Consider the following 53081-nt stretch of genomic DNA (forward strand, 5'->3'; position numbering starts at 1 on the left):
GTAGGCATGCGTGTGGCATCCAAAGACCCACACCGAAGCTATATCCCTATTGCGAATATTCAAAAATCGAATATAATGATCTTGTCGCAGTCTCGCGACTAGAAGGGGATACCCATGCAGAACGGACTCAGCTCTGCGGCAACCACGCTCGACAACTACGTGTTGCCCGCCACCGCCCACCAAGCCCTAACCCAAACCCGCGACCACCTACGCCTGCTCGCCCAGTTGACCGAGCCGCAGGACGAAAACGCGCCCGATCAGCTGTCGATCTCGGCCGAGGCGCTGGCGTATTGCTTCGACCGCTTGGCCGACGATCTGGAGCGCATCGCGGACGCAGCCAGCCCATCAACGGACTAGGGCGTCGTCAGCCAGCGTCGTGTAGGTGCGATCCTGCTTAGATCCGGCTGCGCATCAGCGGGTTTCGGCCTGCAATCCTGCCCTGAGCGTCGCCCGGCCGGGGCCCCGCGGCCGCTCCCAGCCCCTCCCCACGTCCACCCCAACAAGCGCCGCACTAAACCCAAGCCACACGCGGCACACTAGGCCAACGCCAGGGAGGGGCAGGCCATGAACGCCAAGCATCAAGCGCTGTGGGCTTTAGTACTCGCAGCCGCCTTAGCCGGCTGCCAAACCACCGCAACCCGCTCCACCGACCCGGCCACGCAACCCCCGCCGGACCCCTCGGCCCAGGAAGCCCGCGACGCCCTGCTCGAACGCCCCCGCCACAGCGACGGCGCCACCGCACTAGAACCCCCAAGCCCCAACGCCCGCCTAAAACGCGACCGCCTGGCCGAGGCCGACTTCGAACGGGCCACCGCCGGCGCCGACGCGCTCGCCCGCGCCGCGCCCTTCGCCCCGCGCGCCCTGCGCCCCAAGGAAATGGCCGTCCACGCCATCGACGTAGGCCAGGGCGATGCCTTCCTGCTGGAGTTCGCCTGCGGCGCGGCCCTGGTGGACACCGGGCTGCAACGCGGCCAAGCCTCGCGCGACCGGCTGGTGGCCTATGTGGACCGCTTCTTCGACCAGCGCCGGCCCGATTTGCACCGCACCCTGCAGCTGGCGGTGATCAGCCACAGCCACGCCGACCACGCCGACGGCGTGCCGTTCCTGTTCGGCGGCGACCGGCCAGACCCGCTGGCGGTGCGCAATTACCTCGACAGCGGCTACGACAGCGGCGGCGGCGCGCCCGATCAAGTGTTCCTGCGCGATCACGCCCAGCGTTACGAGGCCATCCGCATGGAAGACATCCTGTGGCTGGAAGGCGCCACCAGCGCCGTCATCGACCCGCTGCCGGCCTGCGCCGACGGCGTGAACCCGCAGCTGCGCGTGCTGTGGGGCGGGCTGCCCGGCGATGCGCCCAGCCAGTTCAGCAACCCCAACCACCACTCGGTGGTGCTGCGCGTGGATTACGGCGAAGCCTCGTTCCTGTTCACCGGCGACCTGCAAAGCCGCCAGGGCGCGCTGGACGGCGGCGGCCTGGGCTGGATGCTCGACGACTACGAACGCGACCCCGGCGTGTTCGACGTGGACGCGCTGAAGGTGTCGCACCACGGCGCCGAGAACGGCACCAACGACCGCCTGCTGGCCGCCACCACGCCCTGCCTAGCCTTCATGGGCGTGGGCTCGCCCGACGATCGCGGCAGCGGCACCGCGCACGACCACGGCCACCCCAACCGCAACACCCTCGACCGCCTGATCGGCGCGGTGTCCGGCACCCGCCCGCGCCGCGACGTGTGGGCCTTCGACGGCGCCGACACCGAGCCGCGCAAACGCCAACTCACCAAGGCGCTGTTCGGCACCGCCTGGGACGGCCACTACGTGATCTACGCCAGCGCCGCCGGCCACTGGCGCGTGCTGACCGAACGCGGCGAATCCGTACCCGTGCAATGCCGCTGATGCCGCCCATGCGCGGCGCGCCGCACTGCGCGCAGCGCCCGCGCGCGGGGCAGGGCAGCGCCTAACGCTGCGGCGTTTGCGTGCCGCGCGCAGGCGTGCGCCGCACGCGCCGCGCACACGCCACCGCACTCGCGCGCCACCGCTGCGGGCCGCGGCGCGCACGCGTTTTAACCCAAGACAATTCCGACACCGCCACGCGGCATTTCCCGACTGCGCCGCACGCGCGTTCCCGAAACCATGCGCTGCCGCCGCACCCGCGGCGCGCCATCGTCCACACGAGGAACCGCCCCATGTCGCAAGGAATGATTTCGCTCGACCTCAGCAACGAACAACTGGAGCAGGCCCAGACCGCGCTGAACCAATTGGAAGCCACCCTGTCGGCCCTGATCGCCCTGGACGTCGACGACCGCCGCCGCTTGAACAAGATGGGCCCCAAATCCGAGTACTTCTGCCGCCAGGCCCTGACCGCGCTGGAGCAAAACCCGCAGATCGTCCCGCCCAGCCTGAACCTGCCCGGCGCCCAGGCCGACCTGCGCGCCCTGGACCGCCTGCGCCCGCTGCTGGACCGCCTGCAACGCCTGTCCGAACGCGCCGCCGACACCGAAATGGCCCTGGGCTCGGACCTGATGAACTTCGCCCTGGAGGCCTACGGCCTGCTCAAGGTGTCCGGCAAGAACCAGGGCCTGGACGGCCTGCGCAAGGACCTGTCCGCGCGCTGGACCAAACCCCGCCGCGACCCCGTCACCCCGCCGGCCTGACCTTGGCTGCCACCCGCCGTCAGGCGGGCCGCACCGCGCGCCGCCGCAGCCTTGCGGCGGCGCGTTTGGGCGGTGACGGGCGATAGGAGTAGGGCGGGGCCGTTGGAGCTTACGGCCGCACGGCGTACCTACCCGACAGGCCTTTCATAGCTGTCCGATACCGCCTGAAACCCATCGCCAAGCCGCGCCAAGCTTCCGTCAGCCGTCATCGGCCTGCGCGTAAGCCGTTCCCGCGCTCGGTCAGCCTTATTCGTCTTTCGCTCAGCCGTTTTTCGCCTTCCGCCAGCCCGCCAACGGCTACGTTCAAGCGCTCCCAGCCTGGCGCCAGCCGTTTCCCGCTCACGCACAGCCGTCTTTTTGCTTCGCTTGAGCGTTGCGTTGCTTCACTCAGCGGTCGCAAGCCTTCCGTGAGGCATGCGAGGCTGCCGCGCAAGGATCCGAGGCCTTGCTGAATGTCTTTTTTACTCATCCTGCGTGTCTCAACGGCCGGCCGACGCAGGCGCTCCACCGATTACGCCGCGGAGGGTGTGCCTCAACTAGGTTCAGGGGCGCGGGAGATGCGCGGGCGGGGACAGGTCCTCATCCTCGTCCACCCAAATTATGTTGGGTTCTCCGCTTTGCACGGCGATCTCCGCTTTGCGCAGCAGCTGATCTATCTGGCGTCCGTTGTCGGCATCGGACAGCACGGACATCAGTCCGGCCTCCAGCGACCGTTTGTCGCGGCAGGTCAATTCTTTGCCCGAGAACTTGAGGCTCACAGGAAAGCCCTCCTGGGCCTCTTTCCACTCGCAAAGCGCCAACTGGCCGTTCGGCACTCCTGCAACGGTCAACACTAGGGCGTCGTAAGGAATTTCAGCGGCGGCCTTTCTAATGCTGGCGCTCATGAGCAGGCTGGCGGTCGCGCCCAACCCAATCGCTTCCAGAGGGGCCGGCAGTATGCGTTTGGTGGCCGTCGCCTTAGACAGGCGCAGCCGCTGTCCGGTGGCTTCCGACAGCTGCTTGCTGGCCTCATGGATGACCAGATTGATCGCAAGGAAGTTGGCGTCGGCTTTTTTGGCGGCAGCCACGCCTGCGTTGAGCGCTTTCAAATAATCGGCCATGGTCAGATTCGCTCCAGCGTCGAATAGATCGGCAAGTGGTCAAAGAGGGTCTGGGATTTGGTGAGCTTTCCAGGGAATGTCGGTTTAGGGGTGTAGTCATAAACCTGCCGGGAAATGTTCGCCACGCCCGTATCTTCCTCCCGCAGGTGCCACGGGCCCTCGCCGACGAATTCCGACGAGAACATCATTTGATCGAACAGCCACCAGCTTTGCTGTGGCTCATGGCTGGCAGCGTACTGAAACGTACCGTGAAGCGCGTGATTGGTGCTGCTGGCGTCGTACGGTTGGCCCGTCAAATGCCGCCAGAACGGGTTGTAAAAGTAGTCTTTGCGCTTGGACGCAAAGGCGTGATCGCGTGTGGCGCATAGCACATTGAACAGATTGGTGTCGTAGGGCTCGTCGTTGTAGTCGCCCATAAGCACGAAACGGCCCCAGCCTTCTTGGCGCTTCTGTTCCACGAGATCTCGCAGCGCAGTGGACATCTCAATTCGGGAAACATGGTCCTTGGCCCGCTGCATGCGGCTGGGCCAATGCGAGGCGACGATCGAGATCTTCTCTCCGTTTTGCAGCAACACCGCCTGGATCGCAAAGCCGACCTTGATTTTGCTTTTGGAGCGCATATCGAACGCGGCGAGCTTGCTCGTCAGATCGAATGCCAGCGTGTCGATTTTGTAGAGCAGACACATGTCGAACTGAGCCTGGCCGTCCTTGTCTTGGATGGGGACGATCCCGAAACCCTTGGGCCCGAACTCATTGCTCAGCCGCACAATGTCGGCCTCCGATACCTCGCACAGCCCGAAGAGGTCGGCCCGGTGCGTTTGGATTAGTCCGTTCACTACCGCCAACGCCGCTTGTTGCTTGTCGCCGGACGCTTTGGGCCCCTTCCCAGGACTCAGGCCGGCATTCCACCACATCAATCGCAATTCCATTTGGGCGGCAGATCCTTGGGGGCGATACTCCTCGGAAATGATAAACCGTGTGTGGCGTTCTGCGGCTCCCTTCCAGTGAGGCTGGTTACAATCGGCGGCACGGCGCCCGCGTCGTTGGGCTGGGGCGGCGACTGGGTCGCGGTCGGGCGCTCCGGCCGCCGGGCGATTACCACACGAGGGGACCATGCGGACCGTTTTTTTGATGATCTCGGCGACAGCGCTGCTCGCAGTGACGCCCTTGGCCCAAGCAGCATCGGTCCCGGCCTTCAAATCCAGCTCGCAGGCCGCGCCAATAACGGACAAAGAACAGCGCGAGCGCGACGCGGCCACGCAGTACGCCGTGCGCCGCGAGGCGGCGATCGGGCTGGCTCGGACCACGGACGACCGTGGCGGTGCGCGCAAGGCCTTGGCTGCCGTCATAGCGGACCCGCAGTTCGCCGCGCTGCCGCCGGAGGCGCAACGCGACGTGGTGTCGGCCGCGGCCTGGGTGGAAGCCCGTTCGGGCCGGTACGAAGACGCGGCCGCGTTCTACCGCCGCGCCGTGCAGTTGGACCCCAGCGACCCGGACGATTGGCATCGCCTGTCGATAGCCGAGGACATCAACGGTCGACACGACGAAGCTGCGGACGCGTTGCTGCACATATTGAGGCAATGGCCGCACCTGACCGATGCGATCTCGGGTGGCCACATGGTGGAGCTTATACGCAACCTGCCGGCGGATTCCGAGCGCCGCTTGCAGTTGACGCAAACGCTCTACGACGCCAACTGGAAACGCGAGGAGGAAGAAGCCAGCAAGCTATGGCTGGAACTTGCGCTGATGCGCGCGCAGCGCGGCGAACGGGAACAGGCCAGGGAGGCGGTGGCGCGGGTGGCGTGGCCGTATCCGCTAATGAGCGCGCAGGCAGACCGACGCCTGGACGGCTTGCTACCGGCCGAGCCGGCGTTCGTGGTCGAGTCCTTGCGCCAACTGATCGACCGTCTGCAGGTGCTATCGCAGGACAACCCGCGCAACCTCTACACGCACAACGCCTGGCTAGAGGCCTTGCTGCATGCGGGCCGGAACGAAGAAGTGTTGACCGTCAGCGACGGCATCCTGGCCAAGATCGCGGCGCAGACCGAGCGCGAGCCGGCGTACCACGACAGCGACGACGAGAACTTCACCTTGCTCATCCGGTCGCGAGCCTTGAGCAGGCTAGGGCGACTGGACGAATCCGAGGCCGCGCTCAAGCGCGCGAGCCGGATGACCGAGTACGGCGAGCCGAACGTCGGCCAAAAGCTCAGCCTCGCCGCTTGGTACAACGGCCGGCTGCGCCCTGACGACGCCATCGCGTTAGTCAGGGAACTGGCCGTGATGGCGGAACCTCCCAGCCTGATTCGCCGGGATGTGGTGCTGATGCAGGCGGCGCTGCTTCAAGGCGAGCAGCGCGAGGCGAAGCAGGTGCTCAAGCGCATACGCGAGCACGCAGACGACGATTCGGACGCACTGATGCGGGCGTTGTTGCGGGCCGACCATACCAGCGAGGCCGCGGCGGTGTTCATCGGCCGCCTGCAGGACCTGCGTACCCGCTCCGAGGCGCTCTGGGTCGCGCAGCCGACCCTGGAGTCGGAACCTTTGCCGGGCGATACGGTTTTCCGCAAAAATCTGCAGGCCATGCTCGAGCGGCCCGATGTGAAGGCCGCCATTGAGGCCGTGGGACGGGTGCAGACTTACCCGCTGTGGTGACGGGCTCGATAAGGCTTATCCGGCCTATGCTATAAGCCCATCAACCGTCTTTATCCCCCAGATTCAAAAGGCAGGCATGGCTCGTTACAAGGACGATCGGGCGCGGCGCCCCAGGCGCCACCGTGTATTCATGTGGGGCGCGGTCTTCGCGTTCGCGCTGTCGGGTTGCCAGGGCGCGGCGCAGTCGCAGCCTGCGGCCGAGCCCGCGGCTCCGGTTCAGGCCGTACCGGCCGCCGCACCCGCACCCGCCGCTGCACCCGCTCCCCCCCAAACCCCGCCGCCCCAGGGCAGCCGCAAGTACCGCGATTGCATGACCGCAGCCGCCCAGGACGCGCCGGCCCAGGCGCGCTGCCTGGACGAGGAGCTGGCGTATCAACGCCGCACCCTGGATACGCTGTATCAGGAGCGCACGCTCACCCTGGGAGGCGCGCAGCGACACGCGCTGCAGGTGCAGCAGGCGGCATGGCAGAAAGAAACCGAGCGCCTGTGCGCGGCGGGGAAGGGCGAGCCTGCGGCGGCCGGCGCCGCCGATCCGGTGTGCCTGCTGCAGCGCATCGCCGCTCGCTTCGATGTGCTGGCCGACGAGGCGCCGGCCCCGGTGGCGGTCGGCGTGCGCGGGACGCCCGATGTGCAGGGCCGCCTCGACCTGCAATTGGTCGACACCAAGCTGTCCCTGCGATCGGACGGGTGCGGCGGGGTGCGGGCGCTGGTGTGCGACAACGCCCGCTTGCAGGTGAGCGCGTCGACGTTGGAAGCGCAGACCTTGTCGCTGCCGCAGGTGGTGTTCGCGCCGAAGATGCAGTCCGGCGACTCGGCCTATTGGGGCCCGCTGTCGTCGGGCTTCGTCCAGCGCTGGTACAGCTTCATCCGGACGGACATCAACGACGACGGGCGCCTGGACCTGATGGTCTGGACCGGTTTCGACGGGTCTTACGGCGATCCGTCCTACACCTATTACCTGTACGACACGGGCAGCAAGCAACTGGTGGAGAACCGGGCCCTGGCCGAGCTGACGCGCGGGCATACGCTCTCGCGCATCGCCGACGGCCGGCTGTACCTGTGGTACCGCAGCGGGCCCTGCGAGCGCGGCGAGAAGACCATCGACGCCAGTGGCGCCGCGCCCAAGATCGCCGAGAGCAAGGATTACAGTACCTGCACTAAAGCCGGCCAGTAACATCGGCCAGGGGGCGCGCGCCGGCAACGGAGCGCGGTCCGCCAGGAGTTCCAGAACACAAGGAGAGAGACGTCATGAGCGACGGATACGGGCCCAGCGCCGCTTCACCGATCAGCCGCGATCAGGCGGTGCGCCTGATCGTGCGCACCTGCATCGAGGAAGGCATTACCGACCAACGGCAGATCGCCTACGTGCTGGCCACGGCCGAGCACGAGAGCATGAACTTCACCAAGCCCGAGGAAGACTACGGCCGCCAGCAGGCGGCGCGTTTGGGCTACCAGGGCGGCGAGGAGTATTTCGGCCGCGGTTACGCGCACCTCACGCACCGCGACAACTACCAGCGCCTGGGCGAAGCCCTGGGGCGCGGCAGCGATCTGGCGGATAACCCCGCGCTGGCGGCCGATCCGGAAGTGGCCTCGCGCGTGCTGGTGCGCGGCATGCGCGACGGCCTGTTCACCAACCAGCGCCTGGACCAGTTCATCACCGCCGACAACGCCGATTACACCGGTGCGCGCGCCATCGTCAACGGCAGCGACCGCGCGGCGCACATCGCCGGGCTGGCGACCGGTTGGGAAGGCCGCGTGGCCGATCTGGTGACCTCGGTGCAGCGCGACGGTGTGGATTTGACCCCGGCGACCCCGGCCGCCACCGACACCACCCTGCGGCGCGGCGACGCCAACGCGCGCGCGTTCGAAGCGCAGCAGTACCTGGCCGCGTTGAACGTCACCAACAACGCGGGCCGCGCGATCGCACCGGACGGCGATTTCGGCCCCTCGACCGAGCAGGCCGTGCGCAACTACCAGCGCACCGCCGGCATCGACCCGCAGACCGGCACCATCGATCAGGCGTTGATGGACCGCATGCGCGGCGAAGTGCTGCAGGCCGATCCGAATTTCCGCCTGAAGAGCATCACCGACCTCTACGGCCCCTTGAACGACCGCGTTCTGAACACCGGCGACCGCGGCGACCCCGTGGCCGACCTGCAAGGGCAGCTGCGCGGGCTGGGCTACCGCGACAACGACGGCCTGCTGGACGTGACCCGCCGCTACGACGCCAATACGCTGGCGGCGGTGCGCCGGTTCCAGCGCGACGAGAACATCGAGCCGGCCAACGGCATCGCCGACGAACGCACCCGCGACGCGATCAACGCGCGCGCGGTGGAGCGCGGCCTGCCCGAGGCGGCCGAAGCCGTGCGCCGGCGCAATGAAGCCGCCGCCGTGCCCGCGCAGCAGGCTCCGGCGCCGCAGACGCCCGCCGCCGATCCGCCGGTGACCGCGCCGGCCGATCAGCGCCAGGGCGCGCTGCAACCCACCGGCGGCAGCAGCACCTACGCCTCGCTGTTCCCGCAGGTGCTGGGCCAGGTGCACGGCGCCGAGCGCGAGCGCGGCATTCCGGCCGGCACCCACAGCCAGAACCTGGCCGGCGTGCTGACCGTGGCCAGCCTGCGCGTGGACATCAACCCCGACCGGGTGGAACTGAACAACGACGGCTCGCGTGCGCGCGCGGTCGAGGTCAGCCGGGTCAACGATCATCCGGCCTTCAACCGCAGCACCGAGGCGGTGCACACCGCCGCGGCGGTGAACGTGCCGCAGCAGCAGAGCGCAGCCGAAGGCGAGCGCGTGGTGGCCGAGCGCGAGCTGGCCCAGCGCACCGCCACGCAGACCCAAACCCAGACCCAGGGCACCGGGATGCGGATGGGCTGAGCGCGGCCGGCGCGCTACCGGGGTGACGCCGATGGCGTCGCCCTGGGACAATGGCGCTCCCCCCGAATCCGCCGCCTCCATGCTGTTCTTGCGAGTCGCCCTGATTTCGCTGCTGATCGTGCTCAGCACCGTGCTGCACGTGGTGCCGCTGCTGCTGACCGCGCTGATCAAGGCCCTGCTGCCGTTCAAGCGCCTGCGCCTGGCCTGCAACACCGTGCTGACCGGCATCGCCGAGAGCTGGATCGGCGTGAACAGCGGCCTATGGGACCGTTTCACCCGCACGCGCATGCACGTGCGCGAGGAGGCAGCGCCCGCGCTGGATGGCCATTACCTGGTGCTGGCCAACCACCAGAGCTGGGTCGATATCCTGGTGCTGCAGAAGCTGTTCAACCGCCGCGCGCCGTTCATGCGTTTCTTCCTGAAGCAGGAACTGTTCTGGGTGCCGCTGCTGGGGCTGGCCTGGTGGGCGCTGGATTTCCCGTTCATGCGCCGCTACACGCCCAAGCAGATCGCCAAGCGCCCCGAACTGGGCGGCCGCGACATCGAGGCCACCCGCCGCGCCTGCGAGAAGTTCCGCGAGATCCCCGTGTCGATCATGAATTTCGTCGAGGGCACGCGCTACACCGCGGACAAGCACGCCGCGCAGGGCTCGCCGTACCGCCACCTGCTCAAGCCCAAGTCCGGCGGCGTGGCCTTCGTGCTCGATGCCATGGGCGCGGGCCTGGACGCGATCCTGGACGTGACCATCGCCTACCCGGGCGGCGCGCCCTCGCTGCTGGACCTGATCGCCGACCGCATCCCCGAGGTGCGCGTGCGCGTGCGCCAGCGCGCCATCCCCGCCGAACTGCTGCGCGGCGACTACCAGAACGACCCCGAATTCCGCACGCGCTTCCAGCAGTGGATGAACGCCTTGTGGAGCGAGAAGGATGCGGACATGGCGGGGTTGCTGGCGGATACGGCGCAATCCTAGTGTGTGGCTGGCGTGCGCCGATCGCGGCGTAGCGCACAAGCGCCCAGCAGGCAGAACCAAACCCCGTGCGCCCCGACGACGGCGGTCATCCCCGCCACATCCAGCGTCAGCACGCCACCTGCATACGCCGCTACGCACAGCGCGCCGGCGACGATGCCGTAGGCGCCGCACAGCCGCGCGAGGCGACCGGGCCCGTGGATCAGCCTGGCCGACCACAACAGGATCGCGAGCGATATGAAGACGGTGCCGAAGCCGGCCAGCGCCTGATTCGCCGAGTAGGCCAACAGCACAGGCGGCAATGCCTCTTGCGCCGACGACACCGCAGGCAGGGCCCGGCCCAGATACGCGCCGGTGACGAAACCGCTGACCAGCGCCGCACCCAGCATCGCGCCCGCGCCGATCGCGTACAGGCGCGCCGCCAACCAGACCCAGCCGCTGGCCGGCCACAAGCGGGTGAGGTAGGCCAGCGACAGCCATTGCGCGACGACGAAGCCGATCATCGCCAGGTGCACATGCAGGCTGAGCGACGAAATCGCGGCCAGGCTATGCAAGCGTGCCTGCGCATCCGTGCCTTCGGCGGCGGGATGGAAGGCCATCGTCAAGGCGCTCAAGGCGCCGGCGGCGATCAGCACGAAGGCGGGCAGGCGGGTGTGGCAACGGGGCGGCGTGCCGGCGTTCATCGGGCTCTCCTGGGCGCGTGATCGCACGCTAGCGCCGGCCCGGCGGGAGTTTCCGGACAATCCGGCCCCACTGTCCGCCGCGCTTCGTGGGAGGATTCGGCCATGACCCAGGCCGATCCCAACGAAGACCCGCGCCGGCGCCGCACCCGCCAGGACCTGCTGGCGGCGTTCTTCTCGCTGGTGCTCAGCCGCCGCTACCACGAGATCCGCGTGGCCGACGTGCTGGAGCGCTCGGGCGTGGGCCGTTCGACCTTTTACGAGCACTTCGGCAACAAGGACGCGCTGCTCTCGGCCAGCTTGGAGGGGCCGTTCCAGATTCTGGCCGGCCTGGTCCGAACGGATGCCGACGCGCAGCGCGTGCAGGCGATCCTGGAGCACTTTTGGCAGAACCGCGCGCTGGCCCGCAGCCTGTTCCAGGGCGCGGCCTTGCGCATCGTCCGCCGCACCCTGGTCGAACACGTCGAAGCCGCGCTCAGTCGCGATCAACGCAGCCGGCTGCGCATCCCCGTACGCCTGGCCGCCAGTTCCCTGGCCGACGGTCTGTTCTCGCCGATCGTTGCCTGGCTGTCCGGCGAGGCGAAGTGCAGCGCGCAAGACCTGGCCCTGGCGCTGCAACTGTGCGTGGCCGCCTCGGCGCGCGCCTTGCAGGCCGGCCATGCCACCCACTCGAATTCCGGTGACGCCCCATGAAGATGCAACGCCTGGTGCCCATGCTGCCGGTCGGCCACATGCCGACCAGCGTGGACTTCTACCGCAAGCTCGGCTTCGAGGTGGAAAACCGCAACGACGCCTGGCGCTGGGCCATGCTGGTGATGGACGACTGCCGGGTGATGGTGGACGAGTCGATCAACCAGCCGCCGGACGCGCCGCGCACCGGCGTGCTCTACCTGTATCCCGACGACATCTTCGCCTACCACCGCGAAGTGCGCCGGCGCGGCCTGGACCTGCCGCCGATCTCGCATCCGTTTTACGGTATGAGCGAATTCCGCATCGAGGATCCGGATGGGAATCGGTTGTGGATCGGGCAGAAGACGGATGAGGTGCCTTAACGTTTGGTGGTCAAGGCTGCGCCTCGATGCGGTTTCTTCAAGATCGAGATCGATCGACCCAAGAAGGCGGTGACAGGGGCGGCTGCATCGGCCTTGGCCGCTACCGCTCCACCTCGGAAAAATAGGTCCAAGCCCCCGTGCCGCTGCGCGAGTACATCTTGCGCAGGCTGCCGCCCAGGGGCGAGCTGGCCGTGCGCACCACGTCGCAGATGCGGTCGCCGTCCATGTCGCGCAGTTCCAGTTGGGCCAGCATCTGCGGCTGGGTGTTGAGGTAGCGCCACTGCGGCTGTGCGGTGGAGCGTGCCCACCAGGTGACGCCGGTGGTCATGAACTCGTCCAGCGTGCCGTCGCCGTCGAAGTCGCAGCGACCCAGCCGGGTGGTGGGGTCGGCGATGCCGTAGCGGTTGTTGGGACGCACCTGGATGGGCCGGGTGATGTCGCCGTCGGTGTCGCCGTTCTGGGCGATGGCGCTGCCTTGGCTGCCTAGCCGGAAGGCGTTGCCGTCGACCACGGCCTTGTCGGTGGGGTTGCCGCGGATCTTGATCGCGTAGCCGGCGTCGTAGAGCACGGTGTTGCGCTCGATCAGCATGGTTTCTCCGGCGATGCCGCAGCAATAGTCGCCGCCCAACACGGTGGAGTCCTCGCCGTGCATGTCGATCTGGTGGGTCTGCCAGCAAATGCTGATGAGGCTGTCGGTGCAATGCCGGCCGCCGCCGGACAGGATCAGGTTGTCGCGCGCGGTGTAGCCGGAGTAGTCGCCCGCACCGTTGCTGCTGTCGCCCGAGATGGCGTGGCGGTTTTCGTCGAAGGCGTTGCGTTCGATCAGGGCGTAGGCGCCGTAACCCACGTTGACGCCGTAGCCGAAGCCGGCTCCGTGGCGGTTGTGGTGGATGTGGTTGTTGCGGATCTGCAGCGTGGTGCGCGCGTTGGTGAGGCGGCCTCGGGTCGTGCCTGGCGCGGCGGCGTCGCGCACGTCGATGGCGGCGCCGCTCCAGTGGAAGATCTCCATGTTGGAAATCTCGATAGCCTCGATCGGCGGGTGATCGGAAAACGGCACGATGCGGATGGCCGTTTCCTTGCGGTCGCCGTTGGCCAGGTAATCCGTGGGCCCGCGCAGGCGGAAGCCGGACAGCGCGACGCGGTCGCCGCGCACGTCGAATAGGGCCAGATTGCGGCGTTCGTCGGTCACGTAGATCAGCGGGCCGGGGCGGCTCAGGCTGCGTTCGCAGCCGGGCGAGGCGATGATCGAATGCCCGCTGAGGGTGAGCTGAGAGAGGCCGGTCATGTCGATTTCCACGCCGCAGCGCAGCTCGATCGTGCGCACGCCTTCGGCGGCGACGGCAGCGGCGAGCAGTTTGGCGGGGGTCGGCGTGTCCGGCGCAATGACGACGCGCTCGGGGTAGGTCACCGCCACCTGCGCCGAGGCGCTGGTCTGCGAGCGCACGCCCAGCCGCGTTTGGCTGACCACCAGGTGGTACTGGCTGTTCGCGGAGGGTGCGACCTGCCGGCTGCCGTTGCGGCCGACCAGGGCTCCGGCCACGGTGATCGAAACGCCCGTGCAGTGGCGCGGCACGGTGACTGCCCAGCTGAGCCGGCTGGATTGGCCGTACAGCACGGTGGCCGGGCTGGCGGTCAGGCGCAGCGAGGCCTCGGTGATGCAGGGCGAGGGTTCCGCGTCGCGATCGGGCCCGCTGCGTTCGCGCGCGCCGACGCTGCCCAGGGCGGCGAGCGAGAGCAACAGGCAGGCGGCCGTGGTGCCCAGGACCCTATTCGGAAAGCCCGGCATCCTTGCGTGAGGTCCCATCGACATGGCCGCGTCCTGGCGTGAAGGTTGTCCTCGGCTAACGCGGCGGCTCAGCCGTGGCGGCCAAAATGAAAGTTGGGGTAGGCCGGTGCCGGCGCCGTCGCAAGTTTGGTTTGGCGATAGCCAGGTGCCGCACCGCTGGGCAAACTCCTGGCTGGTTCTTTGGTTTGGAGGCTGGGCCCATGGGCGAATCGTTGTTGGACAAGCACGCTCCCGCTACCGAGCACGACGAGCGCATCGCCGCCATCCTGGCCGCGGGCGTGGCCGCGTCGCTGAGCCCGGTGGGCACGCAGCCCGAGCTGGCGGCGCGGGCGGTGCGGATTTATCGGGAAGTGTTGGGCAAGTTGCGCAGCGATTACGCGTAAGCAGGCGTCGTCGTCATCTGTTTATGCGGTCTGTGGGAGCGGCGTGAGCCGCGGTTGCGACCTCGCTGGCCGGTGTGGTTTCAGCTTGGATCGCGACATCCATCGCGGCTCACGCCGCTCCTACAGGTAGGCGCTAGTCGGCAGCCTTATCGGGCAGGCGGGTGTCGATGGCGATCCAATTGGTCTCCCAGGTCTTGCCGCCATCGGCGGAGAAGGCCTGCTCGAAGCGCGCCGAGTCGCGGCCGACTTCGGAGATGACGAAGCGCACCAGCACCGCGCGGCCGTCCAGCTCTTCCAGACTGTAAAACTCGCCGCGGCCGCCCTGGAAGCCACCGAACTGCGGGCGGGTGAGCAGGCCGTTCTTCAGGCTGGCGTAGTTGAGCGACCACTGCCGCGTTTGCGGGTTGTACAGGCGCAGGCTGGTGCCGTGGATGCGGCCGGCGGGGCCTTCCACGCGCAGTTCGACCAGGTTGGCGCGCCCGTCCATGAGCGGGAGCACCACGCTGGTGCCGTCGTATTCGGCCCATTCCTGCTGGCCGGACAGCGGGTTCAGCAAGCGCCGCACCTGGGTGCGCCAGCGGCCGAATTCCCAATCGAAGTCGTGCTGGCCGTCGTGGCCAGTGGCTTGCTGAGCAGCTTGCGGCGCCTGCGCGGAAGCGCTCACGGCCACCGCCACCAGCAGGCAACCCAGCATGAACCCGTATCGCAGCGCGTTTTGCATCGTCGGCATCCGTCTCGCATGATGGCCGCCACAGTGCTGGCGCGAGGCCGCCATGAGCAAGAACGCACCTGCAGGTAACCGTGACCGGTCCGATCCGCAGCAGGCCTGCCCCTTGGCGGCCGCGTTCGGCGCGGTCGGCGGGCGCTGGAAGCTGACCATCCTGTATTGGCTGGCCCACGGCGAATTGCACTTCGCCGGGCTCACGCGCCGGGTCGCGCCGATCTCGCACAAGGTGCTGACCCAGCAGCTGCGCGAGTTGCAGGCCGACGGCCTGGTGCAGCGCCTGCCCACCGGCGCGGTGCCGGCGCCGGTGATCTACCGCCTGACGCCGTACGGCGAGACCTTGTTACCGCTGATCGAGAGCGTGCGCCTGTGGGGCGAAGGCCACTTGCGCCGCGGCGCCGGGCCGGTGGCGCGGGTTTGCGCGGAGACGGTGAGCCCGCGGCACTGAGTCGGGTGCGCGCCTGAGTCCGTGTCTCCGCGCGCGGCGGCGCTAGCGCGACGTTCCTGCGCGCGCGCCGGTCACGTGGCCTGCTTGCGGTGCACGCGCGGCCCGGGAGCCGACGGCGGCGCGGATGCCGACGATGCCGATTCCGACGATGCCGATTCCGACTGAGCGGATTGCGACGGTGATGATTGCGCCGCGGTGGGTTGCGCAGGCTCGTCCGCACCGCGCGATTCGCGCTTCCTGGCGTCCTTTTTCTTCCTGTTTGCGCTTCTTGGCCAGTTCGCGCTGGCGTTTCTCGAAGGCGTAGTTGGGCGTGGGCAAAGGCGGTCTCCGTGCGAGTCAGCTAGAGGATTTGGATTCGGCGGTGTCCGCAGGCGCGGCGGCCTCGGCGTCGGTACCGATGCGGCGCAGCGCGCGGGTAATGCCGAGCACTTCGATGCGGCCGCCGGCGCGGTGGAACGCTTCCAGATCGGCCGCCAGGCGCTCGTGGGTCAGGCCGTTGCGATCGGGGGGCTTGCGCGACGAGAACGCGTGGCCGGTCTTGGGCGGCGCGGCCGGCGCGGGCGGGGTCGGGGCAGGGGCGGGCTTCTTCGGGGACGGCATGGGAGCTCCGGTCAGTACAGTCTCAGCGGGATGCCGCGAGCGTTGCGGTCGGCGTAGTCGGCGCGCACCTCCAGGCAATAGGGGCCGGCCATGGCGAAACGGCGGCAGACCTGCGGGCGGGAGTGGTAGATCGAGCACTGCATGCGCGTGGCGTCCACCGCCACGCACCAGCCTTCCTCGTCGCGCGCCATCACCTCCAGGCCGGCGGCGGTACGCGCCGACAGATGCGGGGGGATGCGGTCTTCCGGCTGCAGCACCACGGTCAGGCGGCAGCAGACGGCGTCGCAGCGGCCGCAATCCGGCGCCGGGGCGGAGGCGCCCATGGCCGGGGTCTGCGGCGGCACGAGCGGCGGAGGCGTATTGGGTCCGGTGGACCCGGTGATCGGCATAGGCGCTCCCGTGGGGGCGTCGCTCCGGGCAGGAGCGCAAACGCGGAAGGGAAGCGCAGCGAGCGACGGCGTTAGCGGTCGGACGGGACGCACGTGGCAACGCAGTGCTGCCCCATCCTACGCCATTGCGGCCGCGGGTGCTTAGCCGCGGCCGTAGCAACACCGCTGGCGCCGTCGCTGCAGCGCCTTACGGCGAGTTGCCGGATCGCGCGGGGCGCTGGCGGGAGCGACCGTGCGCCGCGGGCGCGGCTGTTACGGCCGCTGGAACGAAAAGACGGATGAGGGCTATGCCTGTTGGATGTTCGTGAAGAACCGCGCCCGGCAATCCGACGCCGCGTTAACCGCCAGGGCATCAAGGTCGGCTACAGCAGGATCGCAGGAAACAGGCGCGCTCAACGCCACAGGAGCATCCGATGCCGCTGAAGGTGATGGCCCAATTGGCGTTCGATGGCGACTGCCGGCAGGCATTCGAGTGGTATGCCGAGGTCTTCGACGGCGAGATCGCGGTAATGAACTCGTTGGGCGGCACGCCTGGCGTTCCGCTGCCGCCGGGTTCCAAGTCGGCGGCGCCGGAATACATCCGCTATGCCGAAGTCCGGCTCGGCGACAGTGTCTTGCTGGGCAACGACGTGCCGGCCGACGAGTTCCGCCCGATGCAAGGTTTCAACGTCGCCCTGCATGCCCGCAGCGTGACCGAGGCCACGCGCCTCTTCGAGGCTCTGGCCGAGGGCGGTCGGGTCCAGGCGCCGCTGACGCGCATGCCGTGGGCGCCGCGCTTCGGTCAGCTGGTCGACCGCTACGGCACGCCTTGGCTGATCCTGGCCTTGGACGAGTAGGGCGCGGTGGCGCGGGCGTTGTCCTTACGTCGTGCTTACCGGAGTTTCACAGCACGCTGCTCGGCTGGCGCTTCAAATGCCTGCGTTGGATTCGCTACCGGGAGCACGCCATGAAGCGCCACCGCTTCGCCGCCGCCTTGACCTTGCTGCTGCCCCTCTCAGCCGCCGCCGCGGTCATCACCGTCAGCGGCCAAGGCCAGAGCTACGACCCCGGCATCGCCTTGCAAGATGCGCGTGCCGACGCGGTCAGCCAATGCGCCGCGCAAGGCGGTACCCCGCTGGAGGAGATCTACAACCACGTCACCCGCGCCAACCTGTGGCTGGCCAGTTCGATCTGGCGCTGCGAAGTGCCGTGAGCTAGGCGCGGCTAGCGCTTGCTGGCCAGCACGCCGTCCAGCGCCAGTTCGGCCTTGAAGCCGGCCTTCTCCAGGCGCTTGGCGACCTCGCGCGGCACATCGCGGCCGCTGGTGAGTTTGTTGGGGCTGCCGGTGTAGTGGAACAGGCGGCCGCCGCGGCGCAGCACGCGCGCCAGGTGATCGTAGAACACCTGCGAGTACAGCTCGCCGGCGATGCCGAAGCGCGGCGGGTCGTGCAGCAGGGCGTCGAAGCTGGCGTCGTCCAGATGCGCGATGGCCTGGGAAACGTCGCCATGGGTCAGCTGCAGGCGGCCGCCGCTGGCGGGTGCGTCGGGGTCCGGCGACCAGGGGTTGAGCGTGCGCAGCCACAGCACGCTTTCGTTCTTTTCGAACGACTGGATGCGGGCCGCGCCGGCGTCCAGGCAGCAGGCGGCGAAATAGCCCAGGCCGCCGCAGGTGTCGAGCACCGCCTTGTTGCGCGGTTCGATCAACGCGACCTTGCGCCGCGCATCGTCCAGGGGCGAGGCCTTGGAGGTGGGCAGCATCTTGATGCCGTCGATCTCGAAGGTGGGCACGCCCCAGTCGGTGGGCACCAGCTTGATCAGCGAGCCGGCGTAGCGGGAGATCGGCGCGTAGTCCTCGCCGTCCCAGTAGTAGAGAGTGCGGTCCTTGAGCTCCGGTGGATAGGGGTAAGCCAGATCGCGGTACTGCCAAGTCTGTGCGTGCAGCGGGACTTCGCCTTGTGTGCGGCCCAAGTCCATGGACCCGCTCCAATGAGCGGCGCCGGCCTGGCGTGCGGCATGCAGGGCCAGGGCCAGCGGGCGGGTGAGCAGGGGACCTGTGTAGTGGGGCACGGCGGAAGACGGGGATAGGGGCCGTCAGGATAAGGGCTGGGCGTACCGCATGCAGCGCCGGGCGCTACCTGTCAGGTAATCGCAGAACGCTGGAGCGGATCGCATTGTGGTCGCCAGCCTAAGGCAGGGGTGTTCACGATGAATTACGCATTCGCACGGTTGTGGGTCCTGGGCGTGCTGACGGCCGCCAGCGGTACGGCCGCGGCCCAGGCATCGGATTACCTGCGCACGGTGTTCGAAAATCCGCACGTGCGGGTGGTCGAACTGCTGATGCCGGTGGGCGCCAGCCTGCCCGGTCATGTGCAGCCTCCCGGCGTTCGGATCAGCGCGGGCAAGGCGCGTTTCCGCCTGGTGGCGTCGGACGGCTCGGCGCAGGTGCTGGACTACGATCCGGGCCAGATCCAGTGGGTGGGCGAGCCCGAACGGCGCACATGGACCGCGGTGGCGGGCGAGGCGCATGTGTTCTTCGTCGAGGTCAAATCCGCCGCGACCGGAACGGTACCGGCCGAGCCGGCGCTGGCGGCCGACCACGCCAGCCGCATCGACCCGGAGGGACATCGCGCGGTGATCGACAACGCGCACGTGCGCGTGCTCGACGGCTTCGGTCCGGCCGGTGCGGTCAGCCCGCCGCACAGCCATCCGCCGACGGTGCTGGTGAGCCTGAGCAAGTCGCGCTTCCGCGTGACCATCGATGGCCGCACCCGCGTGTTCGATTTCGAGCCGTACCTGGTGCGCTGGAACAACCACTTCACCCACCAATGGACCTTGCTGGCCGGCGAGCCGCGCGTGGTGATGGTGGAGCTGAAGTCCGCCGACGGCGATCCGGCGTACAAACGCAGGCGGCGCTGACGCTGTTCACGGCCAGGCCGTGCCGGTTCGGCGTTGAACCGTGCGCTCGAGCGATAGGCGCTGCCTACAATAGGCGTTTGCCGCGGGCCTGCAGGCCGCGGCCTACGCCAACCCAGGAGCCGTACCGCGTGCCCAAGCTTCGCGTCATTACCCTCGCGCTGTCCTTGTCCCTGGCGCTGTGCCAGACCGCCGTGGCCAAGCCCCATGGCAGCGCCGAAGACCAGGCCGCGATCCGGCAGGTGCTGGAGCGTTTCATGAGCTCGCTCAAGCACAAGGACAAGGCCGCCTACATGAGCCTGTTCTTCTCGGACAAGCCCGAGGACATCACCTGGCAGTTCGTGTCCGAGGACACCCGCCTGGAGCACATCCGCAAGACCAAGCCCGATGCGATCAAGGCGCGGCAGATTCCGGGCAACAACTTCGTCGCCCTGATCGACGGCGCGGTGGCCGCGCCGCATCAGCAGGAGGAGCGGTTCTCCAACGTGCGCATCGACACCGACGGCGAGATCGCCTCGGTCTCGTTCGACTACGTGTTCCTGTCCAAGGGCGAAAAGCAAAACTGGGGCAAGGAGATGTGGCAGCTGGTGCGCACCGAGCAGGGCTGGAAGATCATCTCGGTGGTCTACACCATCCGCGACCGCTGGACGGCCGAAGCCGCGCGCTGAGCGCGAACGTCTCGCGGCCGCCGGGGAAGGCGGCCGCGATCGAGCCTTTGGTGCCTTATATGCCCGGCATGGGCAGGCACTCCATCACCTCGACCCCGTCGCCCGGGAAGATGGTGAAGTGCGGGTGGTTTTCGAACAGCTGGGCGGCGGCCTGGTGCGATTCGGCCTGGACCACGGTGTAGGCGGCCAGGGCGTTGCGGATGTCGGCGATGCCGTCGGGGCCGATGCGCTTGGTGGTGCCCAGCGGCGCGCCGTGGTCGACGATGGCCGCGGCATGCTCGGTGACCCACTGCTGCCAGGCCTGCATGCCGGCCTGTTCGCGGGCCTGGCGCGTGGCCGGGTCCAGCGTCTTCCAGGTATCCATGGACGCGGGCGAGCCGGTGAAAATGGCGAGGTACTGTTTCATCTGCGGTGCTCCTTCTAGCTAACGAGAGGCGTTGGGGGGAGCAGAGCCGGCCGCGCTCAGCGGTCGCCTTCTTTCTTCATGCCTTTGAGCAAGGCCACGATGGCCATGGAGTGGCCGTGGCCCAGGTCGTAGTCCTGCTTCAGCCAGGCGATGACGTCGCCGGCCTTGATCCCGGGCAGCAGGCCCTTGGCGTTGGAATAGCCTTTCTGGGCGGCCATGGCGCGGAATTGGGCGGGGGTCTTGCCGGTCTTGGTCTGGATGGAGTCGAGGTAGGCCTGGAACGACATCGGACAGCTCCTGATTCGGGGTGGCGAGCGCCCGCAGCGGGGCTCTTAACCAGGCGACGAACGCAGGCGGCCGGAATCGACACGGCCGGCAAACATTTTTTTTCGGCGCCCGTTGGGCCTCAGGCGGCCGGCGGTGGCGCGGCGTAGTGGGCGCGCATGAATTCGGTGAACGCGCGCACCGGCGGCGCGAGCTGGCGGGCGTGCGGGTAGACCGCATAGTAGTGGCGGCGCCCGGCGTGGTGGCCGGGCAGCACCCGCAGCAGCCGGCCGGCGGCCAGGTCGTCGCGCACGGTGGGGGCGGTGAAGGCGGCGATGCCCAGGCCGGCCAGGGCGGCGGCGCCGAACAGGGAAGAGATGCGCATGGAAAAGTCCTGGTGGGGGCGGGCGGCCATGGTGCTGGCCCGGGCCGGCAGGTCCCAGACGATGGGGCGAACAGCGCCTGTGCGGCCGGCGCACAGATCCGGGCGCAGCCGACGAGAGGCGAACGCCGGCGCGGTGCGGATGCTTAGCATCGCCGGCATAGCGGCAGCGGAAGCCGCGACGGTCACGGATGCGAGCCAGGCAAGGAGAACGCCATGAGCGGTAATGAGCGGGTGACGGGATGCGTCCAGGGTCGGCCCGACCTGGAGCGCCTCTGCGGACAGGCATGGGTAGCGATCGTTCTGTTGTCCGTTACGGCTCCCGCCGCCACCGAACCGGTCACCCAACCGGCGCTACCGGGGCAATGCGTCGATGCCGGCGATCCCGCCCGCGGCGGGTCGCTGACGCTGGCCGCGTGCAATGGCGCCCCGGGCCAGAACTTCCAGTTCGATCGCGACAGCGCGACGCTGCGCTTGCCGCAGACCACGCCCGTGCGCTGCCTGGACCTGGAGCAAGCGCCGCGCAACGGCGTCGCCGTGCAAACGCGCGAGTGCAACGGCAGCGCCTCGCAGCGCTGGGCGTTTCCGTTTGACGGCCGCCTGCGCCCGGTGGGCGTGGACCCGAACAAATGCCTGACCCACGGCACCCGCCCGGGCAAACCGCCCACCGGTTGGGTCGCCGATGTCGAGCTGTTGGATCCGGGCTGCGAGTTTCCGGAGGTGGGCGGCGGGGGCTTCTGCCAGCCCAGTTACGCCATCCATTTCGAGATGAGCCTGGCCAGTTGCGACGGCCGCCCCGCGCAGAACTGGCGGCTGGCGCAGGCGGGCTTCCCGTTCCCGCCCGATGGCCTGGGTTCGCGCAGGGTGCTGGTGGCCGTGAGCGACATGCATATCGACGACTGCCGCGAGGGCGGCGCCTGCGACTGGCGCGTGCATTGCGGGCTGGGCGCCGAGGCGGACGTGGAGATGGTGCACATGGCCGAGGCCAACACCGGCGGCACCCTGCGCATCGACCGCCAGCTGACCCACGAAGGCCCGCTGCCGGTCACCGTGACCTGCCACGTGCGCGAATTTGACCGCGGCATCTTCGACCCGGACGTATGGGAGGTGGTGGGCACCACTACCCGCACCTTCGCCGCCGCCGGCCCCGGCAGCATGGGCATGGACAACGACGAGGGCAAAGTCACGCTGAATTTCAAGATCGAGCCGGTGGGCGTGATCCAGCAGCCGGCCACGGTGGAAGCGCCGCCGCTGGCGCCGCTGCCGATCGATGCGTTCCAGGCGATGCGCTACTCGGGCCTGGATTTCAGCGTGCCCGAGACCGATCTGCGCCAGTGGCTGGCCAATCCGCAGTTCACGCCGTACCCGTCGATCGCCGGCGCGCTGGTGCGGCTGTTCCAGGGCAGGCGTCTGGCCCGGCCGGTGTTCCTGGACGTGGTGGTGTTCAACTACGAACAAGGCGGCGGGCCGTCGCCGCGCAAGCTGACGGACGTGGACCTGGCGCGCCTGGCCAGGGCGGTCGTGGAGGGCCACAACCACCGCTATGGCGAAAGCGTGAGCGATGTGCAGACCTTGCTGCGCTGAACCGCCGCGGCCGGGCGGGGCGGGGCCGGTGCTAACATGCCGGCCACCCTCCACGGCACAGCAGCGAGCGACGCGATGACCAGCACCGCCTTCTATCCCATCGGCACGCCGGGCCAAGCTTGGGGCGCCGCGGAAAGAGCGCAGTGGCTGGCCAGCCAGCGCCGCCAGCGCAGTTACGCCGACGACGTGCTCAGCCGCATCGACGGCCTGCGCGAGCGATTCGACGTGCAGCAGTACGGCGAACTGGACTACGCGCCCGAACGTTTTCCGCTGTACGCGATCCGCTCGCGCGGCTGGCGCGACGACCTGCCCACGGTGCTGGTCACCGGCGGCGTGCACGGCTACGAGACCAGCGGCGTGCACGGTGCGCTGCAGTTCGTCGACCGGCATGCGGCCGACTACGAAGGCCGCGTGAACCTGCTGGTGGCGCCTTGCGTGAGCCCCTGGGCCTACGAGCGCATCCACCGCTGGAACCCGGGCGCGCTGGACCCGAACCGTTCCTTCCGCGAGGGCAGCCCGGCGCCGGAATCGGCCGCGCTGATGGCGCTGGTGGCGCCGCTGCTGGGGCGTTTCCTAGTGCATATCGATCTGCACGAAACCACCGACAGCGACGAGTCCGAGTTCCGTCCGGCGCTGGCCGCGCGCGACGGCAAGCCGTTCGAGCCCGGCGAGATCCCCGACGGCTTCTACCTGGTGGACGACACCGACAATCCGCAGCCGGCGTTCCAGCAGGCGGTGATCGCGGCGGTGGAGCGGGTGACCCACATCGCCCCGGCCGACGCGCGCGGCGAGATCATCGGATCGCCCGTGGTCGCGCACGGCGTGATCCACTACCCGATGCGCAAGCTCGGCCTGTGCGCCGGCATCACCGGCGCGCGCTACACCACCACCACCGAGGTCTACCCCGACAGCCCGCGCGCCACGCCCGAGCAGTGCAACGCCGCGCAGGCCGCGGCGGTGTGCGCGGCGATCGACTTCGCGCTGGCGGTATAAGCGGCGAAAAGTAGCTGTTTTCGTAGTCCGAATCGGTCAGGGGCGTTATGCGTAGAGCTTGCTGGGTGGCGTTATTGGCCGTGGGCATGTGCACCAATGCCGGAGCGCAGGAAGCCGCGGTCGGTCACGATCACGGTGCCCTGACAGCTCGCTACGTCGCGGCCGTGCAGCAGGCGATCCTGGCCCGATGGACGCGCCCCGCGTCGGTGGTCGAAGGGCAGCGCTGCCGGCTCGAAGTCCGGCAGTTGCCGGGCGGCGCGATCCTGTCCGCGCAGGCGTCGGCCGACTGCGAGTTCGACGCCGCCGGCCGGCGTTCGATCGAAACGGCCGTGCTCAAGGCCCAGCCGTTGCCGTATGCAGGCTACGAGCCGGTGTTCAGCCGCTACCTGATCTTGAACTTCACCGCCCGCGACCCGGCGCCCTAGCGGTTCACCGCCGGCCCGTTCACGCCGACGTAGCCGTTGGCGCAGCCGGTGGTGCAGGTGGTGGCCAGCATGTTGTAGACGATGCGGCCGGCGTTGCTCTTGGAGCGGAAATGGCCGACGCCGTTGCTGGTGTCGCCGCCGCCCAGGTTGTAGGGGCTGCCGTCGCTCCAATCCCAGTCGTAGGCGTAGGCGCTGCTGCCGGTGCCGATGTCGACCTGCGCCTTGACGCTGGCCGAAGCGGCGAACAACGCGCCGCTGCTGCAGCCGCCGGCGTAGCTGGTGGTGAAGCAGTGCACCTGGTCCTGCGCGCCGGCGGTGATGGTGTAGTAGGCGATCCCGCTGTACAGCGCCGGCATCGCGCGCAGGCTGTTGCTGCCGCTGCCGGTCCAGCGGTTGTAGCCGTAGTAGGTCACCCCGCTGCTGGGGTAGAGGCCGAAGGTGTAGTAGTCGTAGGGCCAGACGTAGGCCTCGGCATTGCAAGTGGGCGCATAGGGCGACTGATAGCCGGTGCTCAGGCAGGTCTGCAGGCCGCGCAGGCCGCCGGCGATGTTGACGAAGCGGCGCACGCTGGACTGGTAGCCGTAGTAGCGCAGCATCGCCAGGCTCATCGACGAACCCAGCGAATGGGCGACGATGTCGACCTGGCTGCGGCCGGTGTAGAGCTTCACCTTGTCGATGAAGGTCTTGAGGATCTGGTACTTGGCCGGCTCGTGGTAGTTGTACTGCGGCGCGGCGCGCTCGTCGGCGTCCAGGTAGGTGATGCCGAACAGTTCGCAGTCGTTGTAGCCGCGCGCCTTGAGTTCGTCGTACACCGAGTTGGCCGGCGTGGTGTAGCCGGCCACCGGCGAGGGCGGCATGTCGAAACTGATCGCGCTGTCGCCGTTGCCGGCCACGAACACCACCGGCGTGCGCGTGGCGGTGCAGGCGCCGCCGCCGAAACCGCCGCTGCCCACGCCCGGACTGAAGCCGCCGGCGTATTGGCTGGCCGCGCCCTGGCAGGTGTAGCCGTTGTGGCTGCCGCAATCCAGGGCCCGCGCGGTGGACGGCGCCAGCAGGCCGGACAGGCCCAGCGCCAGCGCGCCGGTGGAACCCAACAACGAAACGAGCTTGTGCGTGCTGCGGAACATGAGAGCCCTCCCCAGGGTGTCAGTTCGATCACAACCAAAGCCGATGCCGGCGATGGTGGACCCGCCGCGGCGGCGCCGGTATTGCACCTATGGGCAAGGGCCGGCGCCTTCACGGCCCACGGGCTGTGACGTTGGTAGCGGGAGGGCGCGCCGCGCCCCGTCGCCACCCACACGGAGCCCGCCGCCATGCCCAAACCCGCCAAGAAAAGCGACGAAGCCTTGCTGGAGGACTATCTGCGCTCGCTGGGCCTGAAGAACCAGATCAAGATCATCAAGGCCTATGGCGTGGACTCGCTGGAGTTCCTCAAGGCGGTGTGCGCCACCGCCGCCGAGCGCAAGGCGCTGGCCCAGCAGATCCGCGGCGACACCCCGGACGGGCCGGCGCGCATCGCCGCCGGCATCATCGACAAGCTCACCGCCAAGCAGGTGCAGCACTACATCGACCGGTTGGCCGAGGAAACCGAGGAGGCCGGCGGCGCCGGCTTCGAACGCAAGAAGCAGCAACTGGCCGACGCCATCGAGGCGGTGGAGAAGCTGCGCAAGGACATGGCCGACGCGGCCGCGGCCGACCGCGAGGCGGCGGTGAAGCACGCCCAGGCCGAGCTGGACCGGGTGCTGGCCAGGGCCAATGCCAAGGATCTGCTCAAGGGCGGCGACCTGAGTTTCGCCACCATCGCCAGCGCCGGCGCGGCCCTGGAGCGCATCCAGGACGGCCTGCAGAGCAAGATCGCCGACTCGCTCAACGCCTACCTGGATCAGCGCCCGCGCACGCCCGCCGAGCTGGTGGAGGAAAACCAGCTGTTGCGCGGTTACTGCGTGACCGCCGCCGGGCTGGCGCGGGCCAGCGGGTCCAACCTGCTGGACATGGCCGGTCTGCTGGGCAAGGCCACCGCGGTGAGCACGCTGGATTTCGAGTACAGCAGCGAGGAGGCCTACAGCGAGGCTTCGCAGCAGTTCGAAACCTCGGCCAGCTCCTACGCCACCGCCAACAGCGCCAAGGGCGCGATGTTCCTGGGCACCGGCATCGGCGCGGCCAGCCTGATGGTGCAGTACGCCAACGCCTCGCAGCGGCAGAAGGACGAGGCGGAGATGCGGCGCTCGCAGAAGGCGACCAAGCTGCGCGTGCACTACCAGTGGGCGCCGCAGGCCACGCTGAGCCTGCCCAGCAACCGCTTCGCCCTCAGCGAGGACGCGCTGGACGCGCTGCGCGCGATCGAGACCGCGGCGCCGGCGGCGCGGCGCGCGGCGGCGGCCGAGTTCCTGCGCAGCTTCGGCAGCCACGTGTTCTGTTCGGTGGTGCTGGGCGGCTGGTACAAGCACGTGGCCAAGGCCAGCTGCAGTTCGGTCGAGCGCATGCGCACGCTGGACGAAGCCCTGTCCAACGCCACGAATTGGGCGGTGTCGGCCTCGGTGTCCTATGTGGGGCTCAGCGGCGCCGGTTCGTTGTCCACCGCGCATTCGGGCGGCATCAGCGGGGCGCGCGCCAGTTCCACGGCGATGTCGTGCATGGTCAAGGAGCAACAGGTGGCGGTGTCCACCAGCGTGCTCGGCGGCTTGCCGGAACTGCCCAGCGAGTTGTGGCTGGCCAGCGTCAAGGCCAACGCGCACTGGCAGGTGATCGACCGCAGCGACGAGGTGCCGGTGTGGAAGATCGTCGGCCAGCTGCAGACCAAGTCGCTGGGGTTCGAGCGCAAGACCATGGCCGAGCTGCTCGAGCAGACCTGGGTCAACGAGCTGTTCATTCCGTCCGTGGCCGCGTTGGGCGTGCGCGATGCGCTGCGCTTGAAAGCGCCGGCCACGGCCTCGGACCTGACCGCGGCGCTGCTGGCGCTGACCCAGCCGCCGTCGATGCGCCTGGCCGTGATCACCCGCCGCTACGACCACGAGCAGCAGCACTTTCGCGGCGAACTCGCGCTGCCGCCGGGCTACAAGGCCCTGGCCGGCGGCGTGGCCGGGCTGAGCCAGAAGGAGGGCAACTTCGTCGTCGCCAGCTATCCCTCGGTGACCGGCGAAGGCCGCCAGCAGCGCTGGACCTGGCATGCGCGGATGAAGGACATCAAGTTCACCTCCAAGGTCGCCCACGCCATCACCGTGGTCGCACTGCACGACCCCGACGATCTGTGGGACGTGCAGATCTTCACCAAGCAGGCCAGCGACCGGCGCAGCCGCCACGTGATCGCGCTGCAGCCGCCGGGCGACTATCTGCTGACCGGCTGCGGCGGCGAGGTCGACGTGTTCGAGAACGCCGCGCTGCAGGCCTGCGGCTTCGCCCAGCCCGACGGCCGCCCGCCCGCGGCCTACGAGCGGCAATGCCAGGTGGTGATCCGCAGCGCCGACCTGACCGCGCCCAGCCCGCATACGCTCAAGGCCTATGCGATCGGCGTGCGCGCCCGCGTGGGCACGCCGCTGCAGGCCGATTACCAGTACTACCGCTTCGGCGCGGTCAGCCACCACGACCGCACCGTCACCCATGCCCTGCATCCGGGCGGCGACGAGAGCCGGCGCAGCACCATGATCGCCGGCGGCGCCTGCCTGACCGACCAGGACATGGGCCACTGCCTGACCGGTTCGCGCCCGGTGGTGGCCAATGCCGCGGCCGGCGGCGCGGCCGGCGTCTACGCCTGGCAGGCGACCAGCAAGGACCACGAGAAGGTCCAGGCCAGCGCGATGACGGTCTACACCCTGGGCCTGTCGAACGTGGAGATCGTGTGGGAGGCGCCGCCGGCTTTGGGCTGAAGCGCCGACCCCGCGGGTCCGGTCCGCGCCACCTCGCCGCCGACGCTTGCGCCGGCGACGGGGAAGGGCAATCCTGAGCGCCTGCGCCGGCATCGCCGGCGCCGGATGGCAACGGATTCTGTCCGCGGGGGGCGGCAATGGACCGACGCAGTCTGAAGCCCGTGCGCCAGCGCCACGACGACGCGTTGACGCGCATCCCCTGGGACCGTTTCGAGGCCCTGCTGGCCGCGTATTACCGCGTGCAGGGCTACCAGGTCGAACACGTGGGCACGGGCGCCGGCGGCGCGCGCTTCGACGGCGGCATCGACCTGAAGCTGCGCCGCGACGACGCCTACGTGCTGGTGCAGTGCAAGCACTGGAACGCCAACCAGGTCACCCATAACGCGGTGCACGAGCTGCTCGGCCTGATGGTGAACGAAGGCGCCACCGGCGCGGTGCTGATCAGCAGCGGCGAGTTTACCGACGCGGCGCAGGCCGCCGCGCAGCGGCAGGGTCATGTGCAGCTGATCGACGGCGTGGGCGTGCGCGCGATGCTGGCGCCGTTGTCCGAAGCGGCGGCCCTGTTCGAACCGCAGCCCATCGCCGCCCAGAGCGGTTGGGGCGGCGACCCGGCCGCGGCGCTGGCGCTTGCACCCGCGGCGGCTTCGGCGCCCAGGCGCAGGCCGCGCGGCTCCGCACGTTCGGCCAACCTGGGCTGGTGGATCGCCACCCTGGTCGGCGTGCTGATCTTCACCCTGCTGGTGCGCGCCCTGCTGGAGCGCACCGCCTGGAGCGCGGGCGCCGCCTTGGGCGACCGCGCCGCCGCCGAACCGGCCTCTCCGGCCGATCCGGTGCCTTCGCTGGCGCCGGTGCAGTTGGAGTGGCCCAGCGATCCGCCGGCGACGGGCGCGACCGAGGCGGCGCCGGCTTCTAGCTCGCCCACCGCGGCGGAGATCCGCGAATCGCAACGCAAGGCCGACGAGGCCATGAGGGTCATCGAGGCCAGCACGCCCGAAATGCAGCAGTAGGCCACCGCAACGTCCGGCCCACGCGACGCCGCCTGGCGTCGCCGATCACGGAAGGCCGTGAGAGTCGCAGTCCGCCGGCGCGGAATTCCTCGCCGGTGCAGCACGCGCAGCAGGAGCAGCAAAGATCGCAGTTCCCCTCACTCAAGGACGAAGCCATGAACGACATCCAAGACGGTCGCACCGACAGCGACGCGGCACAGCCGAACGCGCAGCCCGACGTAAAAGCCTATGTGATCGAGGCGACCCGGCTGTTCGGGCAGATCTACCCGATGTGGAACAGCGCCGGCAACGTCTGGCGCACCGCCTGCGCTTTCGACAGCCTGATCGACTACTTCACGGTCACCGGCATCGACAGCGCGCCTTACGTCAACGACGCGCTGGGCGCGCTGGACCCGACCAAGAAAGGCAACTGGTGGGACGATTTCGGCTGGATCGGCATCGCCGCCCTGCGTGCGGCCGAGCAGCGTTTCGCGCCGCAGTACCGTTACGAGTTCCTCAAGATCGCGATCAACGCCTGGTGCTACATGTACGGGCCGGGCTGGTCGACCTCCTCGACCCAGAACGGCGTGTACCCGTACACGGATCAGCCCGGCTGGGCCGAATTCGCGCGCACCCACACCTTCAACCTGGGCGCGCCCAACTGCTGGAAGAACATCAAGCTGACCTGGCCGGAGGTATCGCCGACGACTCAGGCCGAACTGGGCCCGCGCTACACGCCCGGCGGCATCTGGAACTCGCCGTTCAGCGCCACCGATCACCCCGACGCGGTCGGCCAATACCAGGGCACCGGCGATACGCTCAATCCGATCCAGAACACCGTCACCAATGTCGTATACGCGCTGCTGAGCCTGCGCCTGTCGCTGGCCGCGCAGAACCCGGATTTCGCCCGCTACTTCACCGACGTCGGCCTCAATCTGCCGGCCTTGAATCAGGCCTGGAAGAATCAAATCGCGTGGTGGCAGCAGTGGATGCAGGCGACACCGGAACCGATGCAGACGCTGCTGCTGTCGGCGCAGTCCGGTTCCAAGGGCGGCTCGCTGGTGCGCGAGCGCGTGTCCACCTTCCAGGTAGTGGACGGCGTGCGTTACTGGGACTCCTCGTACAACCAGGGCATGACCTGGAGCGGCGACCAGGGCCTGCTGATCGGCGCGCTGCGCGAGGCGCAGTCCATGTACTCCGGTTCGCCGCCGTCGGTGCTGAGCCTGTATCCGGCGCTGATCCAGGGCGTGTTCGCGAACTACTTTCTCCCACGCAGCTACGGCTCGGTCAGCGGCAGCTTCCCGCTGCCCTGGCTGTCGGTGGGCAGTTCCGCGCCGTACATCGAGGTGCCGCCGGGCAACGACTACGGCGACTACCAGACCGGCGTGGGCGTGTTCATGCGTTACCTGCTGCAGGCCTATCGTGCCGATCCCAAGCTGCTGGCGCCGTACCGGGACACGCTCATCGCCCTGGCCAATGCCCTGGTGGCGCCGGGCTTCGGCACCCCGTCGCCCGGCGGCTTGTGCGATGCGTTCACGGCCTACGGCAACGGCAATGCCGACATGATCTCGGCGCCGGTCAATCGCCTAGCCGTGCTCAACCTGGCGATCGCGATCAGTTGATGCTCGCGATCCGGCTATAGCGAGGCCAGGAACGCGTCCACGCGCGCGGTGTAGCCGCCGTCGGCGCCGAGTTCGGCGTTGATGGCGGCATGGTCCAGGTCCAGCGGCAGCACTTGGGCGCGGCCGCCCCACTCGCCGGCGCGCCGCGCAAACGCCCGCGCCTGCGGGCAGGACTGGCGGCGCTGGCTGGAGCACACCAGCAGCATCGGTGCCGGTGCGCTGCGCAGTCGCTGCATCGGCGAAGCTTCGCGCCACCCGCGCGGGTCGGCGCCGAAGGCCTGGTCGTACAGGCGCAGGTGCGGGCGCCGCATCAGCGCCTCCACGTCGTAGGCGGCGCTGTCCAGCGCGACCGTGCCGCGCCAGGGCCGTGCGTCTTGCGCGCGCGCCAGTTCCGGCGCCGCGGCCAGCAGCGCGACCAGATGCGCGCCGGCCGAATGGCCCACCAGTGCGACGCGGTCGCCGTCGCCGCCCCAACGCGGCGCTTCGCGCTGCACGTAGGCCAGCGCACGCGCCACGTCCGCGGCCTGTTGCAGCGGATCGGCCTGGGGCGGCAGGCGGTAATTGATCGATACGACGATGCGGCCTTGCGCGTTCCAATGCGCGGCCTTGTTCCGGGCCACGCCGCGGCCGGCCTTGTCGCCGATGCGCCAGCCACCGCCGTGCACCATCAGCACGATGGGCGCCTTGCGCGCCTGGCGCGGGCGGTACACGTCCAGGCGTTGCGCAGGATCGGGGCCGTAAGCCAGGTCGCGTTGCACGATGGCCGCCGGCGCCGGCGCCGGTGTGGGTGCGGCTGCGGTTAGCGTGCTGGCGAACAGGCCCAGGCCGAGCCAAGTGGCGCCGATGCGGCGGGCGGGCAGGTGGTGCATGGCGATCCTGGCGATGGCGGTTGTGCTGGACAACGCACACCGGGGGATCGGGATGACAGGCAGGACCAGCGGTCGGCCGGGCTGGCATCGGCACCGTTAAGATCGGCGCTCACCCCGCAAGGATGCCTGCCGTGAACCAAGCCGCCGCTGCCGCGACCCAGCCCGCGTTGGACCCCAGCCTGACCCTGGCCCTGGCGGTCGCCTCCAAAGCCGCCTACGACTATTACGGCGGCAAGCCGATCACCCCGCCGCCCGGCTACGTGCAGGTCGATGCCTGGACCGGCTGGGACGCGTTCCTGTTCACCGGTTCGGAGGAAAAGTACGGCCTGGTGTTCCGCAACAGCGACGATCCGGGCACCTACATTTTCGCCTTCCGCGGCACCGACTCGGACCTGGACGCCTACGAGGACGCGCATTTCCTCGAAGTCGAGTTCCTGCCCACCCAAGGCAGCCTGAGTCCGCCGGCGCACGTGGCCGCCGGCTTCTACGGCATCTACGATGGCAAGGGCGATGCCATGACCCAGTCGATGCGCGAACAGCTGTTCGCGCTGATCGAAAAGTACCAGCCGCAGTTGCTGTACGTGACCGGCCACAGCCTGGGCGCCGCGCTGAGTCAGCTGTTCTCGCTGGACCTGACGGTGAGCGAGCCGCGAACCGCGCTCAACCTCAATTTCTCCAGCCCCATGGTCGGCACCGCCAGCTGGCAGGTCGCCTACGCGGCGCGCATTCCGGACAGCGCCAGCCTGCGCGTCTACAACTTCTGGGACTACGTGCCCTCGCTGCCGCCGTCGGATTTCGGTTTCCTGCCGGTGGGCGCGAGCTTCCGCACCGCCTTCTACGTGCGCGGCGAATGGTTCCCGCACGCGATCTCGCGCCATTCCATCGTCAACCTCACCACGGTCTTGAGCCATGCCCTGCCGCAGACCCCGCAGCAGTGGTCGGGCACCTTCGCCGACTACGTCGATCCCTCGCTGACCATGCGCAGCACGCCGCCGCCGGCCGGCGCCGATATGCAGTGGGCGGACCGGATGGGGAGCTATATGGCGGCCGAAGGCAGTTTGCGCGAGATCTGACCCGGATCAGTTCGGGTCGCCGCTGTCGTCGTCGGGCCCGCGCCACCACACGTGGCCGTCCTGGGGCGGTGGCGGCGCGTGTTCCGGCGCGCTGACCGAATCGATGCGGCGGCCCGCTCCGTTGCCGGCCCAGTCGCGCAGCAACTGGTCGACCGCGCTGCGGCCCTGCGCCGCGATGCCCAGGCTGCGCTCCGGGTCCCAGGCTGGCTCCGCGTCGTCTTCGCGATGGGCGTGCGCAGCGCCGTAGCTGCAGCGCATGCAGTAGTTGACGATGGACGCGCTCCAGTCCTCGACATCGGCGATGCCGGGGCGCGACATCGCGCGCAAAGCTTCGATGTCTTCGGGGCCGTCGCAATGGACGAAGACAACGTAGGTCCGGAACTGCGACGGCTCCAGCCGTGCCAGCGCATTGAGCACCGGCACGCGCTGGTTGCCGTAGGTCCGTTCGCCGGTGCTGGCGCCGTCGTGCAGCACGATATCGCCGTACCGATAGCCGCTCTCGGGCAGCGGGACATTGAGCAGACGGGCACGTACCACGTCGATGCGGCGTGCGAACAGGGTCTCGCCGTCGCTCCAGGGATTGAGGCGAATGCTGGCGACGCCGAAGTCGGCTTCGATCGGACCCTGGCCGGCCGGGACTTGGATGCCGCAGCGGTTCCAGAGTTCGCGTGCCCTGGCCCAGTCGCCCAGGGCGGTGGCGGCGATGCCGGCGTTCCACAGTGCCGCTTCGTCCGGCTCGTCTTCCTTAGGATCGCCCTGGGTTAGCGCGTTGAGGTTGTGCCGCAGCGACGTCGGCCAATCGAGCAGGTACTTGTGCGCCAGGCCACGCATGTAGTGGTAATGGGCGGTCTCGGGCTGCAATTGGAGTAAGCGGGCGAACAGAGTCGATGCCTCGCTCAGCCGACCCTCGTCGAAGGCCGCGTAGGCGCGTTCGTCCAGGGGCCGTGCGTCGTCGGCGGCCGTGGCGGGAGCATGCGGGTCGTGGGGCATGGCGGCGATCGCGTTGGGGCTGGCCCAGTATCGCAGAGCGCCGCGAACGCAGCAGGCGGCTTGGCCGCCCGCTGCGGAGCCGGCCTCAGGGCAAGGGCGTGCCCTGATCGGCGACGGCCAGCCACTTGCCGCGGTTGTAGGTGTAGGTGACGCCCGTCAAAGCGCGGGCGCGGTAGCCGATGCGCGGGATCTCGTACACGGTTTCGTACAGGATGAAGGCCGAATTGCAGCCGTCGACCACGCGGTAGCGCTCGGTCCACGACCACAGCGCTTCGCGGTTGGCGAAGTGGCTGGCGAAGGTGGCCATGATCGCGTCGATGCCGATGCGGGTGGCGCCGCTGCCGAACACAGTGATCGCGCGCTCGTCGTGCACGGCGCGGAAGGTGTCGGCGTCGTAATCGCGGAACGACTCCATGTCCATGCGCTGGGCGATGTCGAACTGGCGCGCGCAATAGCGGGCGATGGGGTGGTCCGGGTGGTCGTGGCCCAAGGCCAGGCCGGACTCGCCGGCCTGGGCGCCGGCGGCGAGGGTCAGGCCGGCGATCGCGGCCAGGTGGGGAAGCAGACGCGTGCGGGTGTTCATCGTGTGGACCTCCATGTGAGTGGGTGGGGCAGGGCGGACCTTAGGCCCGCCGCCCACGCGCTTGGAGTGCCAATTCGATGCGACGCGACGGAGCCAATCGCCAGGCCTCGCATCGGTGCGCCCGGATTGAGGGCGCGCCGTTCTATTTCTTGCGCGGTTTCGCGGTTTTGACCACCTTGGCCGAATCGCGCCCGCTGCGCGCCACCATCGCCACGATGATGTCGTGCAGCTCGTCCTGCGCTTGCTCGGGCGAGATGTCGCCGCTGGCGGCGGCGCAGGACAGCGCGTCGGCGGCGCCGAGCATGGCCCACAAGCCGGGGCTTTCTATGTGGCCGCTCTTGCTGAAGGGCGACAGCACGGCGCGGCATTTCTCCAGGAACACGCGCTCGTATTCGCGTTTGATCTGTTCCAGTTCCGGCGAGCCGGTCAGCGCGGCCATCACGCCGGGAATTTCGCGGCCCTGGGTGAGCACGCAATTGACATAGGACGAGGCGATGACGGCGGCGCGCGCGGCCAACGTCGGTCGGCTGGACTGCAGTTGCGCGTCCATCAGCGCGGTCTGGCGCGCGTCGTATTCCTGGAACAGCGCGGCGAGCAGGCCGGGGCGGGTGCCGAAATGGTCGTAGACCACCGGCTTGGTCACGCCGGCCTGTTCGGCCAGGCGCCCCAGGGTGAGCGCTTCGGTGCCTTCCTCGCGGATCAGGCGCCAGGCCACGTCCAGCAATTGGCGCTGGCGATCGTCTCGCGACAGGCGGCGCCGGCGATCGGCGGGTTCGGCAGGGGCGGATCCGGTAGGCACGGGGCTTGACACGATTACTTACCATTAGTAACTTACTAATAGTATATAGCAGCGGCCGCCCCGGCCGCAAATCGCCCACGGAGCTCCCATGCACACGCTCATTGTCGTCGCCCATGCCGACCCCGCTTCGCTCAGCCATGCCGTCGCCGCGCAGGTGGCGGCGGGCATCGCCTCGGCGGGGCCGGGCCATACCTGCGAGGTCGCCGACCTGGCCGCGGAAGGTTTCGATCCGCGCTTCGGCCGCGCCGATATCGACGTGCACAACCGCGTGGCGCCGCCGCCGGCCGACGTGCTGGCCGAGCAGGCGCGCCTGGACCGCGCCGATGCGCTGGTGCTGGTGTATCCGGTGTTCTGGTGGTCGATGCCGGCGCTGCTGAAAGGCTGGATCGACCGCGTGTTCGCCAACGGCTGGGCCTACGATGCCGGCGCGGACGGCAAGGTGGCCAAGCTGCTGCGCCGCTTGAACGTGCACCTGATCGGCATCGGCGGCGCTACCGCCGCGACCTACCAGCGGCGCGGCTACAGCGAGGCGATGCGGGTGCAGATCGAGCACGGCATCTTCGACTACTGCGGCGCGCGTGTGCTGCGCTCGGAGCTGCTGCTGGGCTGGAATGCGCAGGGGCCGGCGGCGCAGCTGGAAACGGCGCGGGCGATCGGCCGCGATGTTCCGGCGGCGGCGTTGCGCAACGCCGACGCGGCGGCCGCTTGAGCGATTTCAGTCCGGCGGCCGTTCGGTAGCCAGCACCAGCACGCGGCTGGTGCCGGCCAGCCCGTGCGCGCTGCGCAGCGCGGGATCGGCGGCGGCGCGCAACAGGCCGGCGATGCCGGCCGCGCCGGAAGCGGTGGTGGCGGGGCCGCCGCAGTCGCGCAGTATCGTCGGCGCTGCCGCCAACTCGGTTTCGTCCACCGTCTCGGCGACGGCGCCGTGTGCGAGCAAGCGTTGCAGCGCCGGCGCGGACGCCAGGCCGCAGGACAGCATGTCGGCGGCCGTGGCCAGATCGCCGTCGATCCGCTCGGGTCGGCCGTTGCGCATGGCATGCCCCACGCAGGCCGCAGCCGCGGGTTCGATCACGACGATCCGGCCCGGTCCGACCAGCAGATCCCGCAGGCCGTCGGCCATGGCGGCGGCCAGACCGCCCACGCCCGCCTGCACGTAGACCTGGCTAAGGCCGTCGCCCTGTTCCCGCAGTTGCGCGCGCAACTCGTGCGCGAGCAGGCCATAGCCGGCCATCACATCGGCCACCACCGGGTCGTTCGGGTCGGGGCCGGTGTCGGCGATCAGCAGGCCTTCGCCGCGCTGGGCGGCGTAGGCGGCCGCGTCCACCGCGTCGTCGTAGGTGCCGCGCACGCGCTCGACCCGCGCGCCCAGGCGCACGATGCGTCGCGCGCGCTCGGCATCGACGTGCTCAGGCAGATACACCGTGCAAGCGGCGCCTACGCGTGCGGCCGCGGCCGCGACAGCCAGGCCATGATTGCCGTCGCTGGCGCACAGCAGGCGCTGGCGCGCGGCGGCCGGATTGCGTTGCAGTTCGGTCAGCGAGCCGGCGCCGACCGCGCGCGCCAACGCGCGCAGCCCGGCATACAAGCCGCCTAGTGCCTTGAAGTTGCCCAGCGGGCGCTCGCCTTCCCATTTCAGCAGCACCTGGGCGACGCCCGCGCGCCGGGCCAGCGCGGGCAGCGGCAGCAGCGGGGTGGGGCGGTAGCCGTCCCAGAGCTCGGTCAGGTCCCAATGCGCATCGTGTGTTTGCATGGCGCCAGTGTGCGTCGCAATGCACGCGGATCGGCCGCGTAGCGGGCCCTGCACGCGCGGGGAAAACGCGGTATCGGCACCGGCCGCGCGGCGATCCGCCCTTAGTCTTCGTCCTCGTCCAGCGGCACCGGAATGCTGAGGCCGCGCTTGACCACGCTGAGCGCGACGTTGGTGGTGAAGCGCTTGACGTTGGGGTTGTCGCTGACCATGCGCGCCATCAGCGCGTCGTAAGTCTCGGTATCGGGCGCGGTCAGGATCAGCACGAAGTCGGCTTCGCCGGTGACATAGAAGGCCTGCTGCACATGTTCCTGCGCGGCCAGCCATTGGCGCAGCTGGGCCAGCAGTTCCGGCCGCTCGCGTTCGACCTGCAGCGAGACCACGAAGAAGGTCGGGCGGCCGACCTGGCGCGGATCGACCACGGCCGAGTCGCGCACGATCACGCCGGCCTCGCGCAGCCGGCGCAGCCGCCGCTGCACCGCCGAGGGCGACAGGAACACCTGTTCGGCCAGGCGCTCGGCGGTCTGTGCGGCATCCTCCTGCACCAGGTTCAGCAGTTGGCGATCGAAACGGTCCAGGCGCATGCGGGGCCTCGGCTAGGGCGAACAACGCGGAAAAAACCCGCGCAACGGGGCGCGTTCGCGGCGAAACGGCGGCGCCGCGCTCCTACGATGCTAGCTCCTTTCGCAAGCGATGCACCATGGACTTCCCCGCACTTCGGCACATCATCGCGCAACGCTGGCAGGACGATCTGTTGCCCGCGCTGCAGGACTACATCGCCATTCCCTGCCAATCGCCCGCGTTCGATCCGGACTGGCAGGCGGAGGGCCATATGAACCGCGCGGTGGCGTTGATGCGCGACTGGGCGCGCGGACGCTTGGCCGACGTACCCGGCGCCAGCGTCGAGGTGCTGACCCTGCCGGGGCGCACGCCGGTGCTGCTGGTCGATGTTCCCGGCGAAGGCGCGCCGGTGCTGGTGTACGGGCATCTGGACAAGCAGCCGCCGATGGACGGCTGGAGCCACGGACGCGACGCCTGGACGCCATCGTTGGAAGGCGAGCGCCTGTACGGCCGCGGCGGCGCCGACGACGGCTACGCCTTGTTCGCGACCGTGCTGGCGGTGCAGGCGCTGCGCGAGCAAGGCCTGGCGCACCCGCGCTGCATCGCCCTGATCGAGGCCTGCGAGGAATCGGGCAGCTACGATCTGCCGCACTACATCGACCATCTGGCCCCGCGCATCGGCGCGCCGGCCGCGGTGGTGGCGCTGGATGCCGGCTGCGGCAGTTACGACCGCCTGTGGCTGACCACGTCTTTGCGCGGCCAGGTGGCCGGCACCTTGCGCGTGCGGGTGCTGGAAGAGGGCGTGCATTCGGGCGATGCCTCGGGCGTGGTGGCCTCGCCGCTGCGCATCGTGCGCCAGCTGCTGGCGCGCCTGGAGGATGCGGACAGCGGCGAGATAGCGGAGGCCTTCCAGGTCGCGATCCCGCAGGCGCGCCGCACGCAGGCGCGCGACGCGGCGCCGGCGTTGGACGGCGGCTTGCACGCGCAACTGCCTTTGGCCGACGGCTTGCGTCCGGTACGCGAAGATCCCGCCGACGAAATCCTCAACCGCGCCTGGCGCGCGCAGCTGGCCGTGACCGGGCTGGACGGACTGCCCGCGGTCGCCGATGCCGCCGCGGTCATGGTGCCGGCGCTGGCGCTGAAGCTCAGCTTGCGTCTGCCGCCGACGCTGGATGCCGAGGTGGCGGCCGCAAGACTGCAGACCTTGCTGCAAGCCGATCCGCCTTACGGAGCCCAAGTGGAATTCCAGGTCGACATGGTCTCGCAAGGCTGGCACGCGCCGGCGAGCGCGCCGTGGCTGGCGCAGAGCCTGAGCGCTGCGTCGCAGGCGTCGTTCGGCGAGCCCGAGGCCTGGATCGGCGGCGGTGGCGGCATTCCGTTCCTGGCCATGCTGGGGCAGCGCTATCCGCAGGCGCAGTTCGTGGTCACCGGGGTGCTGGGGCCGCAATCCAATGCGCACGGACCCAACGAATTCCTGCACCTGCCCACGGCGCGCCGCATCACCGAAGTATTGGCGCGGCTGCTGCACGATGCCGGCCGTGCCCACGCCTGATCCATCCTCTTACTCATCGACTCAGCGAGTCCGCCATGCAACTGCTCTATCAGACCCATTCCCCGTACGCGCGCAAGGCCCTGGTCTTCGCCCACGAAGCCGGCCTGGGCGCGCGCATCGAAGTGCTGCACCACGAAACCAGCCCGACTCTGCGCAACGAAGCCGTGTACGCGGCCAACCCGTTGGGCAAGGTGCCGGTGCTGCTGCGGCCCGGGCAGCCGGCGCTGTTCGACTCGGACGTGATCTGCGCCTACCTGGACACCCTGCACGAGGGCCGCAAGCTGATTCCGGAAACCGGCGAGGCGCGCTGGCATGCGTTGCGCGTGCAGGCGGTCGCGCAAGGCCTGGGCGATGCGGGCATCAAGGTGCGTTGGGAAACCGTGCGCCGCCCAGAAGCGCTGCGTTATCCGGCGCTGCGCGATGGCTACATCGAAAAGCTGCTGGAAAGCTACGACTGGCTGGAGCGGGAACTGGATACCGAGGCGGCCGTGCACGTGGGCCACATCGCCGTGGCCACCGCGCTGAGCTGGCTGGAGTTCCGCGAGCTGCCCGACTTCCATGCCGGGCGCCCACGTTTGTCGGCCTGGTATCGGGCCTTCTGCGAGCGCCCGTCGATGCGGGCCACGCCGCTGTCGGGCGAGACTCACGACTGAGGCGCGGCGCGCCTCACTGCTCCAGCAGCAGGTACTCGCCGTTCTTGCCGTAGCGCTTGGCGTTGGGGTCCACGCGCGCGCACAGCGCCTCGCCGCAGCGGCTGAGCGCGCCGGACTTGGTCGCGCGCAGGATGTCGCGCGAGAACTCGGCGCGTTTGATCTCGCGGCCGCTCTGCCAAATCATGTAGCCGGCGCCGCCCATGGCCAGCGCCGCGCCCACGCCCAGGCCGATCAGGCCGGTCCAGATCAGCGACTTCTGCTCGCGCTTGAGCTGCTGGCGCTGGTCGTCCATCTGCGACAGCGTCTTCTCGGCGTTGCGCGCGACCTCGCGCAGCGCCGCGGCGGTGTTCTGCAGCTGCTGGCCGTACTGCGCCGAGGCCTGGCCCACGCCCTGTTCGATCGCGCCGCGGGTCTGATCGCCCACGCTGGCGACCAGGTCGCGGGTGAGCAACTGGGCATTGGTTTCCCAGATGTCGGCGGTGCGCTTGAGCTCGGTGGCGCTCTGGGTGAAGCGGTCGGTGGCCTTTTCGCAGACCACCTCGAACATCTTGGCCACGCCCATCAGTTGGACGGCGAACAGCTCTAGATCCTGTTTCTCCATCGTGCGCTTACTCTCGTCCTGCTGTCAGAGCCGCGGCGTCTGGCGGCGTTCGGGGCCTTCGTAGCCCGGCGGCGGCTGCGTGGGCGGGGTGGGGTCGTTGGCTTCGGCCTGCTGGCGCGGCCGCTCCGGTTCGGCGGGCGCGGCGGCCTGCGCCTGTTCGCCGCCGCGGCGCTGCAAGGACAGCCCCTGTTCGGAGGCCAGGAAGCTGCCGCCGACCGCGCGCGCGCCGTCGACATCGCCGTCGACCGCAGCCCGGCCCAGGCGTTCGAACAAGGCGTGGGTGTCGGCCACCACCGGCGCCGGCCCGTCCTGCAGGCGCGGCCGTTCCGCCGGCACCGGGCCGATCGCGACCGGGCGGTGCGCGAAGCGCTCGTTCATCGCCTCGTCGCGCGGCTCGTTGTCGTTGGGATGGGCGACCTTCTTGCTCGGCGTCAGCCGCTCCATGCGGTCGCGCTGGCCGTCCTTGTCGAAATCGGAGGTGCGGTAGAGGCGCGAATGCTCCTCCGAACGGTGGACCACGTTCATCTCCGGCGCCGCAGGCACCGCGCGCTTGGCCAGGAACGGCTGGTCGCTGAGCGAGTTGAGGTAGTCCACCATCAGGTTGCCGCTGCGCACCGACAGGCCGTTGAGGGTGTAGCTTCCGCCGATGTCGCTGTGCGCGCCGCCGACGGTGACGTTGAGGAAGCGGCCGTTCTCGGTCGCGCCCGGATCGAGAATGCTGGTGGACTTGAACAGATTGCGGCGTTCGTCCTCGGCGGTGATCTGGAAGCCCGACAGCACCGACGGCGGCTGGCGCCGGTCGTGGTCGCGCGGCTTGCCGGTGCCGACGGGGTCGAACAGCGCCACCGCCTGCGGCACCTGGTGCGCGGGCACGAGCGCGGGCTCGGGGTAGCGCACCTGCTTGAGGTTGCCGAACAGGTCGCGGTCTTCCACGCGGCCCTTGGGGTCCTGGATGCCGCGCTCGTCGACCAGGCGGGTGAAGCCGGCCGCCTGTTCGGCGCCGCGGCTGAAGCCCACGCTGACCACGCGGATCTGCGCCTCCGGGTCTTCGGCCAGCCAGCGCTTGCTCTGCGCGGTGAAGCGCGCGTACATCTCTTCCACGCGGTCTTCGTAGGAGTTGCCGGTGGCCGCGTCCCAGCCGCGCTTGAGCGCGCCGTCCTGGGTGCCGGGGCCTTCCATGTACTCCACGCGCACGTTGGTCAGCCCGCGGCTGTTGGCCGCCGCGGTCTGGCGCACGATGTCGGCCACGTTGGTGTGGTTGGCCGGCGCGTCCTTGAGCATGCTGTTGCCGGTGCCGTCGAAGGCGGCCACGAACAGGCGCTCGTGCGGATTGGAGCTGCGCACCAGCACCGGCGTGGACAGCTGCGACAGCGCCTGGCTGGCCTGCTCGTAGCTGGCCAGGTCGTGGGCGTCGGCCGGGTAGGTGCTGACGCCGTCGGGTCCCTTCTTTTTCTTGTCGTCCGTCATCGCACCCATCCTTAGTACGTGTGGCTGTACACCTGAATCAGGTCGTTGCGGAAATCGCTGTAGCGATTGCCGGGAACCTGCGGCTCGCGGGTGTGGACCATCGCGCGGGTGAGCACGGTGATGGTGCGGTCGTTGATTTCCAGCAGGATCTGCGGGTCTTCGGCCAGCACGCCGGACGCGGCCAGCTGCTCGCGCGGTACTTGGTGGCGGATGTGGCGGTCGGCGAACAGCTGGGCCAGGTCGATGCGGGCCTCGTGCGCGCTGCCGTCCTTGGAGCGCCAGCTCACGGTCACCGGGCCGGGAAAGTTACGGATGCCGGCCCAGGGCGCGGTGAGGTGCTTGCTGCGGTAGTCCGGGCCCAGGGTGGCCGAGGACGGCGCCAAGGTCTCCGGGTCGTCCTTGAGCGCGTATTCGCCGTTGTAGAGCACGGTCGCGCCGTAGGTGTCGTAGGCGGCGGCGCCGAAGTCGTGCTGGGCGAAGGTCAGCGGCCGGCTGGGGTCGGTCTTGTTCGGCGGGTCGTAGACGGGCTGCGTGGACATGGCGGGTTGGCATCCGGTAACGAGTAGGACGGAAAGCGCTAGCGTGCGGGCGGCGCCGGACAGGCGCGGCAGCCGGGGGCGCGGCGCGGACGGCGGGAGTCGGTCGATGGCGAGCGGCGCGGCGGCGCCCGGGTCGCGGTGGGGCCGGAGACGGTCGGTCCGGCCTGGTGGTACGTGCATTCCCCCTCCCTTGGAGTCCGTAGCCGCGGTCCTTCGCTGGCAGGTGTGTGTACCGATAGTAGCCCAGGCACGCGACGGACACACGCCGGCGTAGGGCGGAACCGCGACGCGGCGCCGCATTCGCGCCGCGCTCAGGCCGCCGGCGCTATGCTTTGCGGCCTTTCCACCGCACCGGAGGGCGGCATGGCGACCGGATGGGCAGGCGACGGCGCCGTCCAGGACCAGATCGACGCGACCGTGAAGGACGCGATCAAGCGTGCGCGCAGCCAGCTGCCGCAGGGCCCGGGCCTGGAGCGCTGCGAGGAGTGCGACACCGAGATTCCCGTGGCCAGGCGCCAGGCCGTGCCCGGCGTGCGCCTGTGCGTGAACTGTCAGGAGGCGCACGACCGCGAGCAGGGCACGGTCGCCGGCTACAATCGTCGCGGCAGCAAGGACAGCCAGTTGCGCTGACTTCCGCGATCGCGGCCGGGGCGGCGTGTTCAATCGCAGACAAGGCAGCGGCCGCAAGGTTCGCGTAGGTGCCGTGCCCGCACAGCCTATCCGTTGACGGCCAGGGCGATACGTCGAAGCAGATGCATCCCCCGCCTTCGGCACATACGCGGCCCGTGAGCGCTGCCTATGATCCGATCGTCCTCGTATCGAGTGGCGTCATGTCCGCTAGCCAGAGCCGTAGTTCGTCGCTTGCCTGGGGCCCGCTGCTGCTGGGCGGTTTGCTGGTCGCCCTGGGCGACATGGCCTTCGCCGCCACGCTGTGGTTCGGCTGGGACGGCGCGGGCATGCTGCGGCTGTTCCAGACCATCGCCGTGGGCGTGCTGGGGCCGGCCAGCTTCGACGGCGGTCTCAATGCGGCGTTGCTGGGCGGAGCGCTGCATGTGTTCATGGCCACGGCCATCGTGCTGATCTACGCCCTGGTGGCGCGCCGCCACCGCGGCCTGCTGGACGGGGTCTGGCGCTACGGCCTGCCTTACGGAGTGGTCTTGTACCTGGCCATGAATTTCGTGGTCATGCCGCTGTCTCGCGTCGGCCGTTCGCCCTCGTTCGACCACCCCGACTGGATCGCCTGGAGCGTGCTGGCGCACATGCTGTTCGGGGTGATCTGCGTGGTGTTTGCGCGGCGCGCGCTGCGCCGCTGATGCGCCGAACCGGTGCCCGCGGCCTTGTCGGCGCGGGGCGCTTCGGCCATGATGCGGCGCGATCCGGTCGAGCCACCCACGGCGGCTGAACCGAGCGTATTCAGGCGCGGGGGCGCCCACAGGGGATTCGAATGAATTTTGGCAAGTCGTTGCGCGGCACCGTATTGGCCTGCGCGCTGTTGGTGTGGCCGGCGACCATGACGCTGGCGCAGAGCGGGCAGGGCGAGCGTTACCAGCCGCGCAGCGAACGCGGCCGCCTGGCCGCCGAATTGGTGCGGCGCTGGGCCGGCCATGTGCAGCAGGTGTACGGCACTGCGCCGCAGCGTTGGGCGCAGAGCATGGCGCCTACCTTCGCACGCGCGCCGCTGGCCAACCTGCGTCATGCGGCACAGATGACCGACTACACCGCGATGATGGCGGCCGCCAGCGAGCCCTATGCGCACCGCTCCGCGCCCGGCGCGGCCAAGGCGCCGTCGCCGACTCCGGCCGCGGCCGTGCCCAGCGAGCGTCTGCTCTACACCATGCTCGCGCCCTGTCGCCTGGCCGATACCCGCACGGTCGCCCAGCGCATGAGCGCGGGCGAGGCGCGCAGCTTCAACCTGCAATCGCTGACCTCGCAGGGCGGCAGCCAGTTCGGCTGCAACATTCCCAGCGATGCCTCGGCGGTCACGCTCAACATCACCGTGGTCAATCCGGATATCGCCGGTTATCTGACCGTGTTTCCCACCGGCGCGACGCGGCCGTTGGCCTCCAGTCTCAATTACCGCACCGGCGACGTGGTCGGCAACGAGATCATCGCCCGCCTGGGCGGCGATCCGTTTCCGACGTTCTCGGTCTACAGCTACGCCGGCGCCGACCTGGTGATCGACGTGGCCGGCTACTTCAGCGCGGCCAAGGGCGAGCCGCTGGACTGCCAGCAGGTGAGTTCGAACTACATCAACGTGGCGGCGGGTGCGGTGGTATCGGCGGTGTCGCCGGTGTGTCCGGCCGGCTACACCGCGACCGGCGGCGGTTGCAGTTCCAACGTGTATCCGTCGATCGAAGAGCTGTACTTCTTCAGCTTCGGCCCGCAAGCCAGCGGCAGCTACGCCTGCCAGGCGCGCAACCGCGGCAGCAACAACAACGTCACGATCCGCGCCGAGGCGATGTGCTGTCGCCTGCCGGGCCGCTAAGCGGGAGGCCGGCATGAAGAAGACCCTCGCCGCGCTGGCCCTGCTGGTGCCGGCCGGCCTGATGTTCGCGGCCGCCGCGCCGCGCCTGTGGCCGCAGGTCGATACGGTCGGCGGCTCGCAGGCGCCGACGGGCTCGCAGGCTATCCCGCATACGGCAGAAGCCGCTCCCGGCGCGCGCGCGGCCGCCGACCAGTTGCTGCGGCAGTGGTCGCCGCACGTGCAACAGGTTTACGGCACCGCGCCGGAGCAATGGGCGCGTTCGATGCGCCCCAGCCTGATGCGCTTGAGCGAGCGCGAACTGCGCCGCGCGGCCGAGATGCCCAGCTTCGACGCGATGATCGCCGCGCTCACCCCGCAGCCACAGCGCGAGATTCCGGCGCTGTCGGCCTTCGACGCTCGCACCGCCGAAGCGGCGCAGATGCTGGAAGCCGCTCCGGCCCAATTGGCCTACAACATGCTGGCGCCGTGTCGCCTGGCCGACACCCGCGTCGCCGGCGCTCGCCTGGGCGAGGGCGGCCTGCTGCACTTGAAGACCAGCGGCGCGGATATGAGCGCGCAGGGCGGCCATGCCGGCGACTGCGGCGTGCCGGCCGATGCGCGCGCGGTGGTGGTCAACGTGGTGGCGGTGTCGCCGGCGAACGCGGGCTACCTCACCGTGTTCCCGTACGGCACGCAGCTGCCGTTCGCGTCCAGCCTGAACTACCGCGTCGGCGAAGTGGTCGGCAACGAGATCATCGCCAAGCAGGCCGATCCGGGATCGCAGTACGGCTTGTCGGTGTATTCCTATGCCGGCGTGGACGTAGTGGTGGACGTGGTCGGCTATTTCGCCGTCGCGCCGCAGAACGCCATGGTCTGTTCCAAGGTCACCCAAGTGTTCAGCCTGCCGCCAGGCAACTACGGTAGTGGTTTCGCCGAATGCCCCAGCCTGTGGTACCAGCCGGACCGCTCCGTGCGCGTCGGTGGCGGTTGCGCCTGGCGCTACAGCGCGCCGGGCGACCCGGAACCGGGCCAGTTGAACGGCTCCCTGGGCAACGCGGGCTGGTACATGTGCGACGGCGACAACCACACCAGCAAGACCTACGACTACGTGGTCACCGCGATCTGCTGCCGGGTGGTTCCGCAATAGCCGCCGGCTTACCATCGTCGGCACCGCCCGCGGAGCCGATCGCATGAACCCGCCCCGTCATCCCGGCGCGCGCGCCGCCAGCCGCCGCCGGCCCGCACGCCCGAGCCGCCGCGCGCAGCTGCGCGCGGCGCGGTTGTTGCCGGGCGAACTGGCTTGGTACGTCACCGGCCGCTTTTACCTGTCGGACGACAACGAACTGGCTGACTACGGCTACTTCCTGCACCTGGCCGGTATCGACGCGCCGCTGTTCGCCGACGACATGAGCGCGGCGCAGGCGCATTTCACCTTCGCCGCGCGCCCATTCGCGGCGCGCAAGGTCCACAACGGCGAACTGCAACTGGGCCTGGATCCGGTCGGCGAGTTCTCGTTGTATCTGCAGCGCGAGCCCGCGGCGCACTTCGACGATCCGGCCTCATTCGCGCAGGGCGAATGCATCGCCACGCTGCGGCGCACCGGGCTGGTGGTGGGCACCACCGTCGAAGAGGGCAAGGGCAAGCATCGAACCGCCGTGCTCGCGTCCAATGTGTTCTCGGCCTGGCTGCTGGAAAGCCGGCCGTTCGAATTCGGCGGCCGCCGCTATGACTTGGCCGAGATCCTGGGCGCGGGCGTGACCCAGTTCGGCACGGCGGCAGGCACCCCGGCGGACGCGCCGGCGGGTTACCAGCTCGCGATCCCGTTCACCGGCTCGGCGCTGGCGTTGGGGCCGCGCTAGCGCAGGTTCTCGCCGCCGCAATGCCGGCAGGCGGCGGCCGGCGCGTAGTGGCGTTGCGCCTCGCGCAGGGCGGCGGCGCCGTGGACGAAGTCACCCAGGTGCAAGCGGTACAGCGGCAGGTAAGGGCAGCCCTGGGCGTGCACCTGATGGTGGCCGTTGGCCTGCGGTCGGCGGTCGACGTAGTAGCTGGGCATGCGCGCTCCCTCCCAAGTCGCGGGGCGACAGCCTGCGCTAGCGCGATCTCACAGGTTGAGACGGCAGCGGTGCAGGAATCGGATATCGATCGCGCCGCCGCCTGGGCAGTCTGTTCCGACCGCCGCGAACGCGGCTCACTTCGGAACCAAGACATGACGGCAAGACTGCAGGGCAAGGTGGCCATCGTCACCGGCGCCAGTTCGGGCATCGGCCGCGCCAGCGCGCTGTGCTTCGCGCGCGAAGGCGCGAGCGTGGTGCTGTCGGCGCGCGGCGCGGATCGTTTGGCCGCGGTGGCGGCCGAGATCGAAAGCGCGGGCGGGCAGGCGATCGCCGTGGCCGGCGACGTGCGCGACGAGGCGCACGCGCAGGCCCTGGTGCGGACCGCGCAGCAGCGCTACGGCGGCCTGGACATCGCGTTCAACAACGCAGGTGGACTGGGCGTCATGGCGCCGACCCCGGAGCTGAGCCTGGCGCAGTGGCGCGACACTCTGGACAACAACCTCACCGGCGCGTTCCTCGGCGCGAAGTATCAGCTGCCGGCCTTGCTCGAGCGCGGCGGCGGCAGCTTGATCTTCACTTCATCGTTCGTGGGCGACACCGCGGCCTTCCCGGGCCTGACCGCCTACGCGGCCGCCAAAGCCGCCCTGCTGGGCCTGGCCCGCAGCATCGCGGTCGAATTCGGACCGCGCGGCGTGCGCAGCAACGCCCTGTTGCCCGGCGCCACCGACACCCCCGCGTTCCGCGAATTCGGCGACGACGAACAGACCCGCGCCTACGTCGCCGGCCTGTACGCGCTCAAGCGCGTGGCCGCAGCGGAGGAGATCGCCCAGGCCGCGCTGTTCCTGGCCTCGGACGCGTCCTCGTTCATGACCGGTAGCACTCTGGCCGTGGAGGGCGGCGTTTCGGTCAACCGCGGCTAAAAGCGACGCGCGGGTGCGGCGGCCTCAGTCGCCGCCGCCACCGCCGCCATCGCCACCGCCGCAGTCGCCGCCTCCCGAGGAGTCGCTGCCGCAGTTGTTGTCGCTCCAGCTGCTGCTGGAGTCGTAAGTACTCGTACTGCCGCTGTCGCTGCTGCCGCCGCCTTGCGCGGCCGACATCCGCCCGGCCAGCAGCATCAGCAGCGCTCCGCCGGCCAGCAATGCCAGGCCGATGAACCAGTGGCCGCGCAGCGCCAGCACCAGACCAGTGGCGATCAGGCCCAGACCTATGAATTTGTGCAGCATCGGGTCCCCTCGATTGGGCGCAGACAGGGCTGCGCTGGCGGCATTGTCGCAGCGGTGGGTGACGCTTGTCCGCGCGCGTGCCGTTTTGGCGCGCCACTTGCCACGACGGCACGCTAAGTGTGTGTTTTTCAAGGCCAATCCGGCGGTTCGCACACATGGAAAGAGGCAGCCAGACCGCCACCTACGCTATGCTCGCAGCGGGGAAAATGGGCCCGCAGTCGGCCAGGGGGAGCGATGTCGTTCGCAGGATTTCTCGCCGACCGTAAGCGGGTTCGGGCTTTAGTGGCGCTAGCGCTTACGCTGCTGATGTCCTGCGTCTTGGACGCGGCGGCGATGCGCAAGATCGATCCGGGCGAGGCGCCCAAGCTGGCGGCCGACGAAGGCCTGCTGGCCCTGGTGGTCGATACCAACAGCAACATCGGCAGCGTGCACGTGCGCAAGGCCGGGCGCGGTCCCACCGAGGGCGTGCTCGACAGCCTGCCGATCGGGCGCAATCTGCAGTTGTACGCCTTGAAGGCCGGCGAATATGAGTGGGCCGAGGTCAACATCTACGCCGGCGGACGGCGCGCGCGCTATACGATCAAGGACGCCGAATACCGGTTCCAAGTTCAAGCCGGCAAGCTGAATTACAGCGGCGACCTGGTGCTGCGTCCGGTCAGCCTGCTGCGCACCATGATGCATGTGTCCAACCGTTCGCTGCCGGTGATCGATTGGCTGGAAGCGCAGCATCCCGCGCTATACGCCCAATACGGCCTGAGCTATTCGGGTCGTTATCCCGATCCGTTTCCGGAGTTGTACCGCAGTACACGGGCGGGCAACGCCGAGCCGCCGGCCAAATTGAACGCCGGCCTGGAACCGCCCAAACCCGGCACCTTGCCCATCTCGGCCGAGATGATGTGGAAGCCGCAGCGGGTCATCGACGTCGCGTTGAACCCGAACGGGCAATTGCTGGCCGAGATACTGCGCGAAAACGATGGCCGCTACTCCTTGGACCTGATCGACCTGGCCAGCGGCCAGGCGCAGCGCGTTAGTTCGGGCAAGCGCTACATCGGCTCGCTGGCTTGGGAGAGCGAACGCATCCTGATGGCCAGCGACGAGGAGGGCGGCTACTCGGTGGTGCGGGTGGGCGAGGCCACCGGCGGCAAGCGCGCCGCGCAGGTGCTGCCCTTGCTGGGTAAGGGTCGTATCGTGGACATGCTGCCCGATGAGCCCGGCAAGATCCTGTTCGAGGGATTCGACAGCCGCGATGCGCTGGCGGTCCATCGCGTGGATCTGACGGTGGGCGACCGCAGCATTCTGGGTTTCCAGACCGCGGCCAGCCGCGACCGCATCAACAAGGGCATGAGCAACGACCTGGGCTGGTACGCCGACGGGCAGGGCCAACTGCGCGCGGCCGTGGTCAAGCGCGACGAACGGGTGGTCATGGTGCATGGGCGCCCGGGCCAGTACAGCGAGGTATTGGAGCTGGACAGCGAGGACGGCTTCCAGCCGCTGGCGCTGTCGTTCGACGGCAACCTGATCTACGGGCTCAGCGACGAAGGCCGCGATCAACGCGACCTGGTCGTGTTCGATCCGGCCAGCAAGAGCATCGTGCGCACCTTGTTCAGCAAGCGCGGCGTGGACGTGGTGTCGCCGGTGCTCAATCACCGGCGCGAGCCGGTGGCGGCGCGCTACTACCAGTCGGGCCGGCTGGTGACGGAATACTTCGACGAGGGCGACCGCGCCTTGGCCGCCACGCTGCAGGCGGCCTATCCGGGCCGCACCGTGGCGGTGATCGACCGCAGCCTGGACGGCAAGCAGTTGGTGCTGTGGGTGGATGGCAGCGACAAGCCGCCGCAGCTCTACCACATGGACCTGGTCGCCAAGCGCGCCTCGCTGATCGACGAGGTCTACCCCTGGCTGGCGGACAAGCGCTATGCGCCGGTCAAGCTGATCGCGGCCAAGGGCAGCGACGGTTTACCGATCGAGGCCTTCCTGACCCTGCCCGAGGCGCCCGACAAGCGGCCGCTGGTGGTGCTGCCGCACGGTGGCCCGATCGGCGTGGGCGATCGGCTGCATTTCGATCGGGAAGTGCAGTACCTGGCGTCGCTGGGCTATGCGGTCTTGCAGGTCAACTTCCGCGGCTCCGACGGTTACGGCAAGGCCTTCCGCGAGGCCGGCCACCGCAACCATGGCAAGCTGATCGAGGACGATATCGACGCCGCCCTGCAAGTGGCGCTGGCTTCGTATCCGATCGACAGCGCGCGGCTGTGCGCGGTGGGCAGCAGCTATGGCGGCTACTCGGCGCTGGTCTCGGCGATGCGCTGGCCCGGGCGGTTCCGCTGTGTCGTGTCGATCTCCGGGGTCAGCGACCGCGCCTTGTTCTTCACCGCCAGCGACAGCGCCCGCTCGGCCCAGACCCGCGCACTGATGGAGCGCACCATCGGCGACCCGCGCAAGGACCTGGCCGACATGCAGGCGACCTCGCCGCTGTACAACATCGACAAGCTCAAGCTGCCGATCATGCTGGTGCACGGCCGCGATGACCTGCGCGTGGACTTCGAGCATGCGCGTCGGCTGGTGCGCATGCTGAACCTGGCCGGGCGTCCGCCGGTGGTGCTGGCGTTCCCGAACGAGGGCCACAGCTTCGACGATCCGTTGGCGCTGGAGATCGCGTGGTCAGGGATCGCCGGCTTCTTGCGGCAGAATCTTGGTGATGCGGCGTCGGCGGCTGCTGGCGCGGAGGCCCGATAACCAGGCGCGATGCCAGGGATTTTGCGTTCATCATTCAGCGGGATTCTCCATCGCGTGATAGCACAGGATGAAGGAGCGCTTCGTTTAGACAAAGGAACGACGATGCAAAGGAAGCACATTTTCACGTTGGGGCGAGAGTACGCAGGGTGCGGAGAGGGGCCTCTGCCATTCCTGAGCAATATCGCCGGTCCCCTGGGGCGTCTGCAGGGCGAGTTGCATTTCCGGATGGACGACTTCTGCCGCATTCACGAATGCGTATACAAGGAGATTCATCGGATAGATGTAGCGCTCGATCAACTCAACCCTCAGCCACCGCCAGCTTGCGGCGATATGGATTCCCCGGAGCACCATAGGTGGGCGAGGCTGGCCAACTATGCGATCGGTGTGGATTCGGAGAACAGGCGCATCCGTGCTTATGCCGATCAGATGATCGTGGTGGGTCTATGGACGATCGCGGAACAGTTTCTTGGGAAGGTGTATAGGGGCTTCGTTGCGTTTCGCGACAGTGTGGACGAGAACGGCGTGAACGCGCCCTACCGCTGGGACCATTTCGTGAGTTCGTACGAGCAGCTGGGAATCGATCTGGCCGCGCTAGAGAACTATGCCAATGCGGATGAGTGTCGCTTGGTCAACAATGCGATCAAGCACGATCCCGTCGTCGGAAGCCGGCTGCAGGCACTGGCTTTCTTTTTTCCTCATCTGGGCAAAGACCTGGAGGCGCTCCAGTTGGACGTGCAGCGCTATGTGAATGGCGTTTCCGATTTTTTGGGGAGTCTGATCGAGAAAGCGAACGAATCGCTTGATCCGCCTCCCTGATGGCCGCGTCGCTTTCTGTCGGCAGCGTACTCCGCGCTGAGTCGAGCCCTACTCGTGCTTCAACGCCGCCAAGCTGCGCGAACACGCATTCGCACGCTCGACCAGAAACTCCCGCTCGCGCCCGTTGCGCGTCAGCCCCGCCGCGCGCTTGAACTCGGCATGGGCTTCCTCGTAGCGCCCTAGCTTGAACAGGAAGTCGCCGCGCACGCTGGGCAGCAGGTGGTAGTGCTTCATCGACGGTTCGTCGACCAGGGTGTCGGCCAGTTCCAGGCCGGCGGCGGGGCCGAAGGCCATGGCCAGGGCGACGGCGCGGTTGAGTTCGACCACGGGCGAGGGGGCGAGTTGGGCCAGAGCGTCGTAGAGGGCGGCGATGCGGGCCCAGTCGGTTTCGTCGGCGGTGCGGGCGCGGGCGTGGCAGGCGGCGATGGCGGCCTGCAGGGCGTAGGGGCCGCGCGCGCCGCCCAGTTTTTCGGCGCGGTCCAGCGCGGTCAGGCCGCGGTTGACCAGCACGTGGTCCCAGCGCGCGCGGTCCTGGTCCAGCAGCAGCACGGGGGCGCCGGTGGCGTCGACGCGGGCGCGGGCGCGCGAGGCCTGGATTTCCATCAGCGCGACCAGGCCGTGCACTTCGGGTTCGCGCGGCATCAGTTCGGCGACGATGCGGCCCAGGCGCAGGGCTTCCTCGCACAGCGCCGGGCGCATCCAGTCGTCGCCGGCGGTGGCCGAATAGCCTTCGTTGAACACCAGGTAGATCACCGCCAGCACCGAGGACAGGCGTTCGCCCAGCTCGGGGCCGCGCGGCACTTCGAACGGCACGCGGGCTTCGGCCAAAGTGCGCTTGGCGCGGACGATGCGCTGGGCCACCGTGGGTTCGGGCACCAGGAAGGCGCGTGCGATCTCGTCGGTGGTCAGGCCGCCGAGCAGGCGCAGGGTCAGGGCCACGCGCGCTTCGGTGGACAGCACGGGGTGGCAGGCGGTGAACACCAGGCGCAGCAGGTCGTCGCCGATGTCGTCGTCGATGGCGGCTTCGAACGCGGCCTCGGCGTCGTCCTGCCAGTCCTCCAGCTCGTAGCCCAGTTCCTCGTACTTGCGCTGCTGCAGCTTGCTGCGGCGCAGGCGGTCGATGGCGCGGTGCTTGGCGGTGGCCATCAGCCAGGCGCCCGGGTTGTCGGGCACGCCGGTCTCGGGCCAGCGCTCCAGCGCCGAGACCAGGGCGTCCTGCGCGAGTTCTTCCGCCAGGCCCACGTCGCGCACCATGCGCGCCAGGCCGGCGATCAGGCGTGGCGATTCGATGCGCCAGACGGCATCGATGGCGCGATGGGTGTCGGTGCTCATGCGGGTCCGGGCGTGGGAGGCGGAAGGGTGGCCGGCAGCTTACTCAGGTGGGCTGGCCGATGTCGCGCTGCATCGCTTCGAAACCGGCGGCGGCCTGCTGCACGTCGGCGGGGAAGTCGTCGAATTCCTGCACCTGGCGCACTTCGATGACTTCGTTGTCGCTGCCCGGGCAGCGGCTGGCCCATTCGATGGCTTCCTGGCGCGAGTTCACCCGGATCATCCAGTAGCCGCCCAGCACTTCCTTGGCCTCGCTGAAGGGGCCGTCGACGACCTTGGCCTTGCCGCCGGCGAAGCTCACGCGCGCGCCCGACGACGGCGGGTGCAGGCCGTCCAGGCCGACCAGCACGCCGGCGTTCTGCAGGTCTTCGTTGAATTTCATCATCGCCGCGACGCGGTCGGCTTCGGGCATGGCGTCGGGCGCGGCGTGTTCGTAGCCCTTGGGAATCATCAGCAGCATGAAGCGCATAGCCAGGTCCTATGAGGTGCGAAAGTGGGGTGGCGGGCGCCGTTGCGGCGCTGGCAACACGAAGATCAATAGTGTCGCGCGAATCATCGCCCAATGGGGTAGGCGAGGCGATGAACTGCGAGGTAGTGGACATTCCGCGGCGCGACGTAGGCACGCCGCGCCGCG

60 protein-coding genes (1 of these 60 running past the window's edge) are annotated in these 53081 nt (G+C 69.1%); 33 read left to right on the forward strand and 27 right to left on the reverse strand.

The window, feature by feature from the left end; genetic code table 11:
- A protein-coding gene (locus DX914_RS03100; RefSeq protein WP_115857587.1) for a helix-turn-helix domain-containing protein crosses the window boundary here: on the reverse strand, positions 1-8 show its 5' end (the start). The gene continues 235 nt to the left of window position 1, outside the view; 8 of the gene's 243 nt are visible here — the first part of the coding sequence; it begins with the start codon at positions 6-8; its stop codon lies off the left edge, out of view.
- A gap of 106 nt (positions 9-114) precedes the next feature.
- Here DX914_RS03100 and DX914_RS03105 point away from each other — a divergent pair, with 106 nt between their 5' ends.
- The 3 genes from DX914_RS03105 to DX914_RS03115 all read left to right on the forward strand — a co-directional run bounded on the left by DX914_RS03105 (position 115) and on the right by DX914_RS03115 (position 2651).
- Entirely contained in the window at positions 115-357 is a 243-nt protein-coding gene (locus DX914_RS03105) for an XAC0095 family protein (RefSeq protein WP_115857588.1), read from the forward strand.
- A gap of 207 nt (positions 358-564) precedes the next feature.
- The gene (locus DX914_RS03110) at positions 565-1893 is read left to right on the forward strand and encodes a ComEC/Rec2 family competence protein (RefSeq protein WP_115857589.1); all 1329 of its coding nucleotides are present in this window, start codon (positions 565-567) and stop codon (positions 1891-1893) included.
- A 290-nt stretch (positions 1894-2183) separates the two neighbouring features.
- Positions 2184-2651, forward strand: a complete 468-nt coding sequence (locus DX914_RS03115; RefSeq protein WP_115857590.1) for a hypothetical protein — start codon at positions 2184-2186, stop codon at positions 2649-2651.
- Positions 2652-3193: 542 nt separating this feature from the next.
- Here DX914_RS03115 and DX914_RS03120 read toward each other — a convergent pair.
- Complete coding sequence (locus tag DX914_RS03120) at positions 3194-3751, reverse strand: hypothetical protein (RefSeq protein WP_115857591.1); 558 nt, start codon at positions 3749-3751, stop codon at positions 3194-3196.
- A gap of 2 nt (positions 3752-3753) precedes the next feature.
- Positions 3754-4680 carry an endonuclease/exonuclease/phosphatase family protein gene (locus tag DX914_RS03125; protein WP_115857592.1) on the reverse strand — a complete coding sequence of 309 codons (927 nt, stop codon included), beginning with the start codon at positions 4678-4680 and terminating at the stop codon, positions 3754-3756.
- 184 nt (positions 4681-4864) lie between these two features.
- Between DX914_RS03125 and DX914_RS03130 the strand changes: the two genes are divergently transcribed.
- From DX914_RS03130 to DX914_RS03145, 4 genes are all read left to right on the forward strand, one after another.
- Positions 4865-6403, forward strand: a complete 1539-nt coding sequence (locus DX914_RS03130) for a tetratricopeptide repeat protein (protein WP_115857593.1) — start codon at positions 4865-4867, stop codon at positions 6401-6403.
- A 310-nt stretch (positions 6404-6713) separates the two neighbouring features.
- Positions 6714-7577: an XAC2610-related protein gene (locus tag DX914_RS03135; protein ID WP_115857594.1), complete on the forward strand. Its 864-nt coding sequence runs from the start codon at positions 6714-6716 to the stop codon at positions 7575-7577.
- A gap of 74 nt (positions 7578-7651) precedes the next feature.
- The gene (locus DX914_RS03140; RefSeq protein ID WP_115857595.1) at positions 7652-9280 is read left to right on the forward strand and encodes a peptidoglycan-binding protein; all 1629 of its coding nucleotides are present in this window, start codon (positions 7652-7654) and stop codon (positions 9278-9280) included.
- A 79-nt stretch (positions 9281-9359) separates the two neighbouring features.
- Entirely contained in the window at positions 9360-10250 is an 891-nt protein-coding gene (locus DX914_RS03145; protein ID WP_115857596.1) for an acyltransferase, read from the forward strand.
- Here DX914_RS03145 and DX914_RS03150 read toward each other — a convergent pair.
- Entirely contained in the window at positions 10247-10930 is a 684-nt protein-coding gene (locus tag DX914_RS03150) for a hypothetical protein (RefSeq protein WP_115857597.1), read from the reverse strand. The two genes, DX914_RS03145 and DX914_RS03150, sit on opposite strands and share 4 nt — an antisense overlap.
- A 102-nt stretch (positions 10931-11032) precedes the next feature.
- On the opposite strand from DX914_RS03150, the gene DX914_RS03155 reads away from it, so the two are divergent.
- Both DX914_RS03155 and DX914_RS03160 read left to right on the forward strand, forming a co-directional pair.
- Positions 11033-11620 (forward strand): TetR/AcrR family transcriptional regulator, encoded by a 588-nt coding sequence (locus DX914_RS03155; RefSeq protein WP_115857598.1) that lies wholly within the window; start codon positions 11033-11035, stop codon positions 11618-11620.
- On the forward strand, positions 11617-11979 hold the full coding sequence (locus tag DX914_RS03160) for a VOC family protein (RefSeq protein WP_115857599.1): 363 nt from the start codon (positions 11617-11619) through the stop codon (positions 11977-11979). The genes DX914_RS03155 and DX914_RS03160 overlap by 4 nt, the downstream gene beginning before the upstream one ends.
- Before the next feature lie 100 nt (positions 11980-12079).
- On the opposite strand, the gene DX914_RS03165 is transcribed toward DX914_RS03160, so the two are convergent.
- Positions 12080-13789 (reverse strand): right-handed parallel beta-helix repeat-containing protein, encoded by a 1710-nt coding sequence (locus DX914_RS03165; protein ID WP_147300590.1) that lies wholly within the window; start codon positions 13787-13789, stop codon positions 12080-12082.
- A gap of 176 nt (positions 13790-13965) precedes the next feature.
- On the opposite strand from DX914_RS03165, the gene DX914_RS03170 reads away from it, so the two are divergent.
- Positions 13966-14148 (forward strand): hypothetical protein, encoded by a 183-nt coding sequence (locus tag DX914_RS03170; protein ID WP_115857601.1) that lies wholly within the window; start codon positions 13966-13968, stop codon positions 14146-14148.
- A gap of 133 nt (positions 14149-14281) precedes the next feature.
- Here DX914_RS03170 and DX914_RS03175 read toward each other — a convergent pair whose 3' ends face one another.
- Complete coding sequence (locus DX914_RS03175; RefSeq protein ID WP_231118127.1) at positions 14282-14869, reverse strand: hypothetical protein; 588 nt, start codon at positions 14867-14869, stop codon at positions 14282-14284.
- Between the two features lie 52 nt (positions 14870-14921).
- On the opposite strand from DX914_RS03175, the gene DX914_RS03180 reads away from it, so the two are divergent.
- Positions 14922-15320, forward strand: coding sequence for a winged helix-turn-helix transcriptional regulator (locus tag DX914_RS03180; RefSeq protein WP_196778808.1), 399 nt, complete (start codon positions 14922-14924; stop codon positions 15318-15320).
- A gap of 42 nt (positions 15321-15362) precedes the next feature.
- On the opposite strand, the gene DX914_RS03185 is transcribed toward DX914_RS03180, so the two are convergent.
- The 3 genes from DX914_RS03185 to DX914_RS03195 are packed head-to-tail and all read right to left on the reverse strand — an operon-like array spanning position 15363 to position 16243.
- Positions 15363-15638: a hypothetical protein gene (locus DX914_RS03185; RefSeq protein ID WP_115857604.1), complete on the reverse strand. Its 276-nt coding sequence runs from the start codon at positions 15636-15638 to the stop codon at positions 15363-15365.
- 18 nt (positions 15639-15656) lie between these two features.
- Positions 15657-15920 (reverse strand): hypothetical protein, encoded by a 264-nt coding sequence (locus DX914_RS03190; protein ID WP_115857605.1) that lies wholly within the window; start codon positions 15918-15920, stop codon positions 15657-15659.
- Positions 15921-15931: 11 nt separating this feature from the next.
- Entirely contained in the window at positions 15932-16243 is a 312-nt protein-coding gene (locus DX914_RS03195; RefSeq protein ID WP_115857606.1) for a YkgJ family cysteine cluster protein, read from the reverse strand.
- Positions 16244-16722: 479 nt separating this feature from the next.
- Between DX914_RS03195 and DX914_RS03200 the strand changes: the two genes are divergently transcribed.
- Together DX914_RS03200 and DX914_RS03205 are read left to right on the forward strand one after the other, a co-directional pair.
- Entirely contained in the window at positions 16723-17145 is a 423-nt protein-coding gene (locus tag DX914_RS03200; RefSeq protein WP_115857607.1) for a VOC family protein, read from the forward strand.
- Positions 17146-17255: 110 nt separating this feature from the next.
- Positions 17256-17501 carry a hypothetical protein gene (locus DX914_RS03205; protein WP_115857608.1) on the forward strand — a complete coding sequence of 82 codons (246 nt, stop codon included), beginning with the start codon at positions 17256-17258 and terminating at the stop codon, positions 17499-17501.
- An 11-nt stretch (positions 17502-17512) separates the two neighbouring features.
- Here DX914_RS03205 and DX914_RS03210 read toward each other — a convergent pair whose 3' ends face one another.
- Positions 17513-18355, reverse strand: a complete 843-nt coding sequence (locus DX914_RS03210; protein ID WP_115857609.1) for a class I SAM-dependent methyltransferase — start codon at positions 18353-18355, stop codon at positions 17513-17515.
- Between the two features lie 138 nt (positions 18356-18493).
- Here DX914_RS03210 and DX914_RS19955 point away from each other — a divergent pair, with 138 nt between their 5' ends.
- Both DX914_RS19955 and DX914_RS03215 read left to right on the forward strand, forming a co-directional pair.
- A complete protein-coding gene (locus DX914_RS19955; protein ID WP_147300591.1) occupies positions 18494-19204 on the forward strand; it encodes a cupin domain-containing protein in 711 nt (236 codons plus the stop codon).
- Between the two features lie 128 nt (positions 19205-19332).
- A complete protein-coding gene (locus DX914_RS03215; protein WP_425480654.1) occupies positions 19333-19869 on the forward strand; it encodes a nuclear transport factor 2 family protein in 537 nt (178 codons plus the stop codon).
- A 55-nt stretch (positions 19870-19924) separates the two neighbouring features.
- On the opposite strand, the gene DX914_RS03220 is transcribed toward DX914_RS03215, so the two are convergent.
- From DX914_RS03220 to DX914_RS20675, 3 genes are all read right to left on the reverse strand, one after another.
- Positions 19925-20275, reverse strand: a complete 351-nt coding sequence (locus DX914_RS03220) for a hypothetical protein (protein WP_115857611.1) — start codon at positions 20273-20275, stop codon at positions 19925-19927.
- Positions 20276-20331: 56 nt separating this feature from the next.
- Positions 20332-20562, reverse strand: a complete 231-nt coding sequence (locus tag DX914_RS03225) for a DUF4287 domain-containing protein (RefSeq protein ID WP_115857612.1) — start codon at positions 20560-20562, stop codon at positions 20332-20334.
- 119 nt (positions 20563-20681) lie between these two features.
- Positions 20682-21083, reverse strand: coding sequence for a LysR substrate-binding domain-containing protein (locus DX914_RS20675; protein ID WP_115857613.1), 402 nt, complete (start codon positions 21081-21083; stop codon positions 20682-20684).
- A 144-nt stretch (positions 21084-21227) separates the two neighbouring features.
- On the opposite strand from DX914_RS20675, the gene DX914_RS03235 reads away from it, so the two are divergent.
- The 3 genes from DX914_RS03235 to DX914_RS03245 all read left to right on the forward strand — a co-directional run bounded on the left by DX914_RS03235 (position 21228) and on the right by DX914_RS03245 (position 23923).
- A complete protein-coding gene (locus DX914_RS03235; RefSeq protein ID WP_158549179.1) occupies positions 21228-22505 on the forward strand; it encodes an RICIN domain-containing protein in 1278 nt (425 codons plus the stop codon).
- 75 nt (positions 22506-22580) lie between these two features.
- Positions 22581-23498 carry a M14 family metallopeptidase gene (locus tag DX914_RS03240; protein WP_115857615.1) on the forward strand — a complete coding sequence of 306 codons (918 nt, stop codon included), beginning with the start codon at positions 22581-22583 and terminating at the stop codon, positions 23496-23498.
- Between the two features lie 65 nt (positions 23499-23563).
- Entirely contained in the window at positions 23564-23923 is a 360-nt protein-coding gene (locus tag DX914_RS03245; protein ID WP_158549180.1) for a cell envelope integrity TolA family protein, read from the forward strand.
- Here the strand turns inward: DX914_RS03245 and phaZ7 are convergent.
- The gene (phaZ7, locus tag DX914_RS03250; RefSeq protein WP_115857617.1) at positions 23920-25050 is read right to left on the reverse strand and encodes an extracellular native short-chain-length polyhydroxyalkanoate depolymerase PhaZ7; all 1131 of its coding nucleotides are present in this window, start codon (positions 25048-25050) and stop codon (positions 23920-23922) included. The genes DX914_RS03245 and phaZ7 overlap by 4 nt on opposite strands.
- 186 nt (positions 25051-25236) lie before the next feature.
- Between phaZ7 and DX914_RS03255 the strand changes: the two genes are divergently transcribed.
- The 3 genes from DX914_RS03255 (at position 25237) to DX914_RS03265 (ending at position 30394) form a co-directional block, all read left to right on the forward strand.
- Positions 25237-27786 carry an MAC/perforin domain-containing protein gene (locus DX914_RS03255; RefSeq protein WP_115857618.1) on the forward strand — a complete coding sequence of 850 codons (2550 nt, stop codon included), beginning with the start codon at positions 25237-25239 and terminating at the stop codon, positions 27784-27786.
- A 137-nt stretch (positions 27787-27923) separates the two neighbouring features.
- Complete coding sequence (locus tag DX914_RS03260) at positions 27924-28793, forward strand: restriction endonuclease (RefSeq protein WP_115857619.1); 870 nt, start codon at positions 27924-27926, stop codon at positions 28791-28793.
- A gap of 155 nt (positions 28794-28948) precedes the next feature.
- Entirely contained in the window at positions 28949-30394 is a 1446-nt protein-coding gene (locus DX914_RS03265) for a glycoside hydrolase family protein (protein ID WP_115857620.1), read from the forward strand.
- Between the two features lie 14 nt (positions 30395-30408).
- Here the strand turns inward: DX914_RS03265 and DX914_RS03270 are convergent, their stop codons facing one another.
- Positions 30409-31263, reverse strand: a complete 855-nt coding sequence (locus DX914_RS03270; protein WP_115857621.1) for an alpha/beta hydrolase fold domain-containing protein — start codon at positions 31261-31263, stop codon at positions 30409-30411.
- 131 nt (positions 31264-31394) lie between these two features.
- Here DX914_RS03270 and DX914_RS03275 point away from each other — a divergent pair, with 131 nt between their 5' ends.
- Complete coding sequence (locus tag DX914_RS03275) at positions 31395-32336, forward strand: lipase family protein (RefSeq protein ID WP_158549181.1); 942 nt, start codon at positions 31395-31397, stop codon at positions 32334-32336.
- 6 nt (positions 32337-32342) lie between these two features.
- On the opposite strand, the gene DX914_RS03280 is transcribed toward DX914_RS03275, so the two are convergent.
- From DX914_RS03280 to DX914_RS03290, 3 genes are all read right to left on the reverse strand, one after another.
- Positions 32343-33326, reverse strand: coding sequence for a tetratricopeptide repeat protein (locus DX914_RS03280; RefSeq protein ID WP_115857623.1), 984 nt, complete (start codon positions 33324-33326; stop codon positions 32343-32345).
- An 85-nt stretch (positions 33327-33411) separates the two neighbouring features.
- The gene (locus tag DX914_RS03285; RefSeq protein WP_115857624.1) at positions 33412-33909 is read right to left on the reverse strand and encodes a Cif family virulence factor; all 498 of its coding nucleotides are present in this window, start codon (positions 33907-33909) and stop codon (positions 33412-33414) included.
- Between the two features lie 142 nt (positions 33910-34051).
- Positions 34052-34708 (reverse strand): TetR/AcrR family transcriptional regulator, encoded by a 657-nt coding sequence (locus DX914_RS03290; RefSeq protein ID WP_115857625.1) that lies wholly within the window; start codon positions 34706-34708, stop codon positions 34052-34054.
- A gap of 88 nt (positions 34709-34796) precedes the next feature.
- Here DX914_RS03290 and DX914_RS03295 point away from each other — a divergent pair, with 88 nt between their 5' ends.
- Positions 34797-35417 carry an NAD(P)H-dependent oxidoreductase gene (locus tag DX914_RS03295; protein WP_115857626.1) on the forward strand — a complete coding sequence of 207 codons (621 nt, stop codon included), beginning with the start codon at positions 34797-34799 and terminating at the stop codon, positions 35415-35417.
- Positions 35418-35423: 6 nt separating this feature from the next.
- Here DX914_RS03295 and DX914_RS03300 read toward each other — a convergent pair whose 3' ends face one another.
- Together DX914_RS03300 and DX914_RS03305 are read right to left on the reverse strand one after the other, a co-directional pair.
- On the reverse strand, positions 35424-36458 hold the full coding sequence (locus DX914_RS03300) for a pyridoxal-phosphate dependent enzyme (RefSeq protein ID WP_115857627.1): 1035 nt from the start codon (positions 36456-36458) through the stop codon (positions 35424-35426).
- Between the two features lie 101 nt (positions 36459-36559).
- Positions 36560-37039, reverse strand: a complete 480-nt coding sequence (locus DX914_RS03305) for an Lrp/AsnC family transcriptional regulator (RefSeq protein ID WP_115857628.1) — start codon at positions 37037-37039, stop codon at positions 36560-36562.
- A gap of 116 nt (positions 37040-37155) precedes the next feature.
- On the opposite strand from DX914_RS03305, the gene DX914_RS03310 reads away from it, so the two are divergent.
- Together DX914_RS03310 and DX914_RS03315 are read left to right on the forward strand one after the other, a co-directional pair.
- Entirely contained in the window at positions 37156-38568 is a 1413-nt protein-coding gene (locus DX914_RS03310) for a M20/M25/M40 family metallo-hydrolase (RefSeq protein WP_115857629.1), read from the forward strand.
- 35 nt (positions 38569-38603) lie between these two features.
- Positions 38604-39221 (forward strand): glutathione S-transferase family protein, encoded by a 618-nt coding sequence (locus DX914_RS03315; RefSeq protein ID WP_115857630.1) that lies wholly within the window; start codon positions 38604-38606, stop codon positions 39219-39221.
- Positions 39222-39234: 13 nt separating this feature from the next.
- Here the strand turns inward: DX914_RS03315 and DX914_RS03320 are convergent, their stop codons facing one another.
- The 3 genes from DX914_RS03320 to DX914_RS03330 are packed head-to-tail and all read right to left on the reverse strand — an operon-like array spanning position 39235 to position 41828.
- Entirely contained in the window at positions 39235-39822 is a 588-nt protein-coding gene (locus DX914_RS03320) for a hypothetical protein (RefSeq protein ID WP_115857631.1), read from the reverse strand.
- A gap of 24 nt (positions 39823-39846) precedes the next feature.
- Positions 39847-41289 carry a phospholipase effector Tle1 domain-containing protein gene (locus tag DX914_RS03325; RefSeq protein WP_158549182.1) on the reverse strand — a complete coding sequence of 481 codons (1443 nt, stop codon included), beginning with the start codon at positions 41287-41289 and terminating at the stop codon, positions 39847-39849.
- 11 nt (positions 41290-41300) lie between these two features.
- On the reverse strand, positions 41301-41828 hold the full coding sequence (locus tag DX914_RS03330) for a hypothetical protein (RefSeq protein WP_115857633.1): 528 nt from the start codon (positions 41826-41828) through the stop codon (positions 41301-41303).
- 363 nt (positions 41829-42191) lie between these two features.
- On the opposite strand from DX914_RS03330, the gene DX914_RS03335 reads away from it, so the two are divergent.
- The 5 genes from DX914_RS03335 to DX914_RS03355 all read left to right on the forward strand — a co-directional run bounded on the left by DX914_RS03335 (position 42192) and on the right by DX914_RS03355 (position 46151).
- The gene (locus DX914_RS03335; protein ID WP_115857634.1) at positions 42192-42458 is read left to right on the forward strand and encodes a DksA/TraR family C4-type zinc finger protein; all 267 of its coding nucleotides are present in this window, start codon (positions 42192-42194) and stop codon (positions 42456-42458) included.
- Positions 42459-42658: 200 nt separating this feature from the next.
- Positions 42659-43141 (forward strand): hypothetical protein, encoded by a 483-nt coding sequence (locus tag DX914_RS03340; protein WP_115857635.1) that lies wholly within the window; start codon positions 42659-42661, stop codon positions 43139-43141.
- Between the two features lie 131 nt (positions 43142-43272).
- A complete protein-coding gene (locus DX914_RS03345; RefSeq protein WP_115857636.1) occupies positions 43273-44313 on the forward strand; it encodes a hypothetical protein in 1041 nt (346 codons plus the stop codon).
- A 13-nt stretch (positions 44314-44326) separates the two neighbouring features.
- On the forward strand, positions 44327-45439 hold the full coding sequence (locus tag DX914_RS03350) for a hypothetical protein (protein ID WP_115857637.1): 1113 nt from the start codon (positions 44327-44329) through the stop codon (positions 45437-45439).
- A 43-nt stretch (positions 45440-45482) separates the two neighbouring features.
- Positions 45483-46151, forward strand: coding sequence for a hypothetical protein (locus DX914_RS03355; protein ID WP_115857638.1), 669 nt, complete (start codon positions 45483-45485; stop codon positions 46149-46151).
- Here DX914_RS03355 and DX914_RS03360 read toward each other — a convergent pair.
- Positions 46148-46345: a hypothetical protein gene (locus tag DX914_RS03360; protein ID WP_115857639.1), complete on the reverse strand. Its 198-nt coding sequence runs from the start codon at positions 46343-46345 to the stop codon at positions 46148-46150. The two genes, DX914_RS03355 and DX914_RS03360, sit on opposite strands and share 4 nt — an antisense overlap.
- 153 nt (positions 46346-46498) lie before the next feature.
- Between DX914_RS03360 and DX914_RS03365 the strand changes: the two genes are divergently transcribed.
- A complete protein-coding gene (locus DX914_RS03365) occupies positions 46499-47266 on the forward strand; it encodes an SDR family oxidoreductase (protein ID WP_115857640.1) in 768 nt (255 codons plus the stop codon).
- A gap of 24 nt (positions 47267-47290) precedes the next feature.
- On the opposite strand, the gene DX914_RS03370 is transcribed toward DX914_RS03365, so the two are convergent.
- Entirely contained in the window at positions 47291-47569 is a 279-nt protein-coding gene (locus tag DX914_RS03370; protein ID WP_115857641.1) for a hypothetical protein, read from the reverse strand.
- 306 nt (positions 47570-47875) lie between these two features.
- Between DX914_RS03370 and DX914_RS03375 the strand changes: the two genes are divergently transcribed.
- Both DX914_RS03375 and DX914_RS03380 read left to right on the forward strand, forming a co-directional pair.
- A complete protein-coding gene (locus DX914_RS03375) occupies positions 47876-50302 on the forward strand; it encodes an alpha/beta hydrolase family protein (protein WP_158549183.1) in 2427 nt (808 codons plus the stop codon).
- Between the two features lie 102 nt (positions 50303-50404).
- A complete protein-coding gene (locus tag DX914_RS03380; protein ID WP_115857643.1) occupies positions 50405-51118 on the forward strand; it encodes a hypothetical protein in 714 nt (237 codons plus the stop codon).
- Positions 51119-51166: 48 nt separating this feature from the next.
- Here DX914_RS03380 and DX914_RS03385 read toward each other — a convergent pair whose 3' ends face one another.
- Both DX914_RS03385 and DX914_RS03390 read right to left on the reverse strand, forming a co-directional pair.
- Positions 51167-52450 carry an RNA polymerase sigma factor gene (locus tag DX914_RS03385; RefSeq protein WP_115857644.1) on the reverse strand — a complete coding sequence of 428 codons (1284 nt, stop codon included), beginning with the start codon at positions 52448-52450 and terminating at the stop codon, positions 51167-51169.
- 43 nt (positions 52451-52493) lie between these two features.
- The gene (locus DX914_RS03390) at positions 52494-52916 is read right to left on the reverse strand and encodes a YciI family protein (protein WP_115857645.1); all 423 of its coding nucleotides are present in this window, start codon (positions 52914-52916) and stop codon (positions 52494-52496) included.
- Positions 52917-53081: the final 165 nt, after the last annotated feature.

This window comes from Lysobacter silvisoli (assembly GCF_003382365.1).
Taxonomy (GTDB): Bacteria; Pseudomonadota; Gammaproteobacteria; order Xanthomonadales; family Xanthomonadaceae; genus Lysobacter; species Lysobacter silvisoli.

Bases quoted from the DNA above. Each gene is read 5' to 3' on its own strand.
- DX914_RS03105 (WP_115857588.1), top strand. From the start codon at position 115: ATGCAGAACGGACTCAGCTCTGCGGCAACCACGCTCGACAACTACGTG.
- DX914_RS03110 (WP_115857589.1), top strand. From the start codon at position 565: ATGAACGCCAAGCATCAAGCGCTGTGGGCTTTAGTACTCGCAGCCGCC.
- DX914_RS03115 (WP_115857590.1), top strand. From the start codon at position 2,184: ATGTCGCAAGGAATGATTTCGCTCGACCTCAGCAACGAACAACTGGAG.
- DX914_RS03120 (WP_115857591.1), bottom strand. From the start codon at position 3,751: ATGGCCGATTATTTGAAAGCGCTCAACGCAGGCGTGGCTGCCGCCAAA.
- DX914_RS03125 (WP_115857592.1), bottom strand. From the start codon at position 4,680: ATGGAATTGCGATTGATGTGGTGGAATGCCGGCCTGAGTCCTGGGAAG.
- DX914_RS03130 (WP_115857593.1), top strand. From the start codon at position 4,865: ATGCGGACCGTTTTTTTGATGATCTCGGCGACAGCGCTGCTCGCAGTG.
- DX914_RS03135 (WP_115857594.1), top strand. From the start codon at position 6,714: ATGACCGCAGCCGCCCAGGACGCGCCGGCCCAGGCGCGCTGCCTGGAC.
- DX914_RS03140 (WP_115857595.1), top strand. From the start codon at position 7,652: ATGAGCGACGGATACGGGCCCAGCGCCGCTTCACCGATCAGCCGCGAT.
- DX914_RS03145 (WP_115857596.1), top strand. From the start codon at position 9,360: ATGCTGTTCTTGCGAGTCGCCCTGATTTCGCTGCTGATCGTGCTCAGC.
- DX914_RS03150 (WP_115857597.1), bottom strand. From the start codon at position 10,930: ATGAACGCCGGCACGCCGCCCCGTTGCCACACCCGCCTGCCCGCCTTC.
- DX914_RS03155 (WP_115857598.1), top strand. From the start codon at position 11,033: ATGACCCAGGCCGATCCCAACGAAGACCCGCGCCGGCGCCGCACCCGC.
- DX914_RS03160 (WP_115857599.1), top strand. From the start codon at position 11,617: ATGAAGATGCAACGCCTGGTGCCCATGCTGCCGGTCGGCCACATGCCG.
- DX914_RS03165 (WP_147300590.1), bottom strand. From the start codon at position 13,789: ATGTCGATGGGACCTCACGCAAGGATGCCGGGCTTTCCGAATAGGGTC.
- DX914_RS03170 (WP_115857601.1), top strand. From the start codon at position 13,966: ATGGGCGAATCGTTGTTGGACAAGCACGCTCCCGCTACCGAGCACGAC.
- DX914_RS03175 (WP_231118127.1), bottom strand. From the start codon at position 14,869: ATGCAAAACGCGCTGCGATACGGGTTCATGCTGGGTTGCCTGCTGGTG.
- DX914_RS03180 (WP_196778808.1), top strand. From the start codon at position 14,922: ATGAGCAAGAACGCACCTGCAGGTAACCGTGACCGGTCCGATCCGCAG.
- DX914_RS03190 (WP_115857605.1), bottom strand. From the start codon at position 15,920: ATGCCGTCCCCGAAGAAGCCCGCCCCTGCCCCGACCCCGCCCGCGCCG.
- DX914_RS03195 (WP_115857606.1), bottom strand. From the start codon at position 16,243: ATGGGCGCCTCCGCCCCGGCGCCGGATTGCGGCCGCTGCGACGCCGTC.
- DX914_RS03200 (WP_115857607.1), top strand. From the start codon at position 16,723: ATGCCGCTGAAGGTGATGGCCCAATTGGCGTTCGATGGCGACTGCCGG.
- DX914_RS03205 (WP_115857608.1), top strand. From the start codon at position 17,256: ATGAAGCGCCACCGCTTCGCCGCCGCCTTGACCTTGCTGCTGCCCCTC.
- DX914_RS19955 (WP_147300591.1), top strand. From the start codon at position 18,494: ATGAATTACGCATTCGCACGGTTGTGGGTCCTGGGCGTGCTGACGGCC.
- DX914_RS03220 (WP_115857611.1), bottom strand. From the start codon at position 20,275: ATGAAACAGTACCTCGCCATTTTCACCGGCTCGCCCGCGTCCATGGAT.
- DX914_RS03225 (WP_115857612.1), bottom strand. From the start codon at position 20,562: ATGTCGTTCCAGGCCTACCTCGACTCCATCCAGACCAAGACCGGCAAG.
- DX914_RS20675 (WP_115857613.1), bottom strand. From the start codon at position 21,083: ATGCCGGCGATGCTAAGCATCCGCACCGCGCCGGCGTTCGCCTCTCGT.
- DX914_RS03240 (WP_115857615.1), top strand. From the start codon at position 22,581: ATGACCAGCACCGCCTTCTATCCCATCGGCACGCCGGGCCAAGCTTGG.
- phaZ7 (WP_115857617.1), bottom strand. From the start codon at position 25,050: ATGTTCCGCAGCACGCACAAGCTCGTTTCGTTGTTGGGTTCCACCGGC.
- DX914_RS03255 (WP_115857618.1), top strand. From the start codon at position 25,237: ATGCCCAAACCCGCCAAGAAAAGCGACGAAGCCTTGCTGGAGGACTAT.
- DX914_RS03260 (WP_115857619.1), top strand. From the start codon at position 27,924: ATGGACCGACGCAGTCTGAAGCCCGTGCGCCAGCGCCACGACGACGCG.
- DX914_RS03265 (WP_115857620.1), top strand. From the start codon at position 28,949: ATGAACGACATCCAAGACGGTCGCACCGACAGCGACGCGGCACAGCCG.
- DX914_RS03270 (WP_115857621.1), bottom strand. From the start codon at position 31,263: ATGCACCACCTGCCCGCCCGCCGCATCGGCGCCACTTGGCTCGGCCTG.
- DX914_RS03280 (WP_115857623.1), bottom strand. From the start codon at position 33,326: ATGCCCCACGACCCGCATGCTCCCGCCACGGCCGCCGACGACGCACGG.
- DX914_RS03285 (WP_115857624.1), bottom strand. From the start codon at position 33,909: ATGAACACCCGCACGCGTCTGCTTCCCCACCTGGCCGCGATCGCCGGC.
- DX914_RS03295 (WP_115857626.1), top strand. From the start codon at position 34,797: ATGCACACGCTCATTGTCGTCGCCCATGCCGACCCCGCTTCGCTCAGC.
- DX914_RS03300 (WP_115857627.1), bottom strand. From the start codon at position 36,458: ATGCAAACACACGATGCGCATTGGGACCTGACCGAGCTCTGGGACGGC.
- DX914_RS03305 (WP_115857628.1), bottom strand. From the start codon at position 37,039: ATGCGCCTGGACCGTTTCGATCGCCAACTGCTGAACCTGGTGCAGGAG.
- DX914_RS03310 (WP_115857629.1), top strand. From the start codon at position 37,156: ATGGACTTCCCCGCACTTCGGCACATCATCGCGCAACGCTGGCAGGAC.
- DX914_RS03315 (WP_115857630.1), top strand. From the start codon at position 38,604: ATGCAACTGCTCTATCAGACCCATTCCCCGTACGCGCGCAAGGCCCTG.
- DX914_RS03320 (WP_115857631.1), bottom strand. From the start codon at position 39,822: ATGGAGAAACAGGATCTAGAGCTGTTCGCCGTCCAACTGATGGGCGTG.
- DX914_RS03325 (WP_158549182.1), bottom strand. From the start codon at position 41,289: ATGACGGACGACAAGAAAAAGAAGGGACCCGACGGCGTCAGCACCTAC.
- DX914_RS03330 (WP_115857633.1), bottom strand. From the start codon at position 41,828: ATGTCCACGCAGCCCGTCTACGACCCGCCGAACAAGACCGACCCCAGC.
- DX914_RS03335 (WP_115857634.1), top strand. From the start codon at position 42,192: ATGGCGACCGGATGGGCAGGCGACGGCGCCGTCCAGGACCAGATCGAC.
- DX914_RS03340 (WP_115857635.1), top strand. From the start codon at position 42,659: ATGTCCGCTAGCCAGAGCCGTAGTTCGTCGCTTGCCTGGGGCCCGCTG.
- DX914_RS03345 (WP_115857636.1), top strand. From the start codon at position 43,273: ATGAATTTTGGCAAGTCGTTGCGCGGCACCGTATTGGCCTGCGCGCTG.
- DX914_RS03350 (WP_115857637.1), top strand. From the start codon at position 44,327: ATGAAGAAGACCCTCGCCGCGCTGGCCCTGCTGGTGCCGGCCGGCCTG.
- DX914_RS03355 (WP_115857638.1), top strand. From the start codon at position 45,483: ATGAACCCGCCCCGTCATCCCGGCGCGCGCGCCGCCAGCCGCCGCCGG.
- DX914_RS03360 (WP_115857639.1), bottom strand. From the start codon at position 46,345: ATGCCCAGCTACTACGTCGACCGCCGACCGCAGGCCAACGGCCACCAT.
- DX914_RS03365 (WP_115857640.1), top strand. From the start codon at position 46,499: ATGACGGCAAGACTGCAGGGCAAGGTGGCCATCGTCACCGGCGCCAGT.
- DX914_RS03370 (WP_115857641.1), bottom strand. From the start codon at position 47,569: ATGCTGCACAAATTCATAGGTCTGGGCCTGATCGCCACTGGTCTGGTG.
- DX914_RS03375 (WP_158549183.1), top strand. From the start codon at position 47,876: ATGTCCTGCGTCTTGGACGCGGCGGCGATGCGCAAGATCGATCCGGGC.
- DX914_RS03380 (WP_115857643.1), top strand. From the start codon at position 50,405: ATGCAAAGGAAGCACATTTTCACGTTGGGGCGAGAGTACGCAGGGTGC.
- DX914_RS03385 (WP_115857644.1), bottom strand. From the start codon at position 52,450: ATGAGCACCGACACCCATCGCGCCATCGATGCCGTCTGGCGCATCGAA.
- DX914_RS03390 (WP_115857645.1), bottom strand. From the start codon at position 52,916: ATGCGCTTCATGCTGCTGATGATTCCCAAGGGCTACGAACACGCCGCG.